Below are 55,797 nucleotides of genomic sequence, written 5' to 3'. Positions count from 1 at the left end.
GGCACATTCGTGAATAATTGGATTTAGCTACTTTTAAAGTACAAAACAAGCTAACATTTAAGGTTTAATATATCGGCTTTTTTGTTTTTCCTTTTGAACAAGGCGTAATTTTAGCCCCATACCTCTATTAAATCCTACTGAAAAAATGTGGTAATGGCTTAAAAGTAAAGTCTCTCAATGAAAATTTATAATTCTTTAAAAGAATTAGAGAGAAAACTCACACAACTTATAAAACACACTGACAATCAAAAAATTAAAAATATTACATCATATCAGTATCTAGTTAATAATTATTTACAATGTTTTTAATAAGAAATGATATAAAACAAATAGTCTCTTATAAGGTTTAAAGATTTGATTACAACATCTTTTTAAAAATTTTATTTTAGATTCAATTTGATATTTTAAGTAAGTCAATATTAAAGAGGGTTTTTTCTTTTTTTTTAAAAAATAGATTTATATAAAATTTATATTTTTACAAAAAACACCATGGCGCAATATACCCAACAAACAATAACTGGAAATGGAAACCCCAATGGCTCAGTAAGTGGCAAAATAGGATATGTTTATATTGACATTCTTACAGGAGATAGATATGAGTCTATTGGAATTAATGATGAGACTCACAAACTATGGAGGCTTATACAAAAAAATAGGGTTCCATTATTGAAACGTGAAGTAAATCACACAACAATGTTAGGGTTAAAAGATCTCATTTTAGGCGAAAAAATATATAATAAAGATAGATTAGTTAATTTTGAAGTTATAGCTGATGATAAACCAGAATATTTAATTTTTGAAAGAGATGATACAAACAATATTCACTCAACAATGGTTTCAAAAAATGGGATATTTACAAATGGTAATATAATACCAGCGAATACAGTATTTGAATTTATATGGAAAGTTGATGAAAAAAATACTATTATGTCTGACACAAGTAATTATGAAGTTACTTTAAATACCGTCGAAGGTCTTTGCCCTATTGGATATAGGAATCGTGGTAACAAATTAGATTGTCCAAGTAGTATTACAGACAGATTTATACTAACATCTATAAAAGATTTAGACGGGAATGATTTAGATAGAACTAATTTACCATTTGGACAATGGATAAAATCAATTTGGACCACCAAAATTGACCTTACAGTAAACTATATTGGTTTTTCTCTTAATCAATCACCAATAGATACGGCTAAACCTTTTCATCTGCAATATTTAAAAGTAGGTGAAATAGAATTTATACCAAAAAGTGCTGATAATACAGTTTTAAACGGGTCTGATAGTATAACTTCTTTTACATTTAATCAAGGGACTTATGAACCTATTAAATATGGAACTTATGCCGCTACACCAGACAACTTAAATAATTTTGTTATTGAAGATGGAGATTATTATAGAGAACTGCAAATAAAACCTTTAGGTAATATTATAAATCCAATTAACTATGGTGCTATTCCAAAAAGCTCTTTAACAGATTATACAGACGATGCTTCTCCTTTTATTCAGGCTTGCATTGATAGTCCTTACAATGTAGATTTAGGAACTTATAAGTGGTATGTCACTGGTAATATTAGAATTACAAAGGCAAAGTATATACGTGGACACGGATTAGGAGGCGAAGCAAGGTATTCTATTGATAATCAAGAAAAATCTAAAACAATAGTTTTTACAGATAAAGACGTTGATATTTTTAGAGTCGCTGAAACTAATGTGTACATTGAAAATTTTACAGTTGATGTTTCAGGAGTACTAAATCCAACAGGTCATGCTATCGTTTGTTATGAAACTAAAGATCGAAAAATACTAGGTGGTCGTGTTGCTTTAAGAGGAGTTGGAAAACAAAATATAACAGCACAATATGAAAAGGGATTTAATTTAGTTACTTGGGATGGTGCTTATTATGATGACCCTACAAGTCCAGAATATAAATATGGAGAAAGTCACGCTTTATCTTTTTACCTTATTGGTAGATTTATGCACGATGTTATTAGAGCATCTGGTAAAGCACGTTGGAACCCTCGTTTTGGATTAAGTTTAGCCAATTCTTTAACAGGTGCAGCTGTAACTAGCTTAATAGCTACAGATTTAAGCCCTTTTACATGGGTGCATGATGGTTATAATCTAGCAGTTAAATTAGATGATGGTAGCTGGTTAGAAACTGAAATTACTACAATTAATACAAATACTGGAGAAATTACCTTTGATGCTTTTGATTTTTCAACAACTAATGCAAGTGCTGGTAATGAAGTACGATTGAATATTGCACGTTCAGTAAACTCTTTTACTTTTGAATATATTGAATCTGATAAAAGTAAAAGAGCTGTATTTTTTCAAAATCAAGGAGGCGTTTCTGTAATAAAAAGAGGTCATTATCAATCTGGTTTAGTACTTTCTTCAAAAGAACAAAATTATTCTCACTTACATATTGACACAACTAATTGTATTATTGATGGGTATTGTTGGGATTTAGGTAAAAGCAAAAGTGGTGAAACACATAGTCATTTTTGGGCTGCAGATATTAGAAACAACGAAAATGTTATTACGGGACAATTTATAGATCATTATAAAAATAATAAAATATTAATACATGCACCTATTGCCAGTAATGCTATAATGATTAATTCAAAAGGTTTTAACTATTATAAGAGTAATGTAAATACAGGAGAAAGCGGATATATAGAAGACGTAGATAATACTTTTTTAATGTTGCATAAAACTGTAGATATTAATCATTTTTGGTATCAAAATACTGGAGGTTCTTTTGATTTTGTAAATAACACTAATACAGCAGATAATTATCCTGCAGAGGCAACGCTAGTACCAGAAGGTGCTGGGGAAATAGGTCATTTAGTTGCACCCTTAGATAACTTATTTAAGTTTAGTACATTAATGACAGGTTTTCTTTTTGATTCCTCATTTAATGAAAATAACGATTTTATTGAGATTGCAATTAATAATCCTACACAAGCTATAGAAGCAGATTCTATTTTGTTATTGTTAGGTAATTTATTTATTTCTAATCCATCAAAGGTACAATTAATAGTTAATGGAAGTGGTGGAACTTATAATAAAATTTTTGATGGTAAAGAATTAACAAGAGATACTCCTTTATGGTTTCATAAAATTAATGAGAATACAGGTACTATTAATGAAATTATCTTACGTTTTATAGGAACATCAGACAAAACTAAAACATTTCAAATATGGTCATTACAAGCCAAAGCAAAATACTATCCCCAAAGAGTTAGACCAAACATAACCATAGAAGGTCAACAAATAATTTGGGATTGGTTAAATTTTAAGCAAGGTATAAAATTACCGAATGCAATACCCTCAGACAGTATAGCATCAGATGTAACTGGGCTAGTTTCAGATTTTAATGCATTATTGGCAATTTTAAGAGCAAATCAAAATGAGTAATGAATGGTAAGTATCGTTATTAAATGATGGTAAAGGGAAAAAGCAAGTTTATAACAAACATGAGCTTAAATCCGTATTACTGAAATAAATAATAGTAAGTTTAAAGAAACTTTATTACAATATTTATATTCATGATCAATGATTTAAGTGATATTTTATAAGGTAAATACTTAAAATAAACGTGAGTTCGACTTAAGAAACTCCTATATTAGGCATAAATCTTTGTATTTTAATAGATGGTTTTGTATCAAGAAAACAATAGGCAGTTAACCCAGCGATTAAGTTACCTAAGAAGTTGTCAAATGAGCGGTGTCTGGAATGTTCAATCTGACAGGTATTTTTCAAAACATCATTTACGGATTCTATAATTGCTCTTTTTCTCAAGTAAACTTTATCCATAAATTCAAGTGCTTTCTTTTTCATGTTTTTTCTTAATTTGGTTACTAAATGGATTCCATCAACAAATAATTTATCAAATAAATCTTTGCCTAAATATCCTTTATCTCCATAAATTTTTCCAAATATTTTGTCATGAAAATTTTTATCCTTTAAAAGTTGTCTATCATCTACATTGGCTTTAGTAATCAGAAAGTCAATAATTTGCCCTTTATCATTACAGACTAAATGTAATTTAAAACCATAGAACCATCCTAATGTGCCATAGCTTTTTTCTGCAATTCCTTTAAATACTTTATGTTGTTTTTCTCTTTTATAATGGCTAACTTTTAGTGTTGTAGAGTCAATAAAAGAAATACCTGAACATTTACCTAATCTATGAAGTTTTAAATAGACAGCTAAAGATTGGATAACTTTCTTTTGGAGTTCTACAAACCGATTATAAGAGACATGATCAGGAAAAAAATCATTCATATGTTTACAAACATAATATAGGTAAAAGTGTTTTAAATTGCGATAGGATTTTAAATGAAAAAGAACCATAATGGTCATTACTTCACTTTTACTCATTTTTGATTTTCTGTTTCGTTTTTTAGATTGAGAGGTGTCTGAAATGCTATGTTTTATTAAAATAGCATCAAATTCTTTCATAAAATCGTCTAGATTACAGAAAATTTCAATAATTTTATCATTAGAAATCATAAGCAGAGTAACTTTAGTTTATTGGAATTCAATACTTTAATATACTAAATATTCTGCTTTTTTTATCAAAAAAATTAACTTTTTATATCGAACTCACGTTAAAATAAAGAATTTCTTGAAACCAACTATCCCCAGAGCAAGCCACAGGGGTATTTCGCCCGTTTCATTTTGACCTCAGGAACCTCAGGGTCAAAAACCGAAATTCTATTATTTAGATTCCCGTTTTCACTGGAATGACAATTTAAACACCTAAAAATAGTTCTTAATAACTCTAAAAATCGATCATAAAAGGCATCAAACTGCTCTGTGGATGATAAAAATGAAAATTGACGCTGTAAATCAGATATTCTTTGTATTTTAAGTATAAGAAAGATAAAAGAAAACCCTGTTTTTTGGCTATATTGCCGTTTTTCGGGGTTTGTTTATTCTAAATTAAATAATTCACTGATATACAAATGATTGAATACTTATAGAAGTGCCTAAATATTTTTTTTGTGATATTAATAAGCACGCAAAATACGTGCTTTTATATTTATTAGATATAAATTTACTACTCAACCTTAACCAGATTCAACCCATCATACTTTACTAAGTAAACACCACTATTTACAAAGCCTTTACCAGCATTGTTTTTATAATTAAATTTTGTACACATACGCTCAGAGAAACCAGCATTTAGTGCATTTTCAATAGTATTAAATGATGCGAAGCGTAATAAGGCATCGTATGTAGTGTCAAACCCTTTAAAAGCATATTCTGTAGGTTCTGCAAAATTTAATTGCTTATATCTTGAAATGAATTGTGTGGTTCTTTCATTATTCTGATCAATAAAACTGTACTCAGGATAGTGAAAATTCACATGTGCCAATTGATTATTAATACCTTTAGATTCATCAAAATTATCCCCTCTTTTAAGCGCAAAAAGCGTTACATTAAGTTTTTCAGACAAAGAACCTAAATTATTAATTACATCTGTTGTCACTACTTCATCATCTGTAACAAGAATAATAAAATTATCTTTGCCTTTCTTAATATTATCAAGAAATAAAGTTCTTTTAATATACCCTTTTTTAGGTTTAATTAAGGTAACTGTATTTATAGAGTCTAAAGCTTCTAACTTCTCTTTTACACTTACTAAAAATGGTTCTGATTCTTTTTTATCATCACCAATCAATATTAAGTTTTGTCTATCATATTTTGTATTAATATAGGATAAAACTTTTTCTGACAACTCACTTTCAGAGGGTACCTCTTGAATTACTGAAATATTATTCATTGAAGAATGATCTCTTTTTGATACTGGTGAAATAATCGGAATGTTTCTACCCTTAGTTAATCTCGAAACCAATTCTAAATTACCATAAAACATTGGGCCAATAATCACATCAACTTTAGCAAGATCTAAGCTGGTGAAAATACTGGTGATCTTCGTTTTACTATTTTGAGTATCAAATGTTTTTACATTAATTCTTAATCCCTGTTTCTTTAAAGAGTCTAATGCTATTGAAGCACCAAGATAATAATCGGTTGCAATATTAGCCGTTTTATCTACTCCTGTTGTTTCAAAATCAACTTTGTTATTATTACTCATAAATGGCAGTAAAAACACTACATTTAATTCTTGACCATGTTTCAGTAAAGGCATGAACTCCTTGGCATTATTTACGTTAATTGATGTAGGTAGTTTAATAAGCATCCCTACTTTTAAACCATCTTTCAAATCAGGATTCACCTCAATTAATTGCGCTTGATTAAGTCCAAATCGTTCACCTAAATTATAAAATGTGTCTCCTTTTTCTACACGATGTAGTAACGCAAAAGATGCATCTTCTGGTACCTCTTCAACATTTGGCACCAGTATAATACTATCTGCTTTTAACCCTTGCTCTTTAATATCGGGATTTAAGGCTTCCAATTCTTCAATCGTAATATTGTAACGTTTAGCAATTCTCCATTTATTCTCCTTCGACTTTACTATGTATGGCTTTGTATCCTTACTTTCTGTACTGGTATTAGATGCTACAGAAGAAGGCAATTTAAAATCATAAGGAACAGGTATTTTTATAATCTTTCCTGCTTTTAAACCACCAAAACGCAATTCAGAATTAAATCTTCTAAGCTGTTTCTTAGCAACGCCATACTCCCTCTTAAGTTTAGAATACGTTTCCTTAGGCAATAACTTATGATATAAAAATCCGTCTTTTACATAATCTACATGTTCACTGGTTGCAGAAACAGGTTTATACGCTTTATTAGGTACAATTAAAATTTTTACTCCGTCAAGGTTATTGTTATTCTTGATCTCAGGATTTAACTGTAACAATTTATAAGGTGTAATGGATAGTTTTTTACACACTGATTGAATAGTTTCATCCGCTTCAACCTTATATTTTTTATAGGGTTTGTTTTGTGCTAAAGCGGAAATCATACTTAACAAAAAAATGATTACCAGCAATTGAATCTTATGCATACTCTTTATTTTTATTCCCATTCTATGGTCGCAGGTGGCTTAGAACTTATATCATATACAACTCTATTGACACCTCTTACATTGTTTATTATTTTATTAGATATTTCTTGTAAAAACTCATACGGCAAGTTTGCCCAGTCTGCTGTCATACCATCTGTGGAAGTCACAGCCCTTAATGCAACTACACTTTCATACGTACGTTCATCTCCCATAACACCAACAGAATTGACCGGCAACAACATAGCTCCAGCCTGCCATACTTCATCATAAAGCTTCCATTCTTTAAGTCCATTAATAAATATTGCGTCAACATCCTGCAGAATTTGAACTTTAGTAGGGGTGACGTCCCCTAGAATTCGTATTCCCAATCCAGGACCTGGAAATGGATGTCTTCCTAAGAGTTCTGCACTAATACCTAGAGACCGCCCTACTCTTCTCACTTCATCTTTAAATATCATCCGTAAAGGCTCTACGATCTTTAACTTCATATAATCGGGCAAACCACCTACATTGTGATGACTTTTAATAGTAGCAGAAGGTCCACCACTTACAGAAACCGACTCAATAACATCTGGATAAATCGTACCCTGACCTAGCCAAGACACACCCTCTATTTTATGAGCTTCATCATCAAAAACATCAATGAACGTGTTACCAATAGCTTTACGTTTTGCTTCTGGATCTGTAATTCTTTCAAGGGCTTTCAAAAAACGTGCCGAAGCATCTACCCCTTTTACATTTAAACCCATTCCTTGGTACTGCTCTAAAACGCTTTGAAACTCGTTTTTTCGCAATAATCCGTTATTAACGAAGATACAATATAAATTTTTACCGATAGCTTTATCAAGCAGTACCGCAGCAACTGTTGAATCAACACCTCCAGATAAACCTAAGACAACTTTGTCCTTACCTACCTTTTCTTTTAGTTTGGCAACCGTTGTATCAACAAAAGAATCGGGTGTCCAATCTTGCGCTACGTTGGCGATATTTACTAAAAAATTCTCTAGTAATTTTGTTCCGTCTTTCGTATGATATACTTCAGGATGAAATTGTATCGCATACGTATCTTCGCCTTCTATTTTAAAAGCAGCATTTTCAACATCGTGTGTACTTGCAATTCGTTTGTAATTTGAGGGAAGTGCTATGATTGTATCTGAATGACTCATCCAAACCTGTGAACCGTCATTAATTCCTTTAAACAAACTACTAGTATCATCAACTAAAGTAAGTTTAGCTCTACCGTATTCACGAGTATTAGAAGCTCCAACTTCCCCACCAAAAAAATGAACTAAGTATTGCGCTCCATAACAAATACCCAGTAATGGTTTCTTTCCTTTTATATTAGATAAATCTGGTTTAGGAGCATCATCTTGACGTACAGAATACGGACTACCAGAAAGTATTACAGCTTTATAATGATCTGGATTTACTTTTTGAGAATTGTATGGATGAATTTCACAGTAAATGTTAAGCTCGCGTATTCGACGTGCAATAAGTTGCGTAACCTGAGAGCCGAAATCTAAAATAAGTACCTTTTGTTGCATTCGCAAAAGTAAAATTTAATTAAGAATTGGTAAAATAGAATGATAAAAAATATTATCTGCCGTATATTTCTTATTTTAGTCTCAACTAATTATGCATAATGAAACATTTTATTACCACCCTATTTATACTTTTAGTATTTTCTAACCTTTTATTTAGCCAAGAGGCTTCTAAAGAATTTAGTAAAGGTCCTTACCCCCAACTTATTATAAGAGGAGTAACATTAATCAACGGTAATATGGCACCGCCAACGGGACCCGTAGATATCATTATAGAAAATAACAAAATAAAAAATATTGTTACTGTAGGATATCCTGGTGTAAAAATTGATGAAACAAAAAGACCTAAATTAAAAAATGGAGGGTATGAGATTGATGCCAATGGTATGTATGTGTTGCCTGGTTTTATTGATATGCATGGCCATATTGGTGGTAAAGCTCAAGGAGCTGATCCTGATTATGTATTTAAATTATGGATGGCACATGGTATTACTACGATTAGACAACCAGGTGGTATCAGTGCTGTTAAATTAAAACAGCAAAGTGCTAACAATGAAATTATTGCCCCTAGAATAGTTTCCTATACTTTTTTTGGTGCTGGGTCAAAAACACCTATAAGTACACCTGAACAAGCAAGGCAGTGGGTGCGTGAAAATGCTAAAAATGGTGCTGATGGTATTAAATTTTTTGGTGCTGCTCCAGAAATAATGGCAGCGGCTCTAGATGAAAACAAAAAATTAGGCTTAGGTTCAGCTTGTCACCATGCACAAATGAATGTGGGTTGGTGGAATGTACTACATTCTGCCCGTGCAGGATTAACTTCTATGGAACATTGGTATGGATTACCTGAAGCATTATTTGAAGACCGAACAGTACAAAACTATCCACTAGATTATAATTATAACAATGAACAACATCGTTTTGAAGAAGCTGGTAAATTATGGCAACAAGCTGCCAAACCGCATTCTGAACACTGGAATAAAGTGATGAACGAATTGATCGAGCTAGATTTTACATTAGATCCTACCTTTAATATTTATGAAGCTAGTAGAGATTTGCAGCGTGCCAGAAGAGCCGAATGGCATGAAGACTATACACTACCTTCGTTATGGAAATTTTATCAACCTAGTAAAATTTCTCATGGGTCGTATTGGCATTATTGGGGAACAGAGCAGGAAGTTGCTTGGAAAAAGAATTACCAATTATGGATGGAATTTATTAACGAGTATAAAAACAGAGGTGGACGCGTCACGGCGGGTTCAGATTCAGGGTTTATTTTCCAGCTGTATGGATTTGCATATATACGTGAGTTAGAATTGCTGCGTGAAGCAGGGTTTCATCCTTTAGAAGTTATTAAAGCAGCAACATTAAGTGGAGCACAAGCATTAAAAATGGATGATAAAATAGGCACAATAGCTATTGGAAAGCTAGCAGATTTAGTAATTGTAGAAGAAAATCCATTAGTAAATCTAAAAGCATTGTATGGTACTGGAGCCATCAAGTTAACAGAAGCTAATGAAGTAGTACGTGTAGGTGGGGTAAAATATACCATAAAAGATGGAATTATTTATGATGCAAAAAAGCTATTGGCAGATGTAAAACGTCAAGTTGAACAAGCTAAAAAGAAAGAGAATTTTAAGATATCACAACCAGGCATCAAAGAATAATTTGTAATGAACCAGTATTCTGCCGTCTAAAATTTAAAATCAAAAAAATGTTAAAAAAGTATTTTCCTTTAGTATTAAGATTAGTTATTGCTGCGCTTTTAATTCAAACGTTAAGATTCAAATTTACTGCGCATCCTGATAGTATCTATATTTTTGAGAAAATTGGCTTAGGTGCTACTGGTAGGATTGGTATTGGTGTTTTAGAATTAATTGCTGCCATTTTATTATTGATACCTCGAACTGTTTGGGCTGGTGCGTTGCTAACTTTAGGAATTATTTCTGGCGCTATCTTTTTTCATCTTACACAATTAGGTATAGAAGTAAATGGAGATAATGGCACCTTATTTTATATGGCTGTTCTTATTTTTGTGTTAGCATTGATACTTTTACTGTTCAATAGAAAAAACATACCGATTATTGGCGAAAAGCTGTAAACGGTAAATTTTCTGGTAAATGATTTCATAAAACTGCTATTTTTGAGATTAAACCACCTTACCCTCTTGAGGTCAGGTTTAAAAAAATGCTATGAAATTATTAAACAATGTCAAAGAAGAATTTTTCTTTGCAACCTACCATGTTGACAAATTAATCTCAACTTTTCTTTTAAAAAAGCTTGGTATAGACACTATTGAAAAAATGTCTAATCTTGGTCTTAAAGGTCGTTCTAAGTTTGAAAACAGATTAGATCTATTAATGCAATTAAAAACGTTGTCTAGCGACAAAAAGAAAAAGTTAGAAATCTTTACAGAATTATATAATGTAATGATGCTGAAAAAAGCTGATTTTTCTTCTAAAAATGAAGAATATTATGCTTTTCTTATTAAAAATTATCCTCAGAAAAAAGGATTAAACTCATCAGATAAAGCTAGTAATATTTTAAGAGATTTTGTGGTTGATGTACAGCGCATGGTTAAAAATATTACATCTTCAAACGGAATTCAGAATAGAGATAGTAAAAAAATATCTGCTAGAATTAGGCAAGCGTAACTAAATTCTGATTAAAATAATAATTAGAATTCCTATTTTTACGCTATGACGAAAAATATATTTCGTATAGCTGTATTAGCAATCATTGTTAATGAGAGCGGTCAAGTTCTTATTGGATCGTCTCCTCGTGATGGCGGCTATAAATTCCCTCAAGGAGGATTAAATCTTGGTGAAGATACTTTAACTGGAGTAAAACGCGAACTAAACGAAGAACTCGGCATTACTATTTCTAATGATGATATTGAGCTAATTTTCAAGGAAAAAGTTTGTTATACATATCCTCCTGAAGACCCCTATTATATATACAAAGGACAAGAGCTTTCTGTCGTAAAAATAAGGTATAATAACACCTGGGACTTAATTCCACAAGATGATGAATTTGAAGAACTACATTGGATAAAGCCTTCAGAATTAATCAATTTCGATGTTGGGTTTAGACTCAAAGCATATACAAGGGCTCTAGAGCTCAGCAAACTTTTATAAAGTAATTACCGAAAATTCTAATTTTAAAGGATCAAGGTTTTCTTTGAGTACTTTTGTCAGTGTATCTCCGTACTCAAGATAATATTCAGAAAAATTGCGTTGGCGTTCTTCCAAACTTTGGTTTGGAAATAATTCACCTTGTAAATTCTTAATTCTATCTGCTAACTCTTTATGTTTTCTTTTTTCAGCTTTAAGTAAACGTTTCTCCAAATTATCAAGCCCATTGAGTTGTTTTTTAGTCTGTGCATTTACAGCTCCAATAAATGACTTATCAGTCTGTTCAGCTATTTTTTCTAATTGAGTAAACTGTTTTTTAAGCAAACTCCTCTGCGGCGAAAAATCAATTTTTAATTTAGATATTTCTTTTATCTTTTTATCAACTAAATCATTTTGCTGTAAGAAAATTTCCTCTTGAGAGATGTTTAGTTTTTGCAGTTTCTGAGTTTGTTTTTCTGATTGTAATAACACAGAATTACGTAGCAATAAAATTGGAAAAGGAACATTCACAGCCTCAAAATAGTTTTTCAATTCAAACCAATAAGCAAGCTCACCTCCCCCACCGATATAGCATAAATTGGGTAAAATTACTTCCTGATATAAAGGTCGTAGCAAAGCATTAGGGCTAAACCTATCTGGGAAGTCAGAGACTTCTTTAAGTAGTTCGCTCTTGTTAAAGGAAATATTGGTATTATTGACTTTGTAAATTCCATTTTCTAAAATGATACGTTCACGTAAACCATCAGTTAAATAGAACAAATTAATCTCCCGAGGGGTTACCTGAATTTTATAATTCTTTTCAAGACCAGCGATCGTTTCTAAAACTTTATTATAGCTGGTTTGATTTAAGAGCTCATCCTTAACATAAGGAATGAAAAGCTTTTTAAGTTCTTTATCATCACCATCAACAATGACCAATCCGTATTCAGCAAACAATTCATTGGCAATATAACGAGTAGCATCTGTTAAATTATCATGTTCTAGATATCCTTTTTTAAAAAGTTCTTTCAAATAACTTGCAGTATCGGTTTTTGGTAACTGCTTAGAAAACTCCTCAAAAACGGTTTCTAATCCTTTTGTTGATAATCTTCCTACTGCACCTTCACTATCTCGTTTCCATTGTATTTTTTTCCCGTTAAGGTTAAAATAATTGATTTCATCAAAATCATGATCTTCGGTAGCCATCCAATAAATAGGTACAAAATTTTCATTTGGAAATTTTTGCTGTAATCGCTCTGCTAAGTTAATAGTTGAGATAATTTTGTATAGAAAATATAACGGGCCTGTAAACAGATTTAACTGATGTCCTGTGGTAACTGTGTATGCATTTTCTTTGGCTAAAAACTCAATGTTTAGTTGTGTTTTATCAGAAATATTAGTGTTTTTGTATTGGTTTTTTAGGGTGTTAACCAAAACCATTCTCGACTGCGCTCGAACTGAAACCCTTTTTTCTTCTAACTGTTTTCTGAATCCGTTAAGGTTTGGAAAATTATTGTAAAATAGTTGCAATTTTTTATCTTGGGCTAAATAATCAAGCATCGTTTTTGAAAAATAACCTGTTTGCGAAAAGGGTATTGTAAAAAGTTTTGTTATACAGTCTTCTTCGACCATTTAGTTAGTTTTTAATGAAGTTAAAAATACTAAAATTTAATCATGATATATGATCTTAAATTTTAACTAACAAATTTTTAACTAAACAGGAGCACCTTGAAGATCAAAATCACCTGCACTAGTAATTTTTATATTTACAAACTGCCCCATTTGCACATAATGTTCACGAGCATCAACTAGTACATCATTATCCACATCTGGTGAGTCGAACTCGGTACGACCAAAGAAGTAATTTCCTTCTTTTCTATCGAAAATACATTTAAAAGTCTTCCCTATTTTTTCTTGATTTAATTCCCATGAAATCTGACTTTGAATTTCCATAATTTCTGAAACCCTACGTTCTTTAACCTCATCAGGAACATTATCTTCAAGTGTTGCAGCATGTGTGTTTTCTTCATGAGAATACGCAAAAGCCCCAAGACGATCAAAACGTGTATCGCGTACCCATTGCTTCAATTCTTCAAAAATTTCATCTGTTTCACCAGGATAGCCAACAATTAAAGTCGTTCTTATGGTCATGTTTGGAACTGCTGCTCTAAACTCCCTTAACAGCTTATTTGTTTTCCCGAAGGTGGTGCCACGACGCATAGATTTCAATATTTCTGTATTGATATGCTGTAGTGGTATATCAAGATAATTACACACTTTTGGTTCATTCTTCATTACGTCTAAGACATCTAATGGAAATCCTGTTGGGAACGCATAATGTAACCGAATCCATTCTACACCTTCTATCTTAACCAATTCTTTTAGTAAATCAGCTAAGGCTCTTTTTTTATAAATATCGAGTCCGTAATAGGTTAAATCTTGTGCAATTAAAATCAATTCTTTAATTCCCTTTTCTGCCAGCTTAGTCGCTTCTATCACCAAATTTTCGATTGGTGTAGATTTATGCTTACCTCTCATTAAAGGAATTGCACAAAAAGAACAAGGTCGATCACAACCTTCAGCTATTTTTAAATAGGCATAATGTTTTGGTGTTGTTGTTAAGCGTTCGCCTAATAGCTCGTGCTTATAATCAGCTTCTAAAACTTTTAACAAATTCGGTAAATCGTGCGTACCAAAATATTGATCAACATCGGGTATTTCTTTTTCTAAATCTGGCTTATAACGCTCACTTAAACAGCCTGTAACATAAACTTTATCTACTAAACCTTCTTCTTTTTTATGCGCGTAATGCAAAATGGTGTTTACAGATTCTTCCTTGGCTTTACCAATAAATCCACAAGTGTTAATCACAACGATATTCCCATCATCTTCTTCATCTTCATGCACTACTTCTTTACCGTTCGCCTTTAACTGCCCCATCAATACTTCAGAATCATAGATATTTTTTGAGCACCCTAAAGTAACAACGTTAATTTTATTTTGTTTTGTAGATTTTGTACGCATTTTTATGGACTAGGCATTAGGGATTAAGGATTCGTTGTATTAGCATCGAGTAAGAGATCAAAAATTAATGGTCCAAATACGAAAGTTGCCATCAATAGAATAGCTAATGCTATTAAAAGTAGTTTTGAATATTTTCTTTTTATAATAGCACCTAATGAAGTTATTGCTATTATCAAATAAAAAAAAGCTATTGTATAAAATCCTTTGGTAAAAAGCGCAACGACTTCTTCAGTAACCTCAGCGTCTTCTATTGACTTTAGGTTAAATGTTTGAATAATATTCAATATAAATCCAACCGTAGCCAACATAGCCACTGCTGCATAAAGCACCATTAGATTTCTAGTAGCACTTTCCATCTATTTGAAGAAAGAATCCACAAATTCATGTTTATTAAACACCTGAAGATCATCAATACCTTCACCTACTCCAATATATTTTACAGGAATTTGAAATTGATCTGAAATACCAATGACAACCCCGCCTTTCGCTGTACCATCTAATTTTGTAACTGCTAGCGAGGTTACTTCAGTAGCTTTTGTAAATTGCTTGGCTTGTTCAAATGCATTTTGTCCGGTTGAGCCATCTAAAACCAACAAAACATCATGCGGAGCATCAGCAACTGTTTTTTGCATGACTCTCTTGATTTTAGTTAACTCATTCATCAAATTCACCTTATTATGCAAACGACCCGCAGTATCAATAATAACAACATCAGCATCTTGATTGACGGCCGACTGTACCGTATCAAATGCTACCGATGCTGGATCTGAGCCCATCTTTTGTTTCACTATAGGTACATCTACACGATCTGCCCATACTTGTAATTGATCGATTGCGGCGGCTCTAAAAGTATCTCCCGCTCCTAATACAACTTTTAAACCTTGTTTTTTAAATTGTGAAGCTAATTTACCAATGGTCGTTGTTTTACCGACACCATTCACACCTACTACCATCATTACATAAGGTTTCTTATCTCTAGGTATAGAAAATTCTGTTTCATTACCTATGTTGGTTTCAGAAAGCAAACCAGTAATCTCTTCACGTAAAATTTTATTCAGTTCATCAGTACCCAAGTACTTATCACGCGCTACGCGAGCTTCAATTCTTTCAATAACCTTTAATGTGGTTGTTACACCAACATCAGAAGCCACTAATACTTCCTCTAAATTATCTAAAACATCATCGTCAACTTTAGATTTACCAGCAACAGCTTTAGACAACTTACCGAAAAAAGAAGCATTACTCTTTTCAAGACCTTTGTCTAAAGTTTCCTTTTTATCTTTTGAAAAAATATTTTTAAATAAACTCATTTATCTTATAATCAATTTTAATTATTGAATCGGAGTACAAAAGTTACACCAATTAATATTATATGAAATAATGTCATATAAATGTAAAAAAGAAAAGCTACTTTCATCAACTTGAAAGTAGCTTAAATATATTGTTTAGTGAACGATTACTTCTTTAAGAAATCATTTACTTTACTAGGATCCATAACCGACTCAACAAAAGTGTAAGCACCTGTTTTAGGAGATTTTACCATTTTTATTGCTTTTGTTAATCTTTTAGAACCAGTTTGTAACGATGCTACTGCTTTCTTTGCCATACTTCAATATTTTTCAGAAATTACTTAATTTCTTTGTGAACTGTCATTTTCTTTAAAATAGGGTTGAATTTCTTCAATTCCATTCTATCAGGAGTATTCTTTTTACTCTTGGTAGTAATATATCTAGATGTACCAGGCATACCACTATTTTTGTGCTCTGTACATTCTAAAATAACCTGAATTCTGTTACCTCTCTTTGCCATTTGATATTATTTTTTCAAAAATCCTTTTGCTCTTGCTTCTTTAATTACAGCAGAAATACCTTTTTTATTGATATTCTTTAAAGCAGAAGTTGCTATTTTTAATGTAATCCATTTATCTTCTTCAGGAATGTAAAAACGCTTTTTGATCAAATTTGCATCAAACTTACGTTTCGTTTTGTTCATGGCGTGAGAAACGTTGTTTCCTACCATTGCCTTCTTACCTGTTAACTCACAAACTCTTGACATTTCTAAACTCTTTTTATAGTTGTTCTAAAACGAGGTGCAAAAATAATAACTTTTTAAAGAACTCACAAACTATTTTATCGGTTTTTTAATATCGAGGTTTTTAGTAATTCTAAAGCTTTTATTGAAGCTTTCTCGATGACTTTTGCTCTAGGGGGTCCAAACATATAATCTTTAACATAAATTCCACTTGGAGAAGCAATTGCAATAAAAACTTTACCAACCGATTCATCTGTTTTATCTTTTGTAGGTCCTGCATTACCCGTAACACCGATAGCATAATCTGTTTTGAACACCTTTTGAATTCCTAAAGCCATCGCTTTTGCAACCTCAACACTAACAACAGAATGTTTACTGATCGTCTGTTTTTGAACATTTAAAAAATCGGTCTTAATACGTTCATGATAACTCGTGATCGCTCCTACAAAATAGCTAGATGCACCTGGTACTGAAGTAATTATTTTAGCAATAGTACCTCCTGTACAGCTTTCAGCTATAGATAATGTTTTGTTTTGTTCTATTAGCAGTTTACCAATATTCGCTTCTAATCTTTCTCCTTCATCAAAACCAATAACAATATCACTAATGAGTTTTGTCAATTTTTCAATTTCTCGATTTAGTGCTTTTTCAAGTAGTGCTTTGTCATCTCCTTTTGCAGAAAGTCGTAGTCGTAATTTCCCATAGTTTGGCAAATACGCTAATCTTATAAAATGAGGTAATGCATTTTCCCAACCTTCAATGCGTTCAGCTACTTTACTTTCACCCATACCATACGTCATAATTGTTTTGTGAATAATGTAAGGTAGCTCAAAAGACTTCTGTAATTTAGGCAACACTTTTCGAAGCATTAAGCCTTTCATTTCATTAGGCACCCCAGGCAAGGAAATGAAAACTTTACCATTTTTTGTAAACCACATACCTGAAGCGGTTCCTAACGTATTTTTTAATATTGTGGCCTTTTCAGGAAGCAACGCTTGTAATCTATTCAATTCGGTAAACTCATACCCTATTCTTTCAAACATTTGCTTATTATGCTCTAGAATCTCTTCATCGATTTTAAGCTCTGACTTAAAATATTGAGCAATTGCATGTTTGGTAACATCGTCTTTAGTCGGTCCTAAACCTCCAGTAACAATAATAATATTGGCATTACTTTCAGCTTCAGTCAAAGCCTTTAGAATATGTGATTTATTATCTTGTATAGAGGTAATCTGATATACCGAAATACCAATTTTATTTAATTCAGTAGCAACCCACTGAGAGTTTGTATCTGTTATCTGACCGATTAAAATTTCATCACCAATAGTTATTATTTCTGCGTTCAAATCTTCTTGTTTACATTAAGGCAGCAAAGGTATTAAATACGAAATATTTTAGTAGTTTTAAATTTAATTCTTTAAACTAATCAAAATGAATCAATTAAAACTAATCAAGTATTATACAATCATACTTTTTATGAATTTAATACTTACTTCCTGTAATCAGCAAAAACTAGATGTAGAGGAAACCTATGTGATACAAAAACAGGAGATTAAACCTGATTTTACCTTAACGAAAGATCAAACTCATAATAAGTTTAGTAGTAGCATTCCTCCTGTTCTCAGTGTGAAATCAGGAGCCATTATAGAAGCTTTTACCGAAGACGCTAGCGATGAACAAATTTCAATAGACTCTCACGTTTCAGTTTTAGATTCACTAAAATTTGATCCTATACATCCATTAACAGGTCCTATTTATGTTGAAAATGCAAAGCCTGGTGATGTATTAAAAGTAACCCTACATAAAATTGAAATGGGTGCATGGGGTTGGAATGCGATCTTTCCAGGGTTTAGTTTTGTAGCCGATTCTGTTAAAGGTACTTATCTAAAAACTTATAGCCTTGGTAAAGATAAAAAGTACATCGATTTTAATACTCGTATAAAAATACCGTTAAAACCATTTCCTGGAGTAATGGGAGTTGCTCCTGCGACAGGTGATATGCTATCCACCATTCCACCAAGAGCTAATGGCGGTAATATGGATGATCCGAATCTCGTAGAAGGAACAACAGTTTACTTTCCCATTTTTGTTGAAGGTGCTTTATTTTCTATCGGTGACGCCCATGCTGTTCAAGGACTCGGCGAAGTTTGTGGTACAGCTATTGAAGCGCCTATGCGTTTTATTTATCAACTCGATGTAATTAAAAACAAAACTATTAAAGAACCGCAATACGAAACAGAAGATTATTATGCAACCACTGGTTTTGGTACTACCATAGATGAAGCTGCAAGAAAAGCAACGCTTTATATGATTGATTATTTAAAACATGAGCATAATTTATCTGAGTTAGAAGCCTATGCATTGTGCTCTTTGGCTGGAAATCTAAAAATTGCTGAAACAGTAGACGTGCCCCATATGTTGGTAGCAATGCATATTTCTAAAGAAATCTTCAATAGTCAATAATATCCTTTTAGTTAAATTTTTGAAATTCATTTTATATTCAATTACCTTTAGCACACTTTAAACAAATCTCATGAAAAAAATAATACTTTTATCGCTTACATTTATAGTTACTTTACTTTGTAATGCTCAAACTGATGTTGAAAAAACGAAGTCAACTGTTTCTAAAAATGATATTGAAGGGCACATCTATTTTTTAGCTTCTGATGAGCTTAGAGGTAGAGAAACAGGAACCCCAGAAATTGATATTGCAGCTTCCTATTTAGCAAACTCTTTTAGACGTTATGGAGTAAAACCTGCAAATAATGGTAGTTATTATCAAAATGTAGCATTACAAAAGGTTACCGCCGCTAAAAACACTTCGCTAAAATTGAATTCGATTTCTACTCAAAAATTATTAACACTAAAAGCTAAAAATTTAGATTTTAATGGTGAAGCTATTTATGTAAACTATGGCTTAGAAAATGATTACACTGGAAAAAATGTAACTGGAAAATTAATTGTTGCTAAAGCTGGAAATGCTGAAGATGAAAGCCCACGAGGTGCATTTGGTATCTCAAGAGAAAAAAGAAGATTAGCAATAGAAAAAGGAGCAATTGGCATTGTTGAAATAGCAAATGTTGATGATCAAACGTGGAGTCGATTTTCACATTTTTTCAATGAAGATAAATTAGGCTTAGAAGCTAATGATGACGAAAATTTTGTGCATGTTTGGATGAAGAACACAAATGGTAGTGTAGCTCAAAAGCTTTCTGCTGAAAAAAATATTACTGCGAGTTTGAAAATAGATGGTATTGAAAAACTAGAAGTTAAGGCAAAAAATGTAGTAGGTATGGTAGAGGGTTCCGACCCTAAATTAAAAGATCAGTTTATAATTTATTCAGCACACTATGACCATGTTGGTGTTGGTAAGCCTAATGCAGAAAAAGACTCGATATATAATGGTGCACGCGATAATGCAGTAGGTACAGTAACTGTACTAAGTGCCGCAGAAAACATTGCTAAATACCCGACAAAACGCTCTGCACTGTTTATTTTATTTACAGGAGAGGAAAAAGGTTTATTAGGTAGTGAATGGTACGTAGAACACCCAGTAATTCCATTAAATAAAATGGTATATTGTTTTAATAGTGATAATGGAGGTTATAATGATACTAGTATAGCTACAATTATAGGTTTAGGAAGAACAACAGCTGAAGCACATATTAAAAAAGCAGCAGAAGCTTTTGGATTAAAAGCTATTGACGATCCTGCTCCAGAACAGGGATTATTTGACAGGTCTGATAATGTTCATTTTGCAGCCAAGGGAGTTCCCGCACCAACCTACAGCATGGGCTTTACTGCTTTTGATGCAGAAATTGGTAAATATTATCATCAGCAAGCCGATAATCCTGATAGTATGGACTACGATTATCTTGAAAAATTCTTCAAATCTTATGTATTAGCATGTAGGTTAATCGCAAACGACTCTGAAACTCCTTTTTGGACAAAAGGTGATAAATATTACGAAGCTGGTAAAAAACTTTATGGTACTAAAACCATCAAACATTAAATTTAAACTAAAGCAGTAACAAGAAAGTAATTGTTACTGCTTTTATATACCTACACCTTCTAACTAACTCAAACTTTTTTAAAATGAAAAAAAATCTTTTTCTTTTACTTATCGGAATCATAACAACTGTAAGCGCCCAAGAAAAAAAGAGCGAAAAATGGGATATTTCTAATCCTCAAGGTAATTTCAATTTTAAAGAAGTACAACTATCTACAGACGAAGGCACTTGGATGAACCTTGATGTGAGTCCAGATGGAAAAGAAATAGTATTCGATTTACTCGGAGACATTTATAAGATGCCTATTGCTGGAGGAAAAGCTACACTTCTAAGACAAGGGCTTCCTTATGAAGTACAACCAAGATTTAGCCCAGATGGTTCTAAAATACTATTTACAAGTGACGCAGGTGGTGGTGACAATATCTGGATAATGAATGCAGATGGTTCTAATGCAAAACAAATAACCAAAGAAAAATTTAGACTACTAAATAATGGAACTTGGTCTGCAGATGGTGAATATATTATTGCACGTAAACACTTTACCTCACAACGCTCTTTAGGTGCTGGTGAACTATGGATGTATCATATCACTGGTGGCTCAGGAACCCAAATCACAAAACGCAAAAATGATCAACAAGATGTTAATGAACCAAACGCCTCATTAGATGGTAAATATTTATATTATAGTGAAGACGTATATCCTGGTGGGTTCTTTCAATATAATAAAGACCCTAATAAACAAATTTATGCTATTAAACGTTACAATTTCGAAAATAGCGAAATCGAAACTATTACTGGTGGACCAGGCAGTGCCGCTAGACCTCAGATATCTAGAAATGGTAAAAAATTAGCTTTTGTAAAACGTGTTAGAACTAAATCTGTATTGTTTATTCATGATTTAGAGACTGGTGAAGAATGGCCAGTTTACGATAATTTAAACAAAGATCAGCAAGAAGCTTGGGCTATATTTGGTGTATATCCTAGTTTTAGCTGGATGCCAAATAATGAAGAAATTGTTTTTTGGTCAAAAGGAAAAATTCATAACATAAATATCAACACACTTAAAGTTAATACTATTCCATTTAAAGCTGAGGCTAAAATTAAAATTGCCGAAACAGTAAAGTTTAAATATCCTGTTTTTGAAGAGAATTTTACAACCAAAGTGATTCGTGGCGCAGTAACCTCACCTGATGAAAAATCAATCGTTTTTAATGCACTTGGATATTTATGGTTAAAAAAACTCCCTAATGGAAAACCCAAAAGACTAACAGAAGGAACCGATTTTGAATCAGAACCCAATTTTTCACCTGATGGTAAATTTATAGTTTATGTTACTTGGAATGATGAAAACTTAGGAGCAGTTTATAAAATTCCTGCTAAAGGAGGAACTCCAACAAAATTAACTTCAAAAAAAGGAATTTATAGAAATCCGTCATTCAATAATAGTGGTACCAAGATTGCCTATGTAAAGCAAAATGGGAACGGAGATCAAGGTAGAACATTTGCAAAAAATACCGGGATTTACATTATGAATGTTGACGGTTCAAATACTAAACGATTGACTAAAAGTGGAGACTACCCTTCATTTAGCAAAGATGATTCAAGAATACTGTATCAAACAGGCGGTTATCTATTTGGAAGCTTAACAAAAGAATTAAAAAGCATAGACCTTAACGGGAAAGAAGAAAGAACACATGTAAAGTCTAAATACGCAAACCGTTTAGTACCGAGCCCAGATAATAAATGGATCGCTTTTAGTCATTTACACAAGGCATATGTAGCACCCCTACTCATAACAGGAAAAACAATAGATTTAGATGATAAAACTAAGGTAGTTCCTGTTTCTCAACTATCAAAAGATGCTGGTATCAACTTACATTGGTCTAATAACAGTAAGAATGTTTACTGGACTTTAGGCGATGAATATTTTTCTAATACAATAGCTGATAGATTTACCTTTTTAAAAAATTCACCAGATAGTATTCTACCAATTACAGAAAAAGGCATTAAAATCGATTTAATTGCTAAAAGTGATAAACCTAACGGTAAAATTGCTTTTATAAACGCTCGCATTATTACCATGAATAAGGATCAAGTTATCGAAAATGGCACAATCATTATTAATGAAAATAAAATTGAAGCTATTGGTAACACAAATGAAATTTCTATACCTAAGGGCGCAAAAATATTTGATGTTTCTGGCAAAACAATAATGCCTGGTATCGTTGATGCACATGCACATGTAGGTGGATTTAGGTATGGTCTTTCAACTCAAAAACACTGGCAACATTACGCCAATCTAGCTTACGGTGTTACAACAGCCCATGATCCTTCGGCCAATTCTGAGTCTATTTTTGCCATGGCTGAGCTCATAAAAAATGGAACAATGGTAGGCCCTCGCCTTTACTCTACTGGTGTTATCTTATATGGTGCTGATGGAGATTTTAAAGCAGTAGTAAATAGTTTAGAAGATGCACGTTCTGCTATAAGAAGAACTAAAGCTTTTGGAGCAAAATCTGTTAAAAGTTATAACCAACCTCGTAGGGAACAACGTCAGCAGATTTTGCAAGCCGCACGTGAAGAAGGCATTTTTGTAGTTCCTGAAGGAGGTTCTACTTTTTATCATAACATGAATATGATTATGGATGGGCACACTGGTATTGAACACAATATACCCATCGCTCCAGTTTATAAAGATGTTATTACACTTTGGAGCAATAGCCAAACAGGTTACACACCTACGCTAATTGTAAATTATGCGGGGATGAGCGGTGAATACTACTGGTATCAAAAAGATAATATTTGGGAAAATGAAAAACTTCTAAAATATACACCTAGAAGCATTATTGATGCTAGATCACGCCATAGAACTATGATACCCATAGAGGAATATGAGAACGGTCATATACTCACTTCCAAAACCTGTAAAGCATTAACTGATGCTGGAGTCAAGGTAAATCTAGGAGCACATGGGCAATTACAAGGTTTGGGAGCACATTGGGAGTTATGGATGTTACAACAAGGTGGTATGACCAACTTAGAAGCTTTACGAGCTGCAACATTAAACGGTGCAGAATACATTGGCATGGGTAATGAAATTGGTTCTTTAGAAGTAGGAAAACTTGCTGACTTAATTGTGCTCGATAAAAACCCTTTAGACGATATTTTAAACACAGAAAGTGTTCGTTATACAATGGTTAATGGTAGATTATATGATACTGAGACTATGAATGAAATTGGTAATATTGAAAAAGCACGAACTAAATTCTATTGGGAAAATAATAAATACAATCAATCATTCCAATGGCATGAAGAAGCACAAAGCTTTACAATACCAGGGTGCGGGTGCACGTTAGGACATAAAAATTAAACCAAATTATTGGTAACATATCTAACTAAAAATAGACTTATTAAGTAGAATACATAAATTTATTACTATGAAGAAATCAACTCTATTTAATAACATTTTTATTGTATTTAGTATTCCTTCTGTTTTGATATTGAGCCTAGTATGGCTAGCTAAATCATCTTATTTTGTTCAATATTCAAAACCGTTATCTAATGCCATTATTCTAGATTTATTATTAACAATTCCCATTATCTACTATTTGCTTATAAGGAAAAAGAAAATTCTAAAAACTACCGTAATTCCTGTATTTTTTATTGGTTTATTAATTGGTTTTTCCATAATTCCTGGCGAGTACCAGTATCCTCTCAACTTTATCAAAACATGGCTTGTACCACTTATTGAAATAGGGGCATTATTTTATGTTGGATATAAAATTTTTAAGGTTACCAAGTTATTTAAGAGATATGAAGACAAATCAACTGATTTTTTTACAATAGCAAAAAATGTATCTCAAGAAATTATGAGTGGAAAAATGGCAATATTCCTAGCAACCGAAATAGCTGTTTTTTATTATGGTTTTATTAATTGGAAAAGAAGAGAATTAAATAAAAATGAATTTTCATATCATAAAAATACCGGAAGTGTAACACTCCTCATCGCGTTGCTATTCATTATAATTATTGAAACAATTGTAGCACATATTGTGATTTCAAAATGGAATGTATCTATAGCCTGGATATTAACAGGGTTAAGTATTTATTCTGGAATACAAATTTTAGCCATCGTAAAATCTCTTGCTAAACGACCTATTATGATTTCAAATAATAAAGTTTATTTAAGATATGGAATACTTAATGAAACTATAATAGATATAGACGATATAGAGTTCATAGAATTATCAAATAAAGAAATTGAAAACAATAAAAAAATAAAAAAGTTATCTCCTTTAGCAGATGTAGAAGGTCACAATATAATACTTCATTTAAAAAAGGAAAATATACTTTCAAGATTTTATGGGTTTAATAAAACGTATGAAAAAATTGCTTTTTTCTTAGATAAGAAAGAAGTTTTTAAAGATGAAATAGAATCACGATTAAATTCTTAAACTATGCAAAAAGCACTTCAAACAATGATCAATAATATGCCTGAAAAAACAGGTAAATCGTTACAAGAATGGACAACCATCTTAAAAGAAAAAAAATTCTCTAAGCATGGTGAAGCCGTAAAATTTTTAAAAAATGAGCACGGGGTTACGCATGGTTTTGCAAATACTATTGTAACACTTTCTAAAAATGACCAAAGTTCTGATGATGATCTTTTAAAAAATCAGTATATAGGTAAAGAATCCTTAAGACCTATTTATGATAAGCTGATTACAGAAATTTCAAAATTTGGTAATGATATTACTAATACACCAAAAAAAAACAGTGTAAGTTTAATTAGAAAACATCAATTTGCTTTGATAAAGCCAGCTACAAAAACAAGAATCGATCTTGGTCTAAAGTTAAAAGGAAAATCGATAGAAGGTAGGTTAGGTAATTCTGGACCGTTTGGAACTATGTGTACACACAGAGTGCAATTGATTTCTACAGATCAAGTTGATCAAGAAGTATTAGGGTGGATCAAAGAAGCCTATGACGCATCTGTTTAGCGCAACCTTTCAAGTTAGTTTTCATCTTACAATAAACTACTAAAAAAATGAAAAGCTTTTTATCTCTTTTTCTATTATTTATTATGGCTTCTTGTTCTAGTAATCCCATAGATAACGACAGTACAAAAAATGGTCAACAAACTTGGAAACTAGTGCAGATGTCTGGAAGTTTTGCTAGTTCCGAAACTACGGGTTCTAATATGGAGTGGCAAGAAACAATTGCCCTAAAGACAGATAATACCTTTATAAAAACTAGAATTAAAAATGGTAAAAATATAGTAGCTGAAGGGACTTACACTTATTTAAATTTAGAAGATGGTAAATATCTTGAACTTACTTTTCCTGAAAAAAATGAATTAGTTGGCAATTGCTACGGCAACAATAAAGAGACTTATTGGATAATTTCGGCTACTAAACTTAGAGGCACTTGGTTGGCTTGTGACGGTCCTGGTTTAGAATATGAATTAGTAAACTAACATTAACTAAATTACATTTTTAAGATTTTTATCACAATTTCTTAAATGTTACTGCATTTTATATAGATTTTAAATTTGTATGTTAATCAGCTTACTATCATAAAAGTGATATACTAATGCATGTAAAATTCTCTTCCCTTAAACGATATTTCACTTAAGAACTATTTCTTAAATTCTTTTGAGTGCTGCATTAATACAATATTAAATCTCTCCTAATTTTATAAAGATTAATTCACTTATTAAATATGGACCGCTCAAAATTTAAAGCCTAAAATAATCAATTCAAATTACTTACTGAAGCTATTTAAACTTTTTGGTCTATAGCGAAAATTAGCAATTTTTTGGTTATTTGAAAGCTTTTTCGAGCTGCATAGTAGGGTTACGGAAGAAAAAAAGATAAAAATGAATGAAAAAGAGCAATTTTTTAGCCAATTGAAAAAGTTTAAATGGTTTAATATTATAAATAATCTATTTATCAAGATATTACTACCATTTACATATAAAAAAATACTGTTTGTTATTTTTCTATATAAATTTTAACATTTTTTTTGTTCTTTTGTAGCACTATTAATTTAAACCCCTACAAAGTTATGAAAAAAAGCTACTTATTAGTTAGTTTATGCATTGCATTTGCATTTTTTTTAAGTTCGTGTGAGAGCGAACCAAATGAAGTTCTTATCGGAACCGAAAAATCAAAAATCGAACCTGATTTTTTTGAGAAAAACGGATCAATGGGACTTGAAAGCGAAGAAAAAGAAGAAGAAGAAGCTCCTTCTGAAGAGCTAATCAACACGAAGAGTTATTATCATAACTATAACCTTCTAAGACCCTCAGATCTTAATCAACACAAAGTAAATGAATTAAAATGTGGTGAAACTAAAACCATACCACTACTAGTTGGTTATTACAAAAAACAAGTAGGTACCGTAAAAGTTTCAAACGATGAAGAGAATCTTTACATTACCGTTAGAGCCAACGATTATAAGTATATGAAAAAAGTATATTTTTATATCGGTGAAAAAGGGCAGATTCCTTTTTATTCCAATGGTTTTCCTGACCTTTACAATTTTAATTATAAAGCGTTCCCTTATTATTACGGTGGTCAGAAAAAAGCTACTTATGTGATTCCGTTATCGTCAATCAATCTCGACTGTTTTGAAGTGGTTGCCTATGCGAAAATTTATGATGAATATAGTCAATGTTACTATTCTGCATTTGCTTATGCGAAGAATTTAACACAACAGTACTATTATTCATATTACTCAGGATGTTACTATTTCGGTGATTGGGTAAGATCTTTTGAATATTGCAAAGAAGATTGTAAAGAAGATGTAAGTTTTACCTATGCTTGGGAAGATTTAAAAAATATAGGAAATGATACAGATTATAATGATCTTGTAATACAAGCAACCGTAGCGAAATCGAGTAGTGAATTAAAGGTAAATTTCTCTGCAAGAGCTAGAGGAGCTGATTTCGATCACGAATTCAAATTTAAAATTCCCGCTACTGGTATCAATGAAATTTTAGGTGCTGAAAATGTTGAACTAGTTGATGGTCATTATATTGTAACGGTGTTTAATAGTACAAAAGCTGTTTTACCAGCAGAATATATTGGTCCTAATGGATACTCTGCCAACACTGAGCCTGGAGATACTACATGTACACCAAATGCCGATAAGGAAGTAGTAATTAAAACAAATAGCGATTTTGTTTATGATTCAACAAAACCTTACGAGCCATTTATTACAGTTACTCCATTTGCTCCATTTGGTACAGAAAAATATGACCTTTATATCTATGAAATCTCAAACAGAGATACTTGGGTTGATGGGCATGGTCAAGAATATCCTAATGGTATTGTTATTCCTCAGGATTGGAAATGGCCATTAGAAGAAGTAAGAATTTCAGCTGGATATCCAGATTTCACAAGTTTAAGTGCTGGTTGGAATCCAGATTGGGCTTCTAATTTAGGTGATCCTTCAAAAGTATTTAATTGTAATTAATTTTAATCTATAAATAATTTAAAAAGGCTTGAATCGAATGTAGATTCAAGCCTTTTTTTTAGAAAATCTTTACATTTTTTCATCTATAAAAATTCACAAATAACTAACAATTAACCCTATATGTCAAAAAAAATATTATATTTGTCTTAATTAACATTAATCCCCATATTGCTATGAGAAAATTTATCATGTTAATTACTATTGCTATGTTTACATTTAGCTGTAGTAATGACACTTCAGAAGTACTCATCGAAAATAATAGTGAGCAAGGAAAACCTTCACAATTAAAATTAAGTGAATTTACTGGTCAAGTACCAGATGCATGTAAACAAGTATGTCTCGTTGCTGGTCAACACATATACGTAGGTACAATAGATGTTGCCGAAAGCAATGGTGACTTGTACGTTACTTATAATGTAACAAAACCAGATGTATATCTAGAAGAAGTACATCTTGATGTTTTTAATTCAATAGAAGAATTTAAAGCTGCTAAAAAAGTTAGCAACGGTGGTGCTATTCCTGGAAAATTTGAATACAAAAAAGAATTTGGTAGTGATGAGATGGTTACATCACATACCGTTTTAATTCCTAAATCATATGTAGATGCTAATGGTGGTGCAGATTGTATCTATATAGCTTCGCACGCTGCTCTTTCAAATGGAGAAACAGCATGGGGTGGTTTATGTGATGCTTCTGACAACGGAGTAACGAATTTAGATGAGGCCAAGCAGTTCCCAGGTAGAAATTGGTCTGTTTATTTTGAGTTTTGTGCAGAAGAATGTACAGAAACAATTAACTTTACATATGCATGGGAAGATTTACAAAATATTGGTAACGACGCCGATTATAATGATTTAGTTATTAAGGCAGATGTTATTAAATCTAGTGATGAATTAAAAGTTACTTTCTTAGCTAAAGCAAGAGGTGCTGCTTTTGATCATGAATTTAAGTTCAATATCCCTACAACAGGTATCGATGGTATATTTGGAGCTGATAATGTAGAGCTTAACGGTACATATTATACGGTAACTGTGTTTGAAAGTACTAAAACGGTATTACCAGCTGAGAATGTTGGTTCTAATGGTTATGCAGCTAATACTGAACTTGGAGATGCAACTTGTACACCTAATGCTACCCGAGAGATTGTTATTACTACTAATGGTGACTTTGTTTATGATGCAACACAACCTTATGAGCCATTTATAACGGTTTATCCGTTTGAACCTTATGGTACAGATAAATATGATTTATATATTTATGAAATCTCTAATAGAGATACTTGGGTAAGTACAGATGATCAAGAATATCCTAATGGTATAATTATTCCTTTAGATTGGCAATGGCCTTTAGAAGAGGTTGCTGTAACAATACCTTATCCTAATTTTACTAGCTTAACCGCAGGTTGGACACCAAATTGGGCAAACAATTTAGCAGATTCTTCAAAAGTATTTAATTGTAATTAGTAACAAAATAAATAAAGACTTAAGTAACATTACTTAAGTCTTTATTTATTTAAAAGATTCGCTTATAAGTTATTGGTCATTTTTGCTTCAATTAACTTCTTTCGAAACAATTGTTTAGTGTTATGTAAACTTTTCTCATACCAAAATTTTGAAAGTACTATATCTTTATTTTCTAAGTATTCTGCCATACTCACAGAGTAGTACACATAAGAATCTTCTAACTGATTTTTAATTTCATCTAAAGCTTCCTTAGCTTCTTTATGGCTTCCTATTTCAAATAAACAAATAGCTCTATTTAGTCTAACAATAGCCGTATCCTGCAACGCTAATAACGCATCATACAATTTTAATATTTCTCTCCACGCTGTTTTTTTAAAAGTTGGCGCGGTTGAGTGTAAAGAAGCTATTAAAGCCTCAAGGTAAAAGCGGTTTAAATTTGCAGGTTTGGTAAGGTATTTAAATCCTAATTGTATTAAATGATTATCCCATTTTTCTCTATCTTGTTTTCTTAGAGATACAAATTCACCTTTATCATTCATACGAGATTCAAAGCGAGCTACAAGAAAATAAAATAAAGCCAAAAGATTTTTCGTAGAGTTAATAGAGAGCTGCTCTTCCAATAGATGAGCTAATCGTATTGCTTGAAAGCAAATTTCCTTATTAATAGCTGTTATAGAAGATTTACTAAAAGAATCATACCCTTCGTTAAACATAAAATAAATAATCTGTTCTAAGTAATCAGTATCACTATATGTTATTTTTTTATGCTCAGGATTTTTGAAATAATCTTTTGGAAGGTTTTTTAATTTCTTTTTTACTCGTTGCCCAATTTTATAAACATTTTCTTCTGTTAGTAGTAAACTATTCGCTATTTCTGAAACTCCAAAACCACATATAGCTTTTAAAGTAAAAACAAGTTTTGCCTTTGGTTCAATATCAAACCTACTACAAGTTAGTAAAAGTTGTAACTGATCATCTTTTGTGCTAGTAGTTTCTATTACTTCCTCATAACTAGCCCTTACAAAATCATCATGAATCGATTTAGATGTTTTTTTGAGTTCATTAATTACATTATTTTTGGTAACAACAAACAACCAGTCTATAGGTCTTTCTGGAAATTCGTTAAACTTCCAAGATTTCATTGCCTTGTAAAATGTTTCCTGAAGGGCATCTTCAATAATATCAACATGTTGATTTCCAAACTTAATTACTAAAGAGGCAAACACCTCTTGATAGAAATTTCTAAAGAGGTGTTCAGTAAATTTATTGGTTAATTTTTTGCCGCTAAGACTCATAATCCATAACAGGCCTAATCTCGGTAACGCCTCCCCAATGATGACAAGGGCATCCTTTTGCTATTTCAGTGACTTCTTCTAAACTATTGGCCTGCAGTAAATAGTAGCCTCCTATGATCTCTTTTGACTCGGTATAAGGACCATCCTGTACCAATACATCTTTACCTTTTATGGTGATACCATCTGGAACTAAACCATCTCCCCCGAGAAAAGTTCCCTGTTCTGATAATTTCTCAACCCATAGCATATGCTCTTGCACTAATTTTTGCATTTCTTCAGGAGAATATCCTTTTTCTTTTTCTAACTCATCATGTAGTAATAAAATAAATTTCTTCATATTAAAATGTTTAATGATTTATCTAAAAGACAAACGTGCTAATTGATTTTGGACAACTATTCTCTTAATTTTCCATTAAAAACACTCACTTTTGAATTAAAAGGATTACCCGAAGCTCTACGCATTAAAACCACTTGACCTGTATGCCAGATAGCATCGGCTATTGGGCCATTAATAGTATTCCAAAAAGGAAACTCTGAAGTGCCTCTATCACTTTTAAAAATTAATTTGTAATCTGATAGATCTTTTTGATTTCTAAGTATGTCAGCAGCTTTTCTAAAATTTTTTAATGTCTTTTTCCGTTTCTCATCAAAAGATAAATTTTCTTTCATCACAGCTGTTCTGTCATTTACAGTTTTTGTAGCTGCATTTACTATTACATTTGAAAGACTATATATATGGTCTATAGTTTCTTTACAGGCTCTACCGCTTTCACTAGGTTTATAATTCAGATCTTCCGTTCGAAGATCTTCTGTTGCCCAATAGTAACGAAAACCTAAGCCATCAATCATTCTAGCAGTTACTGCGCCAGCGGTATAAGATTCTGGAGCCATTGGAATTTTATAATAAGGAAGCTTTGCTTTAGAAGATTCTTGAGCATTCATAAATAAAGTAAAAGTTATAAAAAAAGTACATAAAAAGTTTTTCATCGTAAAAAGTTTTATGCAATAAATATAAGTCAAATGCATAAATTTATAGGTCTAATTTATTCTCAATATGAAAGAAAAGCCAGAACTTTATTTTGAACGTGATGTAGATTGGTATGATTGGTTACTTAAAAATCATGCTAATACGCCTAATGGAATATATCTTATCTTTTATAAATTAGAAACCAATATTCCGACGATGCGTTGGGAAGAAGCTGTAAAAGTTGCACTCTGTTTTGGATGGATAGATTCTACTGTGAAAGGCTTAGGTAATGGAAAACGCCGTCAGTATTTTTGTCCTCGAAAACCGAAAAGTCCTTGGAGTGCTCTCAATAAAAAATATATTAAAGACCTATTAGTTTCCAATCTTATGCACGAAAGTGGCTTTCAAAAAATTGAAGTTGCCAAAGATGACGGCTCATGGTATGCCATGGACGATGTTGAAAATGGAATTATCCCTGAAGATCTACAACTAGCTTTTAATACGAATCAAAGAGCTTTTAAAAATTATCAAAAATTTTCTAAAAGTTATCGCAAAAGCTATCTCTCTTGGTTACATGGTGCAAAGCGAGATGAAACACGTCAAAAAAGAATTACAAAAATTATAGAACTTTGCACAGAAAATATAAAGTCTAGATAATGTTCTGTTAATAAATCTACGTGTTAAAGTACACCATTCCACTTTAAAAATTATGTATATTTGCTATGATTTGCTTCACTCCTACAAGCGATCACAATAAAATATAGTTGATGAAAAAATTAGTAAATGCATTTGTGCTTTTCTTATGCGTGGTAGTTGTGTATTCTCAAGATAGAATGTCATCACCTAATACTTCTGTCGCTACTAAAAACACGGTTACAATAAAAGGCAAATTAATTCCGTACACAGCCAAAACAGGTACACAACCTGTTTGGGATAAAGATGGAAAAGTCATTGCATCTCTTTTCTATACCTATTACAAGCGATCTGATATTAAAAGCGATGCAAATCGCCCGCTCATAATTTCATTTAACGGAGGACCTGGCTCTGCTTCTGTATGGATGCATGTTGCCTATACGGGTCCTAGAATTTTAAAGATTGACGATGAAGGCTACCCTGTACAACCTTATGGTGTAAAAGAAAACCCTTATTCAATTATAGACGTGGCAGATATTGTCTATGTAAATCCTGTAAATACAGGATATTCACGAATGATCCCCAATAAAGAAGGGAAATACCCAGATAAAAAACAGTTTTTTGGTATTAATGCAGATATAAAATACTTGGCCGAATGGATCAATACGTTTGTTACCAGAAATAACCGTTGGCAATCACCAAAATACATCATTGGTGAAAGCTATGGCGGCACAAGAGTTATGGGATTAGCAGGTGAACTACAAAATAATCAATGGATGTACTTAAACGGTGTCATTTTAGTTTCTCCTGCCGATTATAAAGTTTTTGAATCTGATGTGCCTGTTTCTACCGGAATTGATTTCCCGTATATGACTGCGGCAGCATGGCATCATAAAATGTTGCCTACTGAATTACAAAATAAAGACTTACTCGACATTCTACCTGAAGCTGAGAGTTTTGCAGTAAACCAATTAGTTCCTGCTTTAGCTAAAGGAGGGTTTATTGGTGAAACTGAAAAAAACAGTATTGCTAAAAAAATGGCATATTATTCTGGGTTAAGTAAAGATGTAATCTTAAAGCGTAATTTAGATGTTACGCCTCGTTTTTTTTGGAAAGAATTATTACGAAGTAAAAATGGAAAAACATTAGGAAGACTAGATTCTCGTTATTTAGGTATCGATAAGGTAGAAACTGGAGATAGCCCTGATTATAGCGCTGAACTCACATCGTGGCTACATTCATTTACTCCTGCCATTAATTACTATTTACGAGAAGTATTAAATTATAAAACCGATTTAAAATATAATATGTTTGGCCCAGTACGCCCATGGGATCGTACCAATAATAATGTAAGAGAACGTTTACGCCAAGCGATGGCTCAGAATCCATATTTAAATGTATTAACACAATCAGGGTATTATGATGGTGCTACAACTTATTTTAGTGCAAAATACTCTATGTGGCAAATAGACCCCAGTGGAAAAATGAAAGATCGCTTTGATTTTAAAGGATACAGAAGTGGTCATATGATGTATCTACGCAAAGAAGATCTTGAAAAAGCAAATGAAGATTTACGAGTTTTTATTAAAAAAACAACTCCTAAAAAAGGACAGCCAGCAAAATATGATTAACACGCTATGAAAAAGTTAATTACCTTACTCTTTTTACTATTATATACTTTTAGTTATCCTCAATTAGAAACTGAAGTATATCTTTTTGATTTTACAAAAAAAGATAGCACTTCTTTCGAACTAAGTAATCCTGTGAATATTTCTGATAATGAAGGGTTTTACGACAATCAACCTTCATTTTTACTCGACGGCACTGGTGTTTTATTTGCATCGACACGTAATGAACAAACAGATATTGCTCTGTATAATTTAGAAAATCAAACAAAAGCATGGATAACAAACACAGAAGATAATGAATATTCACCCATACAAACACCATTAAAAAAATACTTTACAGCAGTAAAATTGCAGGAAGATGGTACACAGTTATTATGGCTATATCACTTTAATGGAAAAAAATCTAAGGTATTAATCGAAGATCTAAAAGTAGGGTATCACGCTTGGTTCAATAAAAAAATGGTCATATCATTTGTTTTGGGTGATCCAGCTACATTGCAAGCTTCGAATCTTAAAGTAAAAGTACGTTACAAGCTTGCAAAAAATATAGGAAGATCGATTCATAAAATCCCTAACGCTGAGTTAATGAGCTACATTAGTCTTGAGCATGGTGATCACGAGATTTATTCAATAGATCCCATAAATAGCGAGGAAAAGTATATTGTTGATGCCATTAAGGGCTCTCAAGATATGGCATGGACACCAGACGGTACCATTATTATGGGAAAAGAGGACAAACTGTATAAATTTAAACCCAACGTAGATAAAGATTGGGTTGAATTTGCTTCCTTACATGATTTTGACCTTGGCGGAATTACAAGACTAGCTGTAAGCCCATTAGGAAACAAAATAGCGATTGTTATAGACGAAAAAACCGAGCATAATGATGAAAAAGATAGTAACGAATAGTATTTTTATTCTTTTTGTTTTTTTCGTTTCCTGTAGTCCAAAAAATTTTAAAAAAAGTTGGGTTAAAAAGCAAGCTCCAGAGGTTTTTAATGCAAGATTCGAAACCACAAAGGGAAATTTTGATATAGAGGCACATAGAGCATGGTCTCCTAAAGCAGTAGATAGATTATATCAGTTAATCTCAACAGATTTTTATACCAATATTGCTTTGTACAGAGCTGTTCCTAATTTTGTCGTACAGTTTGGCATACATAACGATAGTATAGTAAATAACTCTTGGTCACATTATAAGGTTCCAGATGAAATTGTTATTAAAAAAAATATAGAAGGTTCTATTGCTTTTGCTCGAGGCGGAATTGAAACAAGATCTACACAATTGTTTATAAATTTAAAAAGCAACTCACCAAGGTTAGATACTTTAGCTTACAATGGAGTAAAAGGATTTCCTGTTATAGCGAATGTAACATCTGGAATGGATGTTGTAAAATCTTTTTATCAAGGCTATGCTGAAGCTCCTACCAAAAGGCAAGATTCAATAAATAAATTTGGAAACAACTATTTAAAGAAAAAATTTCCTAAATTAGACTATATTAAAAAGGCTTATATAATTAAATAGCCATCCCTTTTTTATAAATTAAGCGTAGAATAAAAAAGCATTCCGCAGGTACTAAAAAGCACTTTTCAATACCTTGACCCACGGAATGGGAATTAAATGCACTTTACTAACGCAACTTTTATTATAAAATTATAAGTTGTCTATAAAGTTTTTTTATCTACCGCACAACTTATTAATTATCAACAAATAACGAATTCTTCTTCTCTATTTATTAACAAGTATCCTTAAAAATAATAGCCTAAAGCTCATAGTGATAATCATACACTAAATAGTTAATTTTGCAATATGAGAATAGACATTATATCAGTAATTCCAGAAATTATTAAGAATCCTTTTGAATATTCAATTATGAATAGAGCTATAAAAAAGGGATTGGTAGAAGTTCATTTTCACGATCTGAGAACTTATGCCGTAAATAGATATGGTAAAATTGATGATTATCAATTTGGTGGAGGTGCTGGTATGGTATTAATGATTGAGCCTATTGATAAATGTATTACCAAACTCAAATCTCAAAGAGCGTACGATGAGATCATATATATGACTCCAGATGCCGAGGTTTTAGATCAAAAAACTGCCAATACACTTTCTTTAAGCAAGAATATCATTATTTTATGTGGTCATTATAAAGGAGTAGATCAAAGAGTTCGTGACTTATTCATTACCAAAGAAATTTCAATTGGAGATTATGTATTAAGTGGAGGTGAGTTAGGAGCCGCAGTTTTGTGTGATAGTATTATTCGCCTTATTCCAGGGGTTATAGGTGATGAAACCTCAGCGCTTTCTGATTCTTTTCAAGATGGGTTACTTGCACCGCCAGTTTATACAAGACCTTCAGATTATCATGATAAGAAAGTGCCGAGTGTATTACTTTCAGGTAATTTCGCCAAAATAGAAGAATGGCGAAATACAAAAGCTATTGAACGAACTAAGCTTCTACGACCTAATCTATTAGATAATCAAAAAAAATAATATTCTAATACTAAAATTAAAACTTTTTAATATCTTTGCACTCGCAAAATTAACCTCTGACGAAAATCGTGAATGTTACTTTTGTAAAATGATTAAAAATTAAAAAATGGATTCTTTAGTAAAATTTGTTCAAGACGAATTTGTAGCAAAAAAAGAAGTTCCTGAATTTTCAGCAGGAGATACTATCACAGTGTATTACGAAATTAAGGAAGGTAATAAAACTAGAACTCAGTTTTTTAGAGGAGTTGTAATTCAAAAAAGAGGAAGCGGTGCTTCTGAAACATTTACGATTCGAAAAATGTCTGGCACTGTTGGAGTAGAGCGTATATTTCCGATAAACTTACCAGCAATTCAAAAAATTGAAGTTAACAAAAAAGGAAAAGTTAGAAGAGCTAGAATTTTCTACTTTAGAGATTTAACTGGTAAAAAAGCAAGAATTAAAGAGCAACGCGCTTAATTGTTCTTTTATAATAATTATTAAAACCCGCTTTTATCAAAGCGGGTTTTTTGTTTTAACATTTGTTAATAAAGCCTATAAATATCTTCTTAATAAATACTGGGTTTTATTTCTTGTAAATTCACACTATCCTACTTATTTTAGCTAAAGAATTTACAAGGTATTATTCATGTAGATTTGTAAATCGTATGATTTAAAAATTAAAAGTTTAATATGTAAGTTCTGAAAGAACGTTCTTTCTGTTTTTAATTTTATAAAAATAAGACCAAGGTATTTAGCATGAATAAATTGGAACTATTAAAGAAATTTAAAACACAATGTTAATCTAATTAAGTAATTAAAATTGAGTAATCAATTAGAAGTATTGAAAAGATTAACATGAAACATGAGACAAAGTATACTGTTATTAATAATGGTTATCGTAATTATGAAAGTAATTACAAACTCGTGTTAAATGTTTCAGCTAAAAGCCGAATATGGGTATCCCTATATTCGGCTTTAGTTTTGAAATAAAGTTTTAATAGTTATTAACAATTGTTGATAACTATTGTTGTTAATGAGTTAGAAACTTACGTAAACCTTCTGTAAATCAATACTATCTTATTGTTAAATTTACCTCATAGAATCTAAATATAATTAAAATTACCCCTTTTTTTAATTTAGCTGTGAAAAAGAATATCTATGAGCATTTAGATTCAAATTTAAAAACGAGAAATCGTTTTTTTGATTGTTGTTTTTAAAGAATTTCATAATTCAGTGTTTAGCGCACAACTTTTTGATAAAAAGAACAAAAACAACACTTAAAGCACCTTATTTTTAAAAATAAGGTGCTCTTTTTTTACACCTATAGAATACTAGTAAAATACACTGCTAAGTACTATATTTGTGCCTCTATTTTGTAAACCTTTATTAGATTTGGTTTACTTCTTTAATACAATCGTTAGAAATCACAGAATATGTCAGACAAACAAAAGATTATTTATACAAAAACTGATGAGGCTCCAGCTTTAGCTACGCGTTCTTTTTTACCAATTGTTACGTCTTTTACAAAATCATCTAATATTCATATCGAAGTAAAAGATATTTCACTTGCAGGGAGAATTTTAGCTAATTTTCCAGATTTCTTAAAAGAAGAACAACGTGTAGAGGACGCTTTAGCATATCTAGGTAATCTAGCAAAAAAACCTGAAGCAAATATTATAAAACTACCAAACATAAGTGCCTCAGTACCACAATTAAAAAGTGCCATAAAAGAACTTCAGTCGTTAGGATATGCACTACCAGATTACCCTGAAGAAGTGAAAACTGAAGAAGACAAAGCAATCTTAGCTCGTTATAATAAAATAAAAGGATCGGCTGTAAATCCCGTATTACGTGAAGGCAATTCAGATCGTCGTGCGCCTAAAGCTGTAAAAAACTATGCTAAAAAGAACCCGCATTCTATGGGGGCTTGGTCTTCAAACTCTAAAACTCATGTAGCCACAATGGCATCGGGTGACTTTGCTCATAACGAACAATCTGTAACGCTACTAGAAAATACCACAGTAACTATTAAGTTTATAAGTAATGACGGAAACTCCTTGATACTAAAGGAAGGGTTGCCGCTTTTAACAGGCGAAATCATCGACGCTTCCGTAATGAGCAAAAAGGCATTACTATCGTTTTTAGAGGAGCAAGTAATCGATGCTAAAGAGAAAGGCGTCTTGTTCTCCCTACACATGAAAGCAACTATGATGAAGGTATCTGACCCAATTATTTTTGGCCACGCTGTAAGGATTTTTTTTAAAGATGTATTTAAAAAACACCATCAAACTTTTGAAGAAATAGGAGTTGATGTTAACAATGGTTTTGGAAACCTATTAAGTAATTTAGATGAGCTCTCAGAAGAGAAAAGAAATGAAATATTAGCAGACATTGAGCAAGTATATGCAAATAACCCTGATTTAGCAATGGTAAATTCTGATAAAGGAATTACCAATCTACATGTACCTTCTCATGTAATTATTGATGCTTCAGTACCCGCCATGATTAGAACTTCAGGGCAAATGTGGAATAAAGAAGGTAAACAACAAGATACCAAGGTTATCATCCCAGATAGCTCTTATGCTAGCTTATATGAAACCACAATAGATTTTTGCAAGAAGCATGGAGCATTTGATCCAACAACTATGGGAACTGTACCCAACGTAGGACTCATGGCAAAGAAAGCCGAAGAATATGGTTCTCATGATAAAACGTTTGAAATACAATCAAATGGTAAAGTACAAGTAGTAGATGCTAATGATACTGTTTTGACAGAACATACTGTTGAAACGGGAGACATATGGCGCATGTGCCAAACCAAAGATGCCCCTGTAAGAGATTGGGTAAAGCTAGCTGTTTCAAGAGCAAAAGCAACAAACACTCCTGCTGTTTTTTGGTTAGATAAAAATAGAGCGCATGATGCAGAGCTTATTAAAAAGGTAGAAAAATATTTACTTGAGCATGATGTAGAAAGTTTAGAAATAAAAATAATGTCTGTTTCTGAAGCCACAAAATATACCTTAGAACGTGTTAGAAAAGGGGAAGATACTATTTCGGTAAGTGGTAATGTATTACGCGATTACTTAACTGATCTTTTTCCTATTTTAGAACTTGGCACTTCTGCAAAAATGCTCTCTATTGTTCCGCTTATGAATGGCGGTGGTTTATTTGAAACTGGAGCAGGAGGTTCTGCTCCCAAACATGTACAACAGTTTGTGACAGAAAACCATTTACGATGGGACTCATTAGGAGAGTTTTTGGCTTTAGCTGTATCGCTAGAGCATTTAGGAGAAACTAATAATAATGCTAAAGCAAAAATATTGGCAGAAACCTTAGATAATGCTATTGAAAAATTATTAGACAATAAGAAATCTCCGTCAAGAAAAGCTGGAGAGTTAGACAACAGAGGTAGCCATTTTTATTTAGCCATGTATTGGGCAGAAGAATTAGCAAATCAGAATAAAAACCCAGAGCTTAAAGAACAATTTGCAATAGTAGTTGAGAAAATGAAGGTAAATGAAAATACAATTATTGAAGAACTCAATAAAATTCAAGGAAGACCTGTTAATATTGATGGATATTACGTTCCGAATGATGAATTAGCGAATAATGCCATGCGCCCTAATCATACCTTTAATTCTATACTAGAAAACGTTTAATTTTAATATATACCATAAAGCAAAAGCAGGCAAGAATTACTTCTTGACCTGCTTTTTCAATAACTAACTAACTCAATGTACTTATATGACACATACTTTTTTAAAAAGTCACATTTTTATTTTGTATGTATAAAGATAAAAGAGCAAATCAATGATCTGCCCTTTTCCCTTCTTAATTAACTGTGAATTCTAAATCTTTCTTCTAGCAATTCTTTATCTTCACTCTCAATTAATATGACACACACTTTTTAGCAAGGTCACATTTTCTTTCAAAAAAAATTCGAGCAAAAAAAAGTAGATTAGATAACCTACTTTATTCTTTTTCTTAGCAATGTTCCCTATTTTTACGACAATACTCTCTCTTTCTTCTTTTAAGACAGTTTCTTTTTAAATAAGTCACATAAATTCGTAAAAAACTTTTAAATAGTTCTTTTATCTGTATTTTTGAATATGAATTTTACCAGAACTACCGAACAAGAATCTTATTATAAAGACCTCGAAAAAATGAGTGTTCATGGGCTTCTTATGAATATAAACACTGAAGATAAAACCGTACCTAAGGCAGTTGAAAAAGCTATTTCACAGATAGAAAAATTAGTAACTGTAATTGTAAAGAAGTTAAAAAATGAAGGGAGATTATTTTACATTGGTGCTGGCACAAGTGGTAGATTAGGTATTGTAGATGCCTCAGAATGCCCTCCTACTTTTGGCGTATCGCATGATTTGGTAATCGGATTAATCGCTGGTGGTGATGAAGCTATTAGAAAAGCTGTAGAATTTGCTGAGGATAGTACAGAACAGGGATGGAAAGATTTAAAAGCACATGCTATTTCTGAAAAAGATGTAGTAATTGGTATTGCAGCATCAGGAACTACCCCTTATGTAATTGGAGCGTTAAAAAAATGTAATGAGAACAATATCACAACTGGTTGCATTACCTGTAATGAAGAAAGTCCGCTTAGTAATGCAGCACAATACCCCATAGAAGTTGTCGTTGGACCAGAATTCGTTACAGGGAGTTCACGTATGAAAGCTGGCACAGCTCAGAAATTAGTACTTAACATGATCTCTACCGCAACTATGATACAGCTCGGCAAAGTAAAAGGCAACAAAATGATTGATATGCAACTTTCTAATAACAAATTAGTAGATAGAGGTACTAAAATGGTAATGAATGAATTACAAATTGAAGAAGCCCTAGCAAATAATTTGTTAGTAAAATATGGTAGTGTGAGAAATGCTATAAATAATTATAAAAATGAGAAATAACAAACCAACCGTAACAAATGGATTAAAGTACTTTGCATTAGCATTACCACTATTGTTTGGAGCACCTATACTTATTACTATTGGTTTTAAAGCTCTAGCAAAAGACGATAAATATGCACTATTAATACTTGGTATTATTTTAGGGCTACTGGCTATTTTTATTACAGCAAAAGCAGTAAGCATCATACTAAAAGCTCTTTTTGATAAGCGAAATGATGCCTAAACTATTTAAATCTAAGCTTACGCAATGGGAATATTGGCCTTCTTATGTGTTTTATTTCCCGTTAATACCCTATTATATCTACAAAGCGATACGTGCCAAAAATTTAGTTTTCTATCTTGCAACAAATCCCGCTATAAAATACTCTGGTAATGGCACAGAATCAAAATACGCAACGCTACAACTTATACCCGAAGAGTATCGCCCTAAATCAATTTTAATTGAAATAAATTCAAATTTCAATCAAGTAAAGAATACTATGATTGATAACAAAATTGATTTTCCAATCATTGCTAAGCCAGATATAGGTTTCAGAGGTTTTTTGGTAAAAAAGATTGATACTAATGAACAGTTAAAAAGATATCTTGAAAAAGTTGACATCCCTATTATCATTCAAGAATTTATTACACTTAAAAATGAATGTGGTGTTTTCTATTCTAGAATTCCCGACACAGAAAAAGGAAATATTTCATCTTTAACCCTTAAAAAATTTCTAGCCACCACAGGTGATGGTATTTCAACATTATCGCAGTTAATTTTAAGTGATGATCGTGCTAAAAATTACTATCAATTACTTCAAAACATTCATAAAGAAAAAATGAATGAGATACCTGAAAAAGGAAATGAAATATTATTATCAGTAATCGGTAATCATGCCAAAGGCACTCAATTCATTAATGGTAATCATTTAATTGATGTTGAGCTACATAAGACATTTGATCGTTTAAATAAACAGATTGATGGCTGGTATTATGGCCGACTTGATATAAAATACGATACTTTCGAAAAACTTAAAAAAGGAGAGAATTTTAAAATCTTGGAAATTAATGGAATTATAGCTGAGCCTACCCATATGTATGATGCACAAAATGCTACTTATTTTGATGCTTTAAATAGTATTAAAGATCACTGGCGTATTATTAATAAAATAGCCCTCACTAATCATAAAAAATTTCATGTTTCATATCCAAAAATAATTCCTTATTTAAAGGATATGTTATGGCTACGTAAACATGCTAAAAAAATCGTGCGCCTAACAAAAGAAGCTTAAGAATTTACTTCTTCCTCTCTAGGTGTTGTTGGATTGTATCCAAAATCTGCATCAGGTAGTTCAATACCTAACTCCGCTATAATGTATCCTATACTAGCAAAGTGATGAATAGCGTGACTATGCGCCTGAATTAGAATAGAGTTTAGTGTATAGTTTGCTGTTACCTTCCCTAAACCTAAATCATCAGTAACTTCAACAATTGTATTAAAATCAGAAGTATCTAATCCTGCTACTTTTGTAAGTATATCATCAAAATAAGCAAGGCCAAAGGCAATTTTTTGTTCTGCAAGTTCATTACGTTTTCTCGCAGTTAAATCAATTTTTCCTGTTTCTAATCCACAAAAAATGCAGTCAAATACATCAAGAATATGACGCATATGTCTGCCAATACTAGAATAGTAAGGTTTTACTGAAACATCACTATACTGTTCGTCGTTAATAGAGTTTAATAGTCGTACACCTCTATTGAGATTATGCTTAATTGCTTCTATCATTTTTTTAGGTTAGTTATTGAATCGAGCGAAACAAATATAATAATTTATGCGTGCCTCACTTTTTAAAAATACCTTTCTAGTACAATTCTTATCAACAATCAGTTAAAAATATCTTATACTATTTAAAACAAGATACCTTAGTAAGAATTTTTGATAAAATTAAAATCTGACTATCAGTCGATTATAGATTAATTTCATTACATCAAAAAAACAAAAATATTTTTTTGGCATGCTCTTTGAAAATTTACTGACAAGTGGTAGCCGAAAAACTTATAGAGTAGGCATAATCCTTAAAACCATATATTATGAAAAAAGTATTACTATTAACGTTAAGTATGCTCATGATGGTTTCTATTGTTGAAGCCAATGAGGGCATCAAATCAAACAGTAAAAAGGGTTATTTCAATTATATTGGAGCACGCCCAGTAAAATTTACTGAACGCGGTATTCAGTTCTTTGTATTTCCCAATGGAGATTTAGAGTTTAATACTCGTAGTGGTTACAGAACTCAATACTATTACAGAAATGGTAAGCGATACAAAAAGAGAGTGCCACAAAGAAGCGTACGAATTACTAGAGATTATTACGGACGTGCAAAAAGAGTTGGTAATGTATCTATTAATTATAATAGGCTAGGCAATGTTACCAGAGTAGGATCTGTTTTTATTGACTATCATAGCGGTAGAAAATTAAGACAAATTGGAGGACTTCGTATTAAGTATGATAGATTTGGAAGAGTTCGTTATTATGGAAATGTGAAACCAAGATGGAACGATAGAATCTATTTTAACGATTACATTTATGACTATGACGATAATTTCTTTTATGATGATGATTTTTATGATGATTTTGATGCGTATGGAGAAGATGATGATTTTTTCTACTATAAATCAAAAAAAGGAAAAAAAGGTCTTAAAAATAATCAGATCATAAAAAGAAGAAAGCATCTTAAAAAACGTAAAAAAGATAATGGCGATGATGATTAATATTCAATGGTAATTAAATGCAAAGCCTCATTTATAAAGTGAGGCTTTTTTATTTTAAATACTTATTTATAAGGCTTTTAATATCCTCTGAAATATTTAATTTCAATATTAGTAATCCATAAACCAAAGAAATAATAACGGTCTTTAACAAGATATTAAGTATCGGATGAAAAGGGAAGTTCCAGAAATAAAAAGCAAGAAATAAAACTATAATCAACAACAACACTTTTATGGTCTGCGAAGAAAAAGGCTGTATTTTTAATTTCTGCTTTACATACCATACTTTAAAAACACTAAATACAAACACAACAATAAGCGTTGCAAGTGCCGCACCATTAATACCCATTAACGAGAGCAGCCACTTATTTAAGAAAATAACACTTATCGCCATTGCCAACGATAAGTAAAAGAAAACTTTATAATATTTAGAGTTTGTTAAAATAGCTCCATTAGAACCTAATGCCAATTTTATGAGTTCAGAAATTGAGATTAGTAACACTATTAATACACCTATAGCATATTCTGGTTTATCAATGATTAGGTATAAATCTTTTACATTTAAATTAATTAGTAAAAACAGCAAACCACCTACTACTAATAAATTAATTGAACTTTTTTTATACAAACTTGCTACCTCTGGTATATTTTGATCATTTAATTCTTTCGCTGTAAGCGGAGCAATTATTTGTTGCATTGCTCTAGAAGGAATTGCCACAACCGATGCTATGTAAATTCCCACGGAATAATACGCTACTTTAGCTATTTGTTCTAAAGTACCAATCATCGTTTTGTCAATTTCTAACACGATCGTTGCCGCAGAACCCGCTAGAATCATGTACATAGAATACGATAAAATTTCTTTACTATTTTTTGGTAGCTTAAAAGTAAATTTAGGTCTGTAAATAGAAAAAGCATACACCATCATAATAACCATTCTTACAAAATACACCATCACAAGTGCATAGATAAATTGCTCGTTGGTCAATTCATTTAAATACACTAAAATCAATAAAATTGTAGCCCCTACTCTAGCAAAAATCTCTTTTATAAAATTACCAAACACAGATTGCATCTGAATTTTGCTCCATGAATAAAAAACTTCAAAATATCCCATAAAAATGGCAACCAAAAAAATTAAATAGGTGTATGGTTTTATAATTTCATTTTCATTGGATAACCAATTTGCAATTACCTCATAAAATAAATTACCCATAAAAGCTACTGGAATAATAATGAGTAATGGTAAAAATAATGTAGTCGTTAAAAATTGATCTTGTTCTTCTTGTGTTTTATAAGCACTAAAAAACTTAATAACGCTATGTTGCATACTAAACACTAATAGCGGTAATAAGATATTCGCTGTAGAAAGCAAAAAACCTACTAAGCCAAAGTAATCATCCTTTAAAAAATTGGTATATAGAAAAAGTATATTAATTCCGCCAATAGCAAAACCTAAAAAAAGAATCAATGTATTTTTAAAAGATTGCTTTAGTACTATACCCATAGTTAGTGCTGTTGAGCAATTAGCTTTTTAGAAAGAAAATTAAATCGAATATACAACATAATAGCAGAAGCTGTGAGTCCAGCTAACAACCCTATCCAAATACCTACACTACCATACATGTCTTCTTTTCCTAGAACATAACTTACCGGAAAGCCTATAACCCAATAGGCAATAAAGGTAATGAGCGTTGGTATTTTTACATCTTGTAAGCCTCGTAAAGCACCTAGCACAACCACTTGAATACCATCAGAGATCTGAAAAACTGCGGCAACTAGTAATAATTTTGCAGCAATTGTCATTACTTCTATAGTATCTATTTGATTGACAAGATCATTCTGATCTAAATATATTTGTGGTAGTAGGTTGTTAAACACAAAGAAAATAGAAGCAAAAACAATATCTATAATAATTACCAAAAGAAATATCGAAAAAGCTATTCTTCGTAATTCTTTAAAATTTCGCAATCCTTTTTGATTGCCTACGCGAATCATAGCGGCTACACTCAAACCCATAGCAATCATAAACGTCATTGATGATAAGTTTAAAGCAATCTGATTCGCTGCCTGCGGATTTTTACCTAACACACCTGATAGCCATATAGCGGCCGTAAAAATAGCCACTTCAAAAAACATCTGTAAAGCAGAAGGAAATCCTAAATTAATAATCTTTTTTAAAATTGTTTCCTTTATATTTTTAAAGCTAAATCGTTCAAAATACGGTTTAAATTTTTCTTTACTTTTTAGTAATAACCAAATAAAAATGAGCATAATTATTCTTGAAACTAAGGTACCTATAGCCGCACCAATAATTCCCAACTCTGGGAAGCCTAACTTACCAAAAATCAACACATAATTAAGTATCACGTTAATCACATTGGCTAAAATAGTCGCCCACATCGCATATTTGGTTTGTGATAAACCATCTGCAAATTGTTTGAATCCTTGAAATATAATCAACGGTATTAATGAAAATGCAACTAAATCTAAATAAGGCATGGCAAATTTCACTACCTCTTCGGGTTGATCCATTCTATACATTAATGGTTTAATCGCTAAGATCAATAAGAATAAAGTAATGCCTAACACTGTACATAAAACCAATCCATGATTAAAAATTTGCTTCCCTTTTTCAACATTTTTCTCACCATCTGCCTCAGCAATTAACGGTGTTATCGCTGTAGAAAAACCAATACCTAGACTCATAGCAATAAAAATAAAACTATTGCCTAGAGAAACAGCGGCAAGTTCAGCAGGCCCTAACTGACCCACCATAATATTATCAATAAAACTTACCAAAGTATGACCAATCATACCCAACATAACTGGATAGGCAAGTTTTAAGTTATAACCGAATTCAGATGTATAATTACGGAGGTTCAATGAGGTTTGTTTAGAGAAGTAAATATAAAAACTATCGAAAACAATACTACTCTAATTATAGTTATTATTTGTACCAATCTTTTGTATGACCTTTAGACAATATTCTACATCAGTGACCAAATATTTAGTAAAGTAAGAACAAAAGAAACATAAAATCATATAAACCGCTTAAAATAAGGTATCGAGAATATTTTTAAAATATTAATTATTATTCTGAAAACACACAATAAAACCCAATTTTTGTTGTTATATATAGTCTAAAATACATTTTTATGAGTAGAAAGTTATTATACTGGACGCTCCCCTTTGTATTACTCTTACTATCTTGGTCTAGTGTAAACCTAGATGGTAAAACTGAAGCTGAAGAGCTTAAAGTCGCTAACAAATTAATTGATTTAGTAAATGAACACAGACTTAGTATTGGTAAGCCAATATTAGTTCGTAATGCTACTGCTGATCAATTAGCTTTAGACCATGCCACGTACATGATTTCGCAAAGTGAGGTTACTCATGAGAATTATGAAAATAGGTGGGATGTTTTAGAACAAAAAGAAAATGCTGAAGAAGTTACAGAAAACCTAGGTTTTGATGTTTCTGCAGACAGAGCATTATCAGCTTGTTTAAAAAATGTTTGGTTAAAAGCCAATGTTGAAGGTGATTTTACGCACACAGGCATTGCAGTAAAAAAAGATGCTAACGGTAAGTATTATTATACACAAATATTTTTCCGTTAATAAAGTATCAAACTAACAGATTAAAAAATTACTAGCTGCATGTATTTGTAGCTAGTTTTTTGTTTTATATATTATTAATTGACTTTATAAAAAGGAATACTCCGTTTATATGAATGATCATCTACAGTATATAAACTTTCAATCTGTATGGCATGATTTCCAGCAGATAAGCTATCTAACCTTATAAATACTTCATACCCTTCTCTATTATTGTGTAAATTTCGTCTGTAACGATAATCAATGCCTTTGAGTGTTTTTTGATCTATAGATATCGTGTAGTATCGCTCAGCACAGTTTACTTTAATCTCATTTCTTAATTCCCTATTTACATCTGTAGATTTAGCATCATCCCATTTGAAAGTTTTGCAAATAGTATCAATAAGCTTTTGCTCTCTTTGAAAAACAGGAATATATAGTTGAAGATAATTTTCATTTATAATTTCACTCTGAATAGTTGGTTCTAATATCTTTGAAGATTTTAATTTGTCTAAATAATTGTTTTGAATTACATAAGACTCATGAGAATTTAATTTCACAAAAATATCTGACCTGAAATATGGAACTAATTTATCAAACCTTGGCATTGCAGTTAATATACTAGTCATTATAATAGCAAACATACCAACAAAAAATAATTTTGAAGTTACATTAGTTCTGATTGTTTGTGCTATGTAACTATGAGCTCTATAACCAAAGAAGTATAAAATTTTAGTAAAGGTACTACTTATTTTATATCCATATTTTTTTGAAAAATTACTTTCTTTAAACTTTCCTTGTGTTAGTAATCCTCCAATTATCGAAAAAATAAAAAGCAAAATTACTAAAGCATAACCTATATAGTTTACAATTTTTACTGGCAAGAACTTTAACAATAATTCACTTAATAGTAAATAAATAACTATCCAAAAAGATGTCACGACTAGCGTTATAACCAAAGCACATAAAATAGAAAAAATAAGACTACATAATTTATCTAACTCTAAAGAATAACCTGATAAATCTGGAAATTCTTTTTTTAATTTTTCTTTATAATGCATAGGATACGCTTTGCTTTCCATATTTATTCCCTTAGGAAAAACTGAGCTTAATCCTAAAATACCAGCCCATAATATTCGAAGTATTAAATGTGTAATAAAACTAATGACTAAAACAGCATGGGCTGCATACATATAAATCATTAAAAAGTATAAAATATTAAGTGTTCGATCATTAAAGTTCAATACTGACCATTCAGCAAAATTATCAATGTAAATTCCTAAAGATAATGATCCATAGATAGCCAAACCAGATGCAATAAGTTCCGCCTGCCAAGATTGTGCTTCTAAAGCTCGTAACCATTTTGGCTTTTTATCGTTTAACATCTTGTGCGTTTGGTCGTTCATAGTTAATCTTTTAGCAAATATGTGTCATAATTTTCAATTGCCTGAATAATGAGTTTTACAGCTTCTACATAAAAATCTTGATTTATATTTTCAAATGTATCACTTGGCTTATGATAATCTTTATGATCTTCTACTCCGAAGTAGATAAAAGGGATCTTTTGATTATGAAAAATTCTGTGATCGGAAGAAAAAGTCCAATCATCTTGCTCTTTATTATTCGGATCGTCATGACCATATAAAAGCTTAATAGGTGATTTAATGTCTTCTAGTGGCTGCTTTAATTGCGGGTAATGATATAAACCTGAAGCGTACAATTCTAGGGAATCGTTGTGCGCGATCATATCCATGTTTACATTCAATACAATATTTTTTTGATCAACAGGAAAATTATCCAGCAAATATTGACACCCTGGAGAGCCAATTTCTTCAGCATCTACAGCCGCTAAAATTAAAGTGTGATTGGGCTTCTTGTCTTTAAAATAAGCTGCTATTGCCAAAAGTGCTATGGTACCAGATGCATCATCATCAGCTCCGTTGTAAATCTCACCGTTTCGAATACCTAAATGATCTAGATGGCCCGTAATTACAATAACTTGATCTGTTTTACCCTGTATTTTTGCCACTACATTACCTCCCACTAATGTGGTATCAGGTATGTTAGCAACATCGCTAAAATCACCCTCCAGTGGAAACATTCTTAGTCGTCTCTTACCCTTAATAGTGTGTGAAAATTTTTGAATATATCCTTCAAGAAAAGCACTATCAATACCCATGGCTTTAAACCTTTCAACCATAAATTGTTGTGCTTTTCTATTACCCTTAGTGGCAAATCCCCTACCCTCGTAGGCATCACTAGAAATAGTTTTTAAATTACTAAGTAGTTCCTCTCGATCAATTTCAATGATTTCTGACTTCGTCTGAGATTTACATGAATATAACGAGAATGCAAGAATAAAAGAATAGATAAAATATTTCATGATTACTGTTTTCGTGTTTACTAAAATAGTGTTTATAGTTAACATAACCTATGGTTATTACTCTTCTTTCACTTCTTCAAAATCTACATCTTGTACATCATCGCCTTCAGTTGCAGAACCATTGGCTCCTGCATCTGTAGTTGGGCCACCAGCAGCTTGTGCTTCCTGTTGTGCTTTGTACATTTCTTCAGAGGCTACTTTCCAAGCTTCATTAATCTTTTCCATTGCAGCATCAATTTGTGCAATATCTTTAGACTCATGTGCTTTTTTTAATTCTTCTAAAGCAGCCTCAATCGGTGCTTTTTTATCATCAGATAATTTATCACCAAATTCACTTAATTGCTTTTCCGTTTGGAAAATCATAGAATCAGCACCATTAATCTTTTCAGCCGTTTCTTTTGCTTGCTTATCTGCTTCAGCATTAGCTTCAGCTTCAGCTTTCATCTTTTCTATTTCTTCGTCTGTTAAACCAGAAGAAGCTTCAATTCTGATGTTATGTTCTTTACCAGTGCCTTTATCTTTTGCAGACACATTAATAATACCATTCGCATCAATATCGAAAGTAACTTCAATCTGAGGTACTCCTCTTGGCGCTGGTGGAATTCCATCTAAATGAAAACGACCAATGGTTTTATTATCAGCAGCCATCGCACGTTCACCTTGTAATACATGAATCTCTACAGAAGGCTGATTATCTGCAGCTGTTGAGAATACTTGTGATTTCTTAGTTGGGATTGTAGTGTTTGCTTCAATCAATTTTGTCATTACATTACCCATGGTCTCAATACCTAATGATAATGGTGTAACATCTAATAACAATACATCTTTTACATCACCTGTTAATACACCACCTTGAATCGCAGCACCTACCGCAACTACCTCATCTGGATTCACACCCTTAGAAGGTTTCTTGCCGAAAAACTTCTCTACTGCTTCTTGTACAGCAGGAATACGTGTTGAACCACCTACTAAGATAATTTCATCGATATCACTTGTTGAAAGATCTGCATTCTTCAATGCTGTCTGACATGGTTCAATTGTTCTTTTGATTAAGTCATCAATTAACTTCTCAAAATGTGATCTAGTCAATGTTCTTACCAAGTGCTTAGGGCCACTAGCCGTAGCCGTGATATACGGTAAGTTAATTTCTGTTTGCATAGACGATGATAATTCAATCTTCGCTTTTTCGGCCGCTTCCTTTAAACGTTGTAATGCCATCGGATCTTCGCGTAAGTCCATATTTTCTTCAGACTTAAACTCCTCGGCTAACCAATTGATGATCTTTTCATCAACATCATCACCACCTAAATGTGTATCACCGTCTGTAGATAATACTTCAAAAACACCATCACCTAATTCTAAGATAGAAACATCATGCGTACCTCCACCAAAGTCAAATACAACAATTTTTTTGTCTTCATTCTTTTTATCCATTCCATAAGCTAGTGCAGCCGCAGTTGGTTCATTAATAATACGCTCAACTTTCAATCCTGCGATCTCACCCGCTTCTTTGGTTGCTTGACGTTGCGCATCGTTAAAATATGCCGGAACCGTAATTACAGCCTGACTTACAGAAGTACCTAAGTAGTCTTCGGCAGTCTTTTTCATTTTTTGCAATACCATTGCTGACAATTCTTGAGGTGTATATAAACGACCATCAATATCAACTCTAGGTGTATTATTATCACCTTTTACCACTTTATAGGGTACGCGCTCTGCCTCTTTAGTAGATTCAGAGAACTTATTACCCATAAAACGTTTAATAGAATATACCGTTTTTGTTGGGTTTGTAACTGCCTGACGCTTCGCAGGGTCACCTACTTTAATCTCACCTCCTTCAACGAAAGCAATTACCGATGGTGTAGTTCTTTTACCTTCAGCATTAGGAATTACAACTGGCTCATTACCTTCCATTACAGAAACACATGAGTTGGTTGTTCCTAAATCTATTCCTATAATTTTACTCATAATATTGTTTTGTTGTTTTTGTTTTCAAAATTCTAATATGCTTTATTCTAGTCAATGACTGTGCCAGCAGCTTTTTTCAAGGTACTTTGACAGGAAAATCTTAAATAAAATGACAGAGTGTCATAAACTTCGATGTTATTGAAATAATTTGAGCATAAAAGCTGTCTTAATTAATCCTTTTTTTACTTTAGCCAAAAGTATCATTATAATGGAAAGCATTAGTGTTTTTGACATGTTAAAGATTGGTGTTGGGCCATCTAGTTCTCATACATTAGGACCTTGGCGTGCTGCCGAACGTTGGATAAAAGAACTAAAGAACGATAAGCTTTTTAATGCAGTTAAAGGCGTTAAAGTTGACCTATACGGTTCTTTGTCATTAACGGGAAAAGGACATGCTACTGATCTTGCTATTTTACTAGGATTATCAGGCGCTGATCCTGAAACAGTTCCTGTTGAGAATATATCAAAGATTATTGATGAGATAGAGAATACCGAAATCTTGAATTTAAATAAAGAATTAGAGATTCCATTTAATATTAAAAATTCTATCATTTTTAATCGTGATTTTTTACCATTTCATGCCAATGGAATTACTTTTACTGCTGTGCTACCTCATAAAAAAGTAAGCGCGACCTATTATTCTATTGGCGGCGGTTTTGTTGTAAAAAAAGAACGTAAAAATGCAAAAAAGAACCTATCAATTTTTAATACATTTCCTTATCCAATACAAAAAGCAACAGAGTTAACAGCGTATTGTCATAACTTAAACAAAAGTATCTCTGAAGTAGTTATAGAAAATGAAAAATCAATTCGTTCTGAACAACAAATTGATTTTGAAATACAACGTATTTGGCACACAATGTTAGAATGCATGTATATGGGTTGCCATACCGAAGGTACTTTACCTGGTGGATTAAACGTAAGACGCCGAGCATTTGATATGCATCAAAAACTAAAAGGAGATTTGACTTATAACTCTCCAGAAGAATGGTTAGAAACCATTCGTAAAACTGAGGTGAAATTTCGTCAGATATTAAAATGGGTAAGCTGCTTTGCCTTAAGTGTGAATGAAGTAAATGCCTCTTTAGGACGCGTAGTTACCGCACCCACCAATGGTAGCGCTGGTGTAATTCCGGCTGTATTGATGTATTATATGACAATAGAAAATCATGACGCTGATTTCAACCATATTAAGCAATTTTTATTAGTCGCAGGTGAAATAGGTAGTATCTTTAAGAAAGGTGCTACAATTTCTGCAGCCATGGGTGGTTGCCAAGCAGAAATTGGTGTATCATCAGCCATGGCAGCTGCTGCTCTATGTGAGTTGTTAGGCGGAAGTCCTGAACAGGTAATGATCGCCGCAGAAATCGCTATGGAACATCACTTAGGGTTAACTTGTGATCCTATTGGTGGTTTAGTACAAGTACCCTGCATAGAACGCAATTCTATGGGCGCTATAAAAGCAATTCATGCTGCCGAGCTAGCCTTAGAAACGGATCCAAAAAATGTAAAAGTACCTTTAGATAAAGTAGTTGACACCATGTGGGAAACCGCCAAAGACATGCATACTAAATACAAAGAAACTTCAGAAGGTGGTTTAGCCGTAAAAGTTAGTTTAAGTGATTGTTAATCTATTATTACTGTATCACCTAAAAATTTAGGCTGCACATTAAATAAGATATCTAAAAAAACTTTTGTTCTGGCCAAATACTCCCTGAGTTTAACCTTTAAACCATAACGACCAGAAACATCTTTGGCATTAAAGCCAATAGCTTCTATACCAAAATTTTCTGCCAAATAAATAGCACGCTTATTATGAAATTGCTGCGAAATAATAGTCACCTTATCTTGACCAAATATTTCCTTTACCCTAACTACAGAGTCTAAGGTTCGAAATCCTGCATAATCTAAATAACGTGAGTTCGATGCAACTAAACTTTGAGTTCTTTATAAACTAAAACGTCATTGCGAAAAAACGTAATAAAATGAAGTTTTTTGTGGCAATCTTATTCAAAAAGAAAGATTACTTCAGACTAAACGTCTTCGTAATGACGTATATAATTGATTTTTATATAATTTTCTGTTCTTTTCGTCGAACTCACGTTAAATATATTTTATCTTCAGGTATGCCTGCCTTTATTAAATCATTTTTAAATGTTATGGGCTCGTTATAACTTTTGGTAGCATTATCACCGCTCACGATAATGTATGCTATTTTGCCCTTTTTAAATAGTGCCACGGCTGCTTCAACTCGATAACTGTAATACAAGTTAGCCCTACCATTTGTTAAATACTTAGAAGTTCCTAAAACCAAACCTACTTTATTCTTCGATATGGCTTCTACACTATCAAACGTTTTGTCTTTAGCAGCACTTTCTATTTTAAAATTTGAAAGAAAAATTAGCAACACTAAAACCAGAGCTCCAACTACTCCTATTTTAAAAAATTTACCAATGTTCTTTTTCATTTAACGCGTAAAAACCAACTCTGTTTCTGTAGATAGATTTGCGTCAAAAGCATAGCCTTCTCTATCAAAACCTTTTAAGCCTTCTATGGTTTCAATATCATGATCAATAATATAACGTGTCATATAACCGCGGGCCAGTTTAGCAAAGGTCATAATCGTTTTGTACTGCCCATTTTTAAAGTCTTTAAAAATACACGTAATCACTGGAACCTTTAGAAGTTTAGGTTTAATCGCTTTAAAATACTCGGCACTTGCTAAATTTACAAAAACCTCATTATCATCTAGTTCATTATTCAAGGTTTCCGTGATTGAAGTGTCCCAAAACTGATAAAGATTATCTTTTCTACCTACTTTAAGGCGTGTTCCCATCTCTAAGCGATACGGTTGCATTAAATCAAGTGGTTTTAAGAGACCATATTGCCCTGAAATTATGCGTAATTTATCCTGCAATTGATCTAATTTATTTTCAGGTAAACTATCTACATCAAATCCGCGGAAAACATCTCCTTTAAACGTATAAATTGCCTGTCTTGCATTATCGGGCGTAAAAGGTAAAGACCAATTCTGATTGCGTTCATAATTTAATTGCCCTAAATTATCTGAAATACTCATTAATTTAGAAAGTTGCTTGGCACTTTTCTTTTTCAACACTCCAGCTAATTTTTCTGACTTCTCTAAAAAAGATGGCTGTGTAAACGTATTAGTAGGTATTTGCGATTCGCAATCTAATGATTTGGCGGGTGAGATAATTACTTTCATGTTCTATATTCTTTTACATGATAAAAATACAATTTGAAATAACAAGCATCAAGTTTTATTGTATTTAAAATCTATGTAGATATTATTAGATTCTATAGCGATTAATTTAGTTTTCTTTTTTAGTCATGTAACGAATTTCATTCTTTAATACAACTAATCTCCTCAATATTAAAGAAATGGTATTCAAAAAAAACGAAAACTAATTAGTTTTCGTTTTCAGGTTTATTAAATTCTGACTGATATTTATCTAAAAACTTTTTCTGCCTTGCCATCATATCTTGTCTCATTTTATCAAT

At 32.0% G+C, this 55,797-nt stretch carries 48 protein-coding genes and 1 pseudogene; 26 read left to right on the top strand and 23 right to left on the bottom strand.

Annotated features, from left to right (window positions below):
- The first annotated feature begins 489 nt into the window (after nucleotides 1-489).
- Nucleotides 490-3,423, top strand: coding sequence for a hypothetical protein (locus AC1EUY_RS10955; protein WP_480195578.1), 2,934 nt, complete (start codon nucleotides 490-492; stop codon nucleotides 3,421-3,423).
- Nucleotides 3,424-3,615: 192 nt separating this feature from the next.
- Here the strand turns inward: AC1EUY_RS10955 and AC1EUY_RS10950 are convergent, their stop codons facing one another.
- From AC1EUY_RS10950 to guaA, 3 genes are all read right to left on the bottom strand, one after another.
- The gene (locus AC1EUY_RS10950) at nucleotides 3,616-4,521 is read right to left on the bottom strand and encodes an IS982 family transposase (protein WP_480195577.1); all 906 of its coding nucleotides are present in this window, start codon (nucleotides 4,519-4,521) and stop codon (nucleotides 3,616-3,618) included.
- A gap of 550 nt (nucleotides 4,522-5,071) precedes the next feature.
- A complete protein-coding gene (locus tag AC1EUY_RS10945) occupies nucleotides 5,072-6,991 on the bottom strand; it encodes an ABC transporter substrate-binding protein (protein WP_480195576.1) in 1,920 nt (639 codons plus the stop codon).
- Between the two features lie 11 nt (nucleotides 6,992-7,002).
- Complete coding sequence (guaA, locus tag AC1EUY_RS10940) at nucleotides 7,003-8,535, bottom strand: glutamine-hydrolyzing GMP synthase (protein WP_480195575.1); 1,533 nt, start codon at nucleotides 8,533-8,535, stop codon at nucleotides 7,003-7,005.
- A gap of 98 nt (nucleotides 8,536-8,633) precedes the next feature.
- On the opposite strand from guaA, the gene AC1EUY_RS10935 reads away from it, so the two are divergent.
- The 4 genes from AC1EUY_RS10935 to AC1EUY_RS10920 all read left to right on the top strand — a co-directional run bounded on the left by AC1EUY_RS10935 (nucleotide 8,634) and on the right by AC1EUY_RS10920 (nucleotide 11,669).
- Nucleotides 8,634-10,199 (top strand): amidohydrolase family protein, encoded by a 1,566-nt coding sequence (locus tag AC1EUY_RS10935; protein ID WP_480195574.1) that lies wholly within the window; start codon nucleotides 8,634-8,636, stop codon nucleotides 10,197-10,199.
- Between the two features lie 47 nt (nucleotides 10,200-10,246).
- Nucleotides 10,247-10,633: a DoxX family protein gene (locus AC1EUY_RS10930; protein ID WP_480195573.1), complete on the top strand. Its 387-nt coding sequence runs from the start codon at nucleotides 10,247-10,249 to the stop codon at nucleotides 10,631-10,633.
- Nucleotides 10,634-10,724: 91 nt separating this feature from the next.
- On the top strand, nucleotides 10,725-11,186 hold the full coding sequence (locus tag AC1EUY_RS10925; protein ID WP_480195572.1) for a hypothetical protein: 462 nt from the start codon (nucleotides 10,725-10,727) through the stop codon (nucleotides 11,184-11,186).
- Between the two features lie 45 nt (nucleotides 11,187-11,231).
- Nucleotides 11,232-11,669 (top strand): NUDIX domain-containing protein, encoded by a 438-nt coding sequence (locus AC1EUY_RS10920; protein ID WP_480195571.1) that lies wholly within the window; start codon nucleotides 11,232-11,234, stop codon nucleotides 11,667-11,669.
- Here AC1EUY_RS10920 and bshC read toward each other — a convergent pair.
- The 8 genes from bshC to AC1EUY_RS10880 form a co-directional block, all read right to left on the bottom strand.
- Complete coding sequence (gene bshC, locus AC1EUY_RS10915; protein ID WP_480195570.1) at nucleotides 11,664-13,277, bottom strand: bacillithiol biosynthesis cysteine-adding enzyme BshC; 1,614 nt, start codon at nucleotides 13,275-13,277, stop codon at nucleotides 11,664-11,666. The genes AC1EUY_RS10920 and bshC overlap by 6 nt on opposite strands.
- 81 nt (nucleotides 13,278-13,358) lie before the next feature.
- Complete coding sequence (gene rimO, locus AC1EUY_RS10910; protein ID WP_480195569.1) at nucleotides 13,359-14,669, bottom strand: 30S ribosomal protein S12 methylthiotransferase RimO; 1,311 nt, start codon at nucleotides 14,667-14,669, stop codon at nucleotides 13,359-13,361.
- A gap of 23 nt (nucleotides 14,670-14,692) precedes the next feature.
- Entirely contained in the window at nucleotides 14,693-15,025 is a 333-nt protein-coding gene (locus AC1EUY_RS10905) for a hypothetical protein (protein ID WP_480195568.1), read from the bottom strand.
- Complete coding sequence (gene ftsY, locus AC1EUY_RS10900) at nucleotides 15,026-15,979, bottom strand: signal recognition particle-docking protein FtsY (RefSeq protein ID WP_480195567.1); 954 nt, start codon at nucleotides 15,977-15,979, stop codon at nucleotides 15,026-15,028.
- A 146-nt stretch (nucleotides 15,980-16,125) separates the two neighbouring features.
- Complete coding sequence (locus AC1EUY_RS10895) at nucleotides 16,126-16,275, bottom strand: DUF4295 domain-containing protein (RefSeq protein ID WP_480195566.1); 150 nt, start codon at nucleotides 16,273-16,275, stop codon at nucleotides 16,126-16,128.
- Nucleotides 16,276-16,295: 20 nt separating this feature from the next.
- Nucleotides 16,296-16,478 (bottom strand): 50S ribosomal protein L33, encoded by a 183-nt coding sequence (rpmG, locus tag AC1EUY_RS10890; RefSeq protein ID WP_480195565.1) that lies wholly within the window; start codon nucleotides 16,476-16,478, stop codon nucleotides 16,296-16,298.
- Nucleotides 16,479-16,484: 6 nt separating this feature from the next.
- Nucleotides 16,485-16,724, bottom strand: a complete 240-nt coding sequence (gene rpmB, locus AC1EUY_RS10885; RefSeq protein ID WP_480195564.1) for a 50S ribosomal protein L28 — start codon at nucleotides 16,722-16,724, stop codon at nucleotides 16,485-16,487.
- Nucleotides 16,725-16,798: 74 nt separating this feature from the next.
- Nucleotides 16,799-18,046: a competence/damage-inducible protein A gene (locus AC1EUY_RS10880; protein WP_480195563.1), complete on the bottom strand. Its 1,248-nt coding sequence runs from the start codon at nucleotides 18,044-18,046 to the stop codon at nucleotides 16,799-16,801.
- An 85-nt stretch (nucleotides 18,047-18,131) separates the two neighbouring features.
- On the opposite strand from AC1EUY_RS10880, the gene AC1EUY_RS10875 reads away from it, so the two are divergent.
- The 8 genes from AC1EUY_RS10875 to AC1EUY_RS10840 all read left to right on the top strand — a co-directional run bounded on the left by AC1EUY_RS10875 (nucleotide 18,132) and on the right by AC1EUY_RS10840 (nucleotide 29,652).
- Nucleotides 18,132-19,163 carry an acetamidase/formamidase family protein gene (locus AC1EUY_RS10875; RefSeq protein WP_480195562.1) on the top strand — a complete coding sequence of 344 codons (1,032 nt, stop codon included), beginning with the start codon at nucleotides 18,132-18,134 and terminating at the stop codon, nucleotides 19,161-19,163.
- Nucleotides 19,164-19,233: 70 nt separating this feature from the next.
- Entirely contained in the window at nucleotides 19,234-20,712 is a 1,479-nt protein-coding gene (locus tag AC1EUY_RS10870) for a M28 family peptidase (RefSeq protein ID WP_480195561.1), read from the top strand.
- Between the two features lie 83 nt (nucleotides 20,713-20,795).
- Nucleotides 20,796-24,080: an amidohydrolase family protein gene (locus AC1EUY_RS10865; protein WP_480195560.1), complete on the top strand. Its 3,285-nt coding sequence runs from the start codon at nucleotides 20,796-20,798 to the stop codon at nucleotides 24,078-24,080.
- A 67-nt stretch (nucleotides 24,081-24,147) separates the two neighbouring features.
- Nucleotides 24,148-25,164, top strand: a complete 1,017-nt coding sequence (locus AC1EUY_RS10860; RefSeq protein WP_480195559.1) for a hypothetical protein — start codon at nucleotides 24,148-24,150, stop codon at nucleotides 25,162-25,164.
- Between the two features lie 3 nt (nucleotides 25,165-25,167).
- On the top strand, nucleotides 25,168-25,710 hold the full coding sequence (locus AC1EUY_RS10855) for a DUF5655 domain-containing protein (protein ID WP_480195558.1): 543 nt from the start codon (nucleotides 25,168-25,170) through the stop codon (nucleotides 25,708-25,710).
- A 47-nt stretch (nucleotides 25,711-25,757) separates the two neighbouring features.
- Nucleotides 25,758-26,186 carry a hypothetical protein gene (locus AC1EUY_RS10850; protein WP_480195557.1) on the top strand — a complete coding sequence of 143 codons (429 nt, stop codon included), beginning with the start codon at nucleotides 25,758-25,760 and terminating at the stop codon, nucleotides 26,184-26,186.
- Between the two features lie 590 nt (nucleotides 26,187-26,776).
- Nucleotides 26,777-28,189, top strand: a complete 1,413-nt coding sequence (locus AC1EUY_RS10845) for a DUF4842 domain-containing protein (RefSeq protein WP_480195556.1) — start codon at nucleotides 26,777-26,779, stop codon at nucleotides 28,187-28,189.
- A 173-nt stretch (nucleotides 28,190-28,362) separates the two neighbouring features.
- A complete protein-coding gene (locus AC1EUY_RS10840) occupies nucleotides 28,363-29,652 on the top strand; it encodes an LruC domain-containing protein (protein ID WP_480195555.1) in 1,290 nt (429 codons plus the stop codon).
- Nucleotides 29,653-29,714: 62 nt separating this feature from the next.
- Here the strand turns inward: AC1EUY_RS10840 and AC1EUY_RS10835 are convergent, their stop codons facing one another.
- From AC1EUY_RS10835 to AC1EUY_RS10825, 3 genes are read right to left on the bottom strand one after another with little or no spacing between them, the layout of a single operon-like run.
- Nucleotides 29,715-30,947, bottom strand: a complete 1,233-nt coding sequence (locus AC1EUY_RS10835; RefSeq protein WP_480195554.1) for an RNA polymerase sigma factor — start codon at nucleotides 30,945-30,947, stop codon at nucleotides 29,715-29,717.
- Nucleotides 30,937-31,284 (bottom strand): YciI family protein, encoded by a 348-nt coding sequence (locus AC1EUY_RS10830; protein WP_480195553.1) that lies wholly within the window; start codon nucleotides 31,282-31,284, stop codon nucleotides 30,937-30,939. Before AC1EUY_RS10830 ends, AC1EUY_RS10835 begins: the two co-directional genes overlap by 11 nt.
- A gap of 56 nt (nucleotides 31,285-31,340) precedes the next feature.
- A complete protein-coding gene (locus tag AC1EUY_RS10825; RefSeq protein ID WP_480195552.1) occupies nucleotides 31,341-31,934 on the bottom strand; it encodes a hypothetical protein in 594 nt (197 codons plus the stop codon).
- A gap of 67 nt (nucleotides 31,935-32,001) precedes the next feature.
- Here AC1EUY_RS10825 and AC1EUY_RS10820 point away from each other — a divergent pair, with 67 nt between their 5' ends.
- From AC1EUY_RS10820 to AC1EUY_RS10775, 10 genes are all read left to right on the top strand, one after another.
- A complete protein-coding gene (locus AC1EUY_RS10820) occupies nucleotides 32,002-32,571 on the top strand; it encodes a YdeI/OmpD-associated family protein (protein WP_480195551.1) in 570 nt (189 codons plus the stop codon).
- A gap of 110 nt (nucleotides 32,572-32,681) precedes the next feature.
- On the top strand, nucleotides 32,682-34,178 hold the full coding sequence (locus AC1EUY_RS10815) for a S10 family peptidase (protein ID WP_480195550.1): 1,497 nt from the start codon (nucleotides 32,682-32,684) through the stop codon (nucleotides 34,176-34,178).
- A 6-nt stretch (nucleotides 34,179-34,184) separates the two neighbouring features.
- Nucleotides 34,185-35,084: a TolB family protein gene (locus tag AC1EUY_RS10810; protein ID WP_480195549.1), complete on the top strand. Its 900-nt coding sequence runs from the start codon at nucleotides 34,185-34,187 to the stop codon at nucleotides 35,082-35,084.
- Nucleotides 35,059-35,700: a peptidylprolyl isomerase gene (locus tag AC1EUY_RS10805; protein WP_480195548.1), complete on the top strand. Its 642-nt coding sequence runs from the start codon at nucleotides 35,059-35,061 to the stop codon at nucleotides 35,698-35,700. The genes AC1EUY_RS10810 and AC1EUY_RS10805 overlap by 26 nt, the downstream gene beginning before the upstream one ends.
- Before the next feature lie 285 nt (nucleotides 35,701-35,985).
- Nucleotides 35,986-36,672, top strand: a complete 687-nt coding sequence (gene trmD, locus AC1EUY_RS10800) for a tRNA (guanosine(37)-N1)-methyltransferase TrmD (RefSeq protein WP_480195547.1) — start codon at nucleotides 35,986-35,988, stop codon at nucleotides 36,670-36,672.
- 106 nt (nucleotides 36,673-36,778) lie between these two features.
- Entirely contained in the window at nucleotides 36,779-37,129 is a 351-nt protein-coding gene (rplS, locus tag AC1EUY_RS10795) for a 50S ribosomal protein L19 (RefSeq protein ID WP_480195546.1), read from the top strand.
- A 956-nt stretch (nucleotides 37,130-38,085) separates the two neighbouring features.
- On the top strand, nucleotides 38,086-40,311 hold the full coding sequence (locus AC1EUY_RS10790; RefSeq protein ID WP_480195545.1) for an NADP-dependent isocitrate dehydrogenase: 2,226 nt from the start codon (nucleotides 38,086-38,088) through the stop codon (nucleotides 40,309-40,311).
- Between the two features lie 450 nt (nucleotides 40,312-40,761).
- Nucleotides 40,762-41,580 (top strand): N-acetylmuramic acid 6-phosphate etherase, encoded by an 819-nt coding sequence (murQ, locus tag AC1EUY_RS10785; RefSeq protein WP_480195544.1) that lies wholly within the window; start codon nucleotides 40,762-40,764, stop codon nucleotides 41,578-41,580.
- A complete protein-coding gene (locus tag AC1EUY_RS10780; RefSeq protein ID WP_480195543.1) occupies nucleotides 41,570-41,803 on the top strand; it encodes a DUF6095 family protein in 234 nt (77 codons plus the stop codon). Before murQ ends, AC1EUY_RS10780 begins: the two co-directional genes overlap by 11 nt.
- Nucleotides 41,796-42,851, top strand: coding sequence for a hypothetical protein (locus AC1EUY_RS10775; RefSeq protein ID WP_480195542.1), 1,056 nt, complete (start codon nucleotides 41,796-41,798; stop codon nucleotides 42,849-42,851). The genes AC1EUY_RS10780 and AC1EUY_RS10775 overlap by 8 nt, the downstream gene beginning before the upstream one ends.
- On the opposite strand, the gene AC1EUY_RS10770 is transcribed toward AC1EUY_RS10775, so the two are convergent.
- The gene (locus tag AC1EUY_RS10770) at nucleotides 42,848-43,345 is read right to left on the bottom strand and encodes a DinB family protein (RefSeq protein ID WP_480195541.1); all 498 of its coding nucleotides are present in this window, start codon (nucleotides 43,343-43,345) and stop codon (nucleotides 42,848-42,850) included. The two genes, AC1EUY_RS10775 and AC1EUY_RS10770, sit on opposite strands and share 4 nt — an antisense overlap.
- Before the next feature lie 305 nt (nucleotides 43,346-43,650).
- Here AC1EUY_RS10770 and AC1EUY_RS10765 point away from each other — a divergent pair, with 305 nt between their 5' ends.
- Entirely contained in the window at nucleotides 43,651-44,331 is a 681-nt protein-coding gene (locus tag AC1EUY_RS10765) for a hypothetical protein (protein ID WP_480195540.1), read from the top strand.
- A gap of 49 nt (nucleotides 44,332-44,380) precedes the next feature.
- Here the strand turns inward: AC1EUY_RS10765 and AC1EUY_RS10760 are convergent, their stop codons facing one another.
- Complete coding sequence (locus AC1EUY_RS10760) at nucleotides 44,381-45,835, bottom strand: oligosaccharide flippase family protein (RefSeq protein ID WP_480195539.1); 1,455 nt, start codon at nucleotides 45,833-45,835, stop codon at nucleotides 44,381-44,383.
- Nucleotides 45,836-45,837: 2 nt separating this feature from the next.
- On the bottom strand, nucleotides 45,838-47,214 hold the full coding sequence (locus AC1EUY_RS10755; protein ID WP_480195538.1) for an MATE family efflux transporter: 1,377 nt from the start codon (nucleotides 47,212-47,214) through the stop codon (nucleotides 45,838-45,840).
- A 272-nt stretch (nucleotides 47,215-47,486) separates the two neighbouring features.
- Here AC1EUY_RS10755 and AC1EUY_RS10750 point away from each other — a divergent pair, with 272 nt between their 5' ends.
- Complete coding sequence (locus AC1EUY_RS10750; RefSeq protein ID WP_480195537.1) at nucleotides 47,487-47,948, top strand: CAP domain-containing protein; 462 nt, start codon at nucleotides 47,487-47,489, stop codon at nucleotides 47,946-47,948.
- 74 nt (nucleotides 47,949-48,022) lie between these two features.
- Here AC1EUY_RS10750 and AC1EUY_RS10745 read toward each other — a convergent pair whose 3' ends face one another.
- The 3 genes from AC1EUY_RS10745 to dnaK are packed head-to-tail and all read right to left on the bottom strand — an operon-like array spanning nucleotide 48,023 to nucleotide 52,275.
- The gene (locus tag AC1EUY_RS10745; protein ID WP_480195536.1) at nucleotides 48,023-49,330 is read right to left on the bottom strand and encodes a hypothetical protein; all 1,308 of its coding nucleotides are present in this window, start codon (nucleotides 49,328-49,330) and stop codon (nucleotides 48,023-48,025) included.
- Nucleotides 49,331-49,332: 2 nt separating this feature from the next.
- On the bottom strand, nucleotides 49,333-50,307 hold the full coding sequence (locus tag AC1EUY_RS10740; RefSeq protein WP_480195535.1) for a M20/M25/M40 family metallo-hydrolase: 975 nt from the start codon (nucleotides 50,305-50,307) through the stop codon (nucleotides 49,333-49,335).
- Between the two features lie 57 nt (nucleotides 50,308-50,364).
- Nucleotides 50,365-52,275 (bottom strand): molecular chaperone DnaK, encoded by a 1,911-nt coding sequence (gene dnaK, locus AC1EUY_RS10735; protein ID WP_480195534.1) that lies wholly within the window; start codon nucleotides 52,273-52,275, stop codon nucleotides 50,365-50,367.
- A gap of 208 nt (nucleotides 52,276-52,483) precedes the next feature.
- Here dnaK and AC1EUY_RS10730 point away from each other — a divergent pair, with 208 nt between their 5' ends.
- Nucleotides 52,484-53,905 carry an L-serine ammonia-lyase gene (locus tag AC1EUY_RS10730; protein WP_480195533.1) on the top strand — a complete coding sequence of 474 codons (1,422 nt, stop codon included), beginning with the start codon at nucleotides 52,484-52,486 and terminating at the stop codon, nucleotides 53,903-53,905.
- Here AC1EUY_RS10730 and AC1EUY_RS10725 read toward each other — a convergent pair.
- From AC1EUY_RS10725 to yaaA, 3 genes and pseudogenes are all read right to left on the bottom strand, one after another.
- A pseudogene (locus tag AC1EUY_RS10725) lies at nucleotides 53,902-54,177 on the bottom strand (SanA/YdcF family protein); the annotation flags it as partial. The gene AC1EUY_RS10730 and the pseudogene AC1EUY_RS10725 sit on opposite strands and share 4 nt — an antisense overlap.
- A gap of 196 nt (nucleotides 54,178-54,373) precedes the next feature.
- Complete coding sequence (locus tag AC1EUY_RS10720; RefSeq protein WP_480195532.1) at nucleotides 54,374-54,742, bottom strand: SanA/YdcF family protein; 369 nt, start codon at nucleotides 54,740-54,742, stop codon at nucleotides 54,374-54,376.
- The gene (gene yaaA, locus AC1EUY_RS10715; RefSeq protein ID WP_480195531.1) at nucleotides 54,743-55,501 is read right to left on the bottom strand and encodes a peroxide stress protein YaaA; all 759 of its coding nucleotides are present in this window, start codon (nucleotides 55,499-55,501) and stop codon (nucleotides 54,743-54,745) included.
- Between the last annotated feature and the right edge of the window lie 296 nt (nucleotides 55,502-55,797).

The organism is Maritimimonas sp. 2210JD6-3, from assembly GCF_056591795.1.
This window is presented reverse-complemented; position numbering and strand designations above follow the sequence as displayed.

Bases quoted from the DNA above. Each gene is read 5' to 3' on its own strand.
- AC1EUY_RS10845 (WP_480195556.1), top strand. From the start codon at position 26,777: ATGAAAAAAAGCTACTTATTAGTTAGTTTATGCATTGCATTTGCATTT.
- trmD (WP_480195547.1), top strand. From the start codon at position 35,986: ATGAGAATAGACATTATATCAGTAATTCCAGAAATTATTAAGAATCCT.
- AC1EUY_RS10730 (WP_480195533.1), top strand. From the start codon at position 52,484: ATGGAAAGCATTAGTGTTTTTGACATGTTAAAGATTGGTGTTGGGCCA.
- AC1EUY_RS10935 (WP_480195574.1), top strand. From the start codon at position 8,634: ATGAAACATTTTATTACCACCCTATTTATACTTTTAGTATTTTCTAAC.
- AC1EUY_RS10855 (WP_480195558.1), top strand. From the start codon at position 25,168: ATGCAAAAAGCACTTCAAACAATGATCAATAATATGCCTGAAAAAACA.
- AC1EUY_RS10745 (WP_480195536.1), bottom strand. From the start codon at position 49,330: ATGAACGACCAAACGCACAAGATGTTAAACGATAAAAAGCCAAAATGG.
- AC1EUY_RS10955 (WP_480195578.1), top strand. From the start codon at position 490: ATGGCGCAATATACCCAACAAACAATAACTGGAAATGGAAACCCCAAT.
- AC1EUY_RS10740 (WP_480195535.1), bottom strand. From the start codon at position 50,307: ATGAAATATTTTATCTATTCTTTTATTCTTGCATTCTCGTTATATTCA.
- AC1EUY_RS10865 (WP_480195560.1), top strand. From the start codon at position 20,796: ATGAAAAAAAATCTTTTTCTTTTACTTATCGGAATCATAACAACTGTA.
- AC1EUY_RS10950 (WP_480195577.1), bottom strand. From the start codon at position 4,521: ATGATTTCTAATGATAAAATTATTGAAATTTTCTGTAATCTAGACGAT.
- AC1EUY_RS10895 (WP_480195566.1), bottom strand. From the start codon at position 16,275: ATGGCAAAGAAAGCAGTAGCATCGTTACAAACTGGTTCTAAAAGATTA.
- rpmG (WP_480195565.1), bottom strand. From the start codon at position 16,478: ATGGCAAAGAGAGGTAACAGAATTCAGGTTATTTTAGAATGTACAGAG.
- AC1EUY_RS10920 (WP_480195571.1), top strand. From the start codon at position 11,232: ATGACGAAAAATATATTTCGTATAGCTGTATTAGCAATCATTGTTAAT.
- AC1EUY_RS10875 (WP_480195562.1), top strand. From the start codon at position 18,132: ATGAATCAATTAAAACTAATCAAGTATTATACAATCATACTTTTTATG.
- AC1EUY_RS10765 (WP_480195540.1), top strand. From the start codon at position 43,651: ATGAAAAAAGTATTACTATTAACGTTAAGTATGCTCATGATGGTTTCT.
- bshC (WP_480195570.1), bottom strand. From the start codon at position 13,277: ATGGTCGAAGAAGACTGTATAACAAAACTTTTTACAATACCCTTTTCG.
- AC1EUY_RS10930 (WP_480195573.1), top strand. From the start codon at position 10,247: ATGTTAAAAAAGTATTTTCCTTTAGTATTAAGATTAGTTATTGCTGCG.
- AC1EUY_RS10835 (WP_480195554.1), bottom strand. From the start codon at position 30,947: ATGAGTCTTAGCGGCAAAAAATTAACCAATAAATTTACTGAACACCTC.
- guaA (WP_480195575.1), bottom strand. From the start codon at position 8,535: ATGCAACAAAAGGTACTTATTTTAGATTTCGGCTCTCAGGTTACGCAA.
- AC1EUY_RS10805 (WP_480195548.1), top strand. From the start codon at position 35,059: ATGATGAAAAAGATAGTAACGAATAGTATTTTTATTCTTTTTGTTTTT.
- AC1EUY_RS10860 (WP_480195559.1), top strand. From the start codon at position 24,148: ATGAAGAAATCAACTCTATTTAATAACATTTTTATTGTATTTAGTATT.
- AC1EUY_RS10905 (WP_480195568.1), bottom strand. From the start codon at position 15,025: ATGGAAAGTGCTACTAGAAATCTAATGGTGCTTTATGCAGCAGTGGCT.
- AC1EUY_RS10870 (WP_480195561.1), top strand. From the start codon at position 19,234: ATGAAAAAAATAATACTTTTATCGCTTACATTTATAGTTACTTTACTT.
- AC1EUY_RS10790 (WP_480195545.1), top strand. From the start codon at position 38,086: ATGTCAGACAAACAAAAGATTATTTATACAAAAACTGATGAGGCTCCA.
- AC1EUY_RS10925 (WP_480195572.1), top strand. From the start codon at position 10,725: ATGAAATTATTAAACAATGTCAAAGAAGAATTTTTCTTTGCAACCTAC.
- AC1EUY_RS10830 (WP_480195553.1), bottom strand. From the start codon at position 31,284: ATGAAGAAATTTATTTTATTACTACATGATGAGTTAGAAAAAGAAAAA.
- AC1EUY_RS10720 (WP_480195532.1), bottom strand. From the start codon at position 54,742: ATGAAAAAGAACATTGGTAAATTTTTTAAAATAGGAGTAGTTGGAGCT.
- AC1EUY_RS10840 (WP_480195555.1), top strand. From the start codon at position 28,363: ATGAGAAAATTTATCATGTTAATTACTATTGCTATGTTTACATTTAGC.
- rpmB (WP_480195564.1), bottom strand. From the start codon at position 16,724: ATGTCAAGAGTTTGTGAGTTAACAGGTAAGAAGGCAATGGTAGGAAAC.
- AC1EUY_RS10760 (WP_480195539.1), bottom strand. From the start codon at position 45,835: ATGGGTATAGTACTAAAGCAATCTTTTAAAAATACATTGATTCTTTTT.
- AC1EUY_RS10945 (WP_480195576.1), bottom strand. From the start codon at position 6,991: ATGCATAAGATTCAATTGCTGGTAATCATTTTTTTGTTAAGTATGATT.
- AC1EUY_RS10810 (WP_480195549.1), top strand. From the start codon at position 34,185: ATGAAAAAGTTAATTACCTTACTCTTTTTACTATTATATACTTTTAGT.
- AC1EUY_RS10815 (WP_480195550.1), top strand. From the start codon at position 32,682: ATGAAAAAATTAGTAAATGCATTTGTGCTTTTCTTATGCGTGGTAGTT.
- AC1EUY_RS10770 (WP_480195541.1), bottom strand. From the start codon at position 43,345: ATGATAGAAGCAATTAAGCATAATCTCAATAGAGGTGTACGACTATTA.
- AC1EUY_RS10820 (WP_480195551.1), top strand. From the start codon at position 32,002: ATGAAAGAAAAGCCAGAACTTTATTTTGAACGTGATGTAGATTGGTAT.
- yaaA (WP_480195531.1), bottom strand. From the start codon at position 55,501: ATGAAAGTAATTATCTCACCCGCCAAATCATTAGATTGCGAATCGCAA.
- rimO (WP_480195569.1), bottom strand. From the start codon at position 14,669: ATGCGTACAAAATCTACAAAACAAAATAAAATTAACGTTGTTACTTTA.
- murQ (WP_480195544.1), top strand. From the start codon at position 40,762: ATGAATTTTACCAGAACTACCGAACAAGAATCTTATTATAAAGACCTC.
- dnaK (WP_480195534.1), bottom strand. From the start codon at position 52,275: ATGAGTAAAATTATAGGAATAGATTTAGGAACAACCAACTCATGTGTT.
- AC1EUY_RS10750 (WP_480195537.1), top strand. From the start codon at position 47,487: ATGAGTAGAAAGTTATTATACTGGACGCTCCCCTTTGTATTACTCTTA.
- AC1EUY_RS10825 (WP_480195552.1), bottom strand. From the start codon at position 31,934: ATGAAAAACTTTTTATGTACTTTTTTTATAACTTTTACTTTATTTATG.
- AC1EUY_RS10780 (WP_480195543.1), top strand. From the start codon at position 41,570: ATGAGAAATAACAAACCAACCGTAACAAATGGATTAAAGTACTTTGCA.
- ftsY (WP_480195567.1), bottom strand. From the start codon at position 15,979: ATGAGTTTATTTAAAAATATTTTTTCAAAAGATAAAAAGGAAACTTTA.
- AC1EUY_RS10850 (WP_480195557.1), top strand. From the start codon at position 25,758: ATGAAAAGCTTTTTATCTCTTTTTCTATTATTTATTATGGCTTCTTGT.
- AC1EUY_RS10775 (WP_480195542.1), top strand. From the start codon at position 41,796: ATGCCTAAACTATTTAAATCTAAGCTTACGCAATGGGAATATTGGCCT.
- rplS (WP_480195546.1), top strand. From the start codon at position 36,779: ATGGATTCTTTAGTAAAATTTGTTCAAGACGAATTTGTAGCAAAAAAA.